Genomic DNA, 57,671 nt, shown 5'->3' with positions numbered 1-57,671 from the left:
CAAGTGGAAATTATGGCAACAGAATCGTATGGAAACCTGGAAGTGGCGATACTGGAAGCCTAAGGCTAAAAGAAAGAGTATCGTCTTTTAATCAAGGAACAACAAGTGAGCAGTTTTACATTTATAAATATTCTAATGAAGATAATGAGTTCGCTTTTTATTCAGCAATTACCAATCGCTATTTAAGAATTGGTTCTTCTACAAGAACTTTTAGACAATCTGGAGAATACTCTTATCCATCAACAAGTCCAAATTCACTTGGAAATGACTTGAGATTTAAAATTCAAAAAGAAACTAACGGATTATATACTATTCGAGGAGTGGCAGATAATAATGTATTGAGGAGAACAATAAACGGATCTGATATTAATTGGCATACTAATACATCTGGAACTATTCAATATTTTAAAATAATTGCTTTAGATGTCGATTGGAATGTTACAGAACTCAGTACTGAACATTTACAACCAATTTTACCTGCTGTTGATACATCATTTGGATTTAATAGTACCCTTAGAAATTGTGGTTCGGGTAGTTTAGAGCAACAAGTTGGTGTTGAGAGAGAAGTAACTACTACTTATACGAGCTCGGTTTCAGAAACTATAGGATTTAGTGGAAGAACCACAACAAGTGTCGATGTATCAGTGAGTGCAACTGCAGAAGCCAGTTTTTTTGGTAATGGTGGGTCTGTAACAGGTGAGGTTTCTGCAGGTTTAGAAGTATCGGTTGAGGCAAGTTCTGAATCTACTGTATCAAGTGAAGAATCTACCTCAGAGACTAATACATTTTTTTCTAATCGTACTGTAACCGTACCTGCTGGAAGTGCATCTTTAGTTTATGACGCCTATCAAACTTATAGTAATGTTAGGGTCCCCTATGTAAAAAGATTAAGAATTAAAGGTACCCATTCAGAGTCTAGCGCATCATTTTCTGGGATAGAAATCGCTTCTCAATTACATATGACGAGATTCACTGGGGTTATAACAAATATTGGGTCTGATTTTGTTGAAATTACCGTACAAGGTAATATGTATTTAGATAATATGGTAGATACGCAAACGGAAGTAAGAGATGTTGCAGCGAATTGTAACTAATATTGCTAGCAATTCTTAGGGTAGCTTTAATAAATAAAGCTACCCTTTACTAAAACACAAACCTTAAAATCAACAACAATGAAAACAAAAATATATTTAATAATCCTTGCACTTTTTAGTTGGTGCACAGCGTTTGCCCAAATTTTTGAGGTCGATGGCATCAATTATTTCATAACAGCACCAGACAAAGTAAGAGTACATGTAAAAACTGGATGTTATTCAGGTGATATTGTTATCCCAGAATCTGTTGAATACTCAGATGATAATTATGCAGTTACTGCCATTGGTGTAAATGCCTTTAAAGGATGTTTAAGTTTAAACTCGGTGGCCTTGCCATCAAGTATTGAAGAAATTCAATCACAGGCTTTTTTAGAAGCAGAAAATTTAACTGCTGTAAACTTTCCAAGTTCAATTAGTAACATAGGCAATTATGCTTTCATGCGCTGTTATGCTTTGGAAACTATAGATTTGTCTGCTACATCTGTAACAACATTGGGAGACTATGCGTTTACAAGATGCGAAAGTGCAACATCAATAGTGTTGCCCAATACAATGACCTCGATTGGTGATTTCAATTTTTATTACTGTGGTAGCTTAACACAGATAGATATACCAAATACAGCAACATCATTGGGAATTAGAGCTTTTTCTTATTCTGGATTGACTTCAATTGATATTCCAGATTCTGTAACAACAATAGGGTTGTCTGCTTTTGAAGTTTGTGCTGATCTAGAAACTATTAACGTACCTAATTCAATAACATCAATTGGTGATAATGTTTTTTACGGAAATTATTCATTAACTTCATTTAATATTGGTGTTTCTGTTCCTTTAATAATTAATTCTAATGTCTTTGCCGGTACACCAATTAACAATGCCATTTTAAATGTTCCAGCAGGAAGTGAAAGCAATTATGCTACTGCACCTGTTTGGCAAAATTTTGGAACTATAAATGGAACTTTGAGCACAAATGAACAAAACATTGCTAATTCAGTAATGATTTATCCTAATCCTTCAAGTGAATTCTTATCAATTAGAGGAATTAAGGAACAAGAATTTTATGTAATATATAATCTTGAAGGTAAAATGGTGAGCAAGGGTATCATTTCAAATAATTTGAAAGTTAACATTCAGAGGTTAAAAAATGGAGTTTACTTTTTAAAATTAAACGATTATGATGCAATTAAATTTATTAAAGGAATTTAATGCAACTTTTACTTTTTAGCTTCAACTAATTCTAACAAATCAATACTAACGTTAGTTGTAAATAAGCCATAGTTCACTGTGGCTTTATTTTTTTCTATTGTATCAATTGATCCAACGGCTCTTCCATCGTGCATTCTTACCCGATCACCGACTTTTAATATCGGTTTAGGTTTTTCAACAACAACTTCCTTCTTTTTTGCCGCTTTTTTCTTTTTACGGATTATTTCAACCTTTTTCTCAGCCTCTTGTTTTATCTGGTTTTCCTTAGCTTTTTCGGCACGTTTTTGCTTGGCAGATATTTTTTTACGCTTAGAATTTTCAATCTGTACTAACCGGAATAATTCTGCCATTAACTCGCGTTTTTTCTTGTTACTCTGAAATTTCTCCGCTAAGTCATTCACTTTCTGTCCCAAGTAAATTAGTCGTTGATTACTATCATATAGCTCTTGAAAACTTTCTAGCTTCTTTTGAATTTTAGCATTTGTAAGTTCTAATTTTTCAGCTTCAGAAAGTTTCTTTTTTTCATTGGCTTTTAGAGACTGTTCTGTCTTTTCTAATCGGCTTCTTTGTTTTTGTAATTTCGCAATAGTTGCGTCAAATCTTACCTTTCCGCGTTCAATCTTCTTCTTAGATTTATTAATGAGGCTATATGGAATACCATTTTTTTGAGCAACCTCAAATGTAAATGAACTACCTGCCTGACCTGTAACCAATTTGTACATTGGTTCTAAACTCTTTTCATTAAAAAGCATATTGGCATTCTGCATATTTGGTAATTCATTTGCTAATAACTTTAAGTTGGAGTAGTGGGTTGTTATAATACCAAAAGCCTTTCTTTCATAGAAAACTTCTAAAAAAGTTTCAGCGAGTGCACCGCCAAGCTCGGGATCACTTCCAGTACCAAATTCATCTATTAAAAACAAGGTTTTAGAATTACATTTTTTTAAGAAGTAATTCATTTGCTTTAAGCGATAACTGTAGGTGCTCAAATGATTTTCAATAGATTGATTATCACCAATATCACTTATAATTCGATCAAATAAACAAACTTTACTACGCTCATGAACAGGAATTAAAATAGCGCTCTGAAGCATGACTTGTAACAGCCCAACAGTTTTAAGGGTTATACTTTTGCCGCCAGCATTGGGTCCAGAAATAACAATGATTCTTTTGTCATTGCTTAGACTAATAGACTGTGGAAATGTTTTTTCTCCCTTTTCTTTGTTAGTAAGAAAGAGTAGTGGGTGATAGGCATTTATTAAATCTAATTCGCGTTTATCTGATATTTCTGGTAAAATGGCATCCATAGATTGTGCATATTTTGCCTTGGCTGAGATGACATCAATCCTTGTTAAGAAAGTTTGGTAATCTCTTAAAAGTGGTAGAAACAATCGAATATATTCTGTTAACTCCTTTAAGATTTTAATGACCTCTTCCTTTTCTTCATATTCTAAATTATTTAATTCCCGTGTATATTGAAGTGTAGTTTCAGGTTCTATATAGACAATACTGCCTGTTTTACTTCCGCCCATTATCGCACCTTTAACCTTGCGCCTGTACATGGCTTTTACAGCCAGTACTCTTCTGTTGTCTACTACAGATTCTCTTATGTCATCTAAATACTCTAAACCGTAATATCTATTAAGTGCAGAGGAAAAACTACTATTTATTTTTCCTTTTAGTTTCTGAATTTCTTTTCTTAATTCTAACAACTGTAATGAAGCATCATCTTTAATATCTCCAAATCGATCTACAACTGCATCAACTTGTTCTATGATACCAGTTGTAACTTCGATATGCTGACTATATTGGTGTAATTTGGGATAGTACTCTTTGAATTTTTCTAAAAACTTTATAATACTATTTGCAGTTAAAGAAATACTTACTAATTTTTGGAAACTTGAAACCTCTAAATAAGAGTTTTCAATATTTAATAATTTAATCTCTTTATTTATGGATTCAAAACCATGATTTGGAATTCTATTGTCATTATCAAATGATGATAAATACTCATTTACATAATCTAATTCCCTTTTTAGTTGGACTTCTACCTCAAAAGGAGCAATAGTAGAAACAGCCTCTTTGCCTAAAGAAGTGGCAGTATATTCACTGATTTGTTCTAAAACCGTATTAAACTCAAGGTCTTTTAGGGTTTTTTCATGAATTCTTATCATGTTTCTGTTTCAGAATTTAGAAATGCAAATTTACGGTAATTACTCTAATATGTGTAATGCTCATCATTTGCGTGATATCCTTATTTTTGAAAAAATATCAAAGATGAATATCTTAATAGATAATAGTTGGAAACCTCATTTGCAAGATGAATTCGATAAATCTTACTTTAAAGATTTAGTAGCCTTTGTAAAGTTAGAGTATGAATATCATACCTGTTATCCAAAAGGATCGCAAATATTCAATGCTTTTAATCATTGCAAGTTTGATGATCTGAAGGTTGTAATTATTGGTCAAGATCCATATCATGGATATGGTCAAGCGAATGGGCTTTGTTTTTCTGTAAATGATGATATTCAGCATCCTCCTTCTTTGAAAAATATATTGAAAGAATTACAGCAAGATTTAAATATTACATATCCAGTTAGCGGTAACTTAGAAAAATGGGCAGATCAAGGTGTTTTGTTGCTAAATGCAACTTTAACTGTAAGAGCAAATGAAGCAGGAAGCCATCAAAATAGAGGATGGGAACGTTTTACGGATGCAGTGATCCAAAAAATAAGTGATCAAAAAGACAACATTGTCTTTTTACTTTGGGGTGGTTATGCCAAAAAGAAAAAGAAATTAATTAATACCAAAAAGCACTTGGTATTGGAATGTGGACATCCATCTCCATTAAGTGCAAATAGAGGCTTTTGGTTTGGTAATAATCATTTTAGCAAAACTAACTCCCGGTTGCTGCAAGTTGGCTTGTCTGCAATTGAGTGGTCACTAAAGTAGGTTTCTCGTTTCTTATAATTTGTGGCTTTTTGCTAATTGCTCTTTTAGTTGATTTATTACAGCTAAATATTAATAGCAAAAAATTTACCGCCACTAAAAAACTTAAAATCAGAGTAATTGTTAATAGCATATTATTCTGTTTTTTGTTGTTAATAGCACTTAGAGGGCTGAACAAATATAATTAAAAAATTGAAACACTGAGGTTTACGCGCTTAAATTGTAAGAAAAAGGGTGTAATATGCCTAAACATCGATGTATTTTGCCGTATAAAAAGGTCGTTTAATCGATAAAAATTAAGAATTTCTTAAATTTAACGTGGTTTTAATAAAAGATTATTAAATAATTGTTACTAAATCTGCAAATTTCACTTTTTTTGGAATTATGTCTAATTTTAGGAGTTCATTCTGCACATTTTCTATTGTTTTTTCGTCAATTACCTCTTGAGACCATTCTGTTAGAGAGAGCCACTCTTGTACATCTTCGAGTTTTTGATCGTATCTATTTGCAATTGTTTTGTCAATGCATGGTATGGATTTAAAATCGGCCGTAGTAGTATTTATAATTTCCAAGATTGATTTCAGGTCATCCTTGTGATTCTGAATAAACTCTTCACGTACGGCAATAACAAAGCATGGCCAAGGTGATGGGCAGTTACCGATTCTTCTAAATGTTCCATCATCAACTAATGGCTTTGTGGTAAATTTTTCCCACATAAAATAATCTGCATCACCATTAGTTAAACCTGTTATGGCACCATCAAGATTTTTAATTACTTCAAATTTTAAATCCTTATTTAAATCCCAACCATTATTCTTGGCATTTATATAAGCCATAAGGTGAGAACCCGAACCGTATCTGCTAATAGCCGCACGTGTACCTTTTATTTCTTCTATAGATATGAATTTTGAGTTTTGAGCGACATGGATGCCCCAAATTAAAGGTGTCTGAACAAATGTCTGAACTATTTTAGATGGATTACCTGCAATAATATCCTTAATAATTCCTTCAGTAAGAATAACAGCAATATCAATATCTCCAGAACGTAAAGCTTTACACATAGCTCCTGTGCCTCCATAATAATCGTGCCACCTTAAGTTTATTCCTTTTGGCTTATATTCACCATTTTTTAATGTTAAATACCATGCAAGATTAAAATGTTCTGGTACACCACCTATATTAACTTTTCTCATTATTATATATTAACGATGCGTTCTAAAGCGTATAAGATTAATTTTCCAACTGTTTTTTTCGGATTTTTACTAAAATCACCATTCGCTCTATTTGCTATAATAGCATTAAGAGATAGAGCTTCATGACCTAAGAGTTTTGAAAGACCATAGATAACTGATGTTTCCATTTCAAAATTAGTAATCCTAAATTCTTTATAATTGAAATTATCTAATTTAGAATTAAGTTGGTCGTCATGCAGTGGAAGTCTCAGAACTCTTCCTTGTGGACCATAAAACCCACCTGCAGTGCCAGTCATTCCCATAAACACCTTATCACTTTTAAAATACTTTTCTAAGTATTTACTGTTGTTAATTATAATTGGTCGTGCTTTATTATCATCCCAGTTGGTATGCTTTATAAATGCATCTTCAATTTCGGGATTGCTTATACCGTTAATTTGGTAAAAATGAAGCATTCCATTAATATCCAAACCATGTGTGCTCATAACAAAGGAATCTATAGGTATATCAGCTTGTAAGGAGCCTGAAGTGCCTATTCTAATTATATTTAAACTTGTTAGATTTGTTTTAGGTTTTCGGGTTTTTAAATCTATATTGACCAGAGCATCAAGTTCATTTAACACTATATCTATATTATCTGGACCAATTCCAGTAGAAATAACAGAAATTCTTCTGTCCTTGTAATAGCCTGTCTGTGTTTTAAATTCACGTTTTTGAGTACTAAACTCAATACTGTCAAAGTGCTTTGTAATCTTTTCAACGCGATCTTGATCACCAACAAATATTATGGTGTCAGAAATATCATCTGGTTTTAAATTTAAATGATAAACACTACCATCTGGATTTAATATAAGCTCTGAGTTCTTAATCGACATGCAATACCGTTTTTACGAGTTTATTTTGGTCAACACTAAATTGGTATTCTAATCTGTCAACACCTCCATAACTCATATTATTGTTTACCTCTGAAGCATAGTTATATCGCCTAAGTAATGCCTCGTGTCCTTTTCTATTTAGGTTCAATCCTTCGTCGGTTGTGTCATAGAATATGGATAGTTTATCAATTAATCGCTTCATTTGAAGGTCACCATACCCATAAAACCCTTGATAATTTAAACAGTAACCCATTAAATGATGTTCGGAGTTTATTTGATTATCCCTGATTAAGCGTAGTATATTATCTTCTAGAACGCTTAACCCACTCTTTTGGTGTGGGAAACGTTTCAAATGAGCTTTTAAACAATTGCTCATATATTTAAAACTAGAGTTAGTTACAATATATGGTTTTAAAATATTGTGGTCTTTACCACAGTAGGTTCTCCATAGGGCAATTGCTAATTTCTTATCCTCATCTGTAAGTAGTAGCTTTTCTTTATAATGGTTTTCGATTTGAGTTGGACTAAGTTCAGCGAGACCTTTCAGGTTTTTTTCACCTTCAACTCGTCCGCTACAAATTAAATACAATGGAATGTCAATTTCTTTTTGGTGTAAAAGATTAAGGACACCTAAAAGGTTAATGTGGCAAAACAAATCATATTCAAACCATAGATTTATTTCATCATATTTTTCAATATGATCTAATTTTGATAGTTCTTTCTGAAGTTCATTTGTATCAACTTCAATATCATAGTAAGACTTTAGAAAGTCAACTCTTAATTCAAAAAACTCATCAGAGTCAATTTTTGGAATGGTCGGACCTTCACATAACATTTCTTGCCATGTTAAAATATCATCTTTAAACCCAAGTTCCCTGAGATAATCGGTAAGAACATTACCATTAGTAATATGCAAACAAGTTTTTTCCATAGATTTATCCTCCAACTCGTTTTACATTGAAACCTCTATCCTTAAGCATAGTCATTATTTTATCTCTATAATCTCCCTGGATTATAATCTTATCGTCTTTAAAACTTCCGCCTACGCTTAGTTTAGATTTAAGTTCTTTAGCCAATTTTTTGAAATCCTCAGTTGCACCATTATAACCCTCAAGGATAGTAATTGGTTTACCTTTTCGTTTTTCGTATTTGCATATTATTGGATCGTCTTGCATCCAAATTTCATTAACATCGTCTTTTGCAATATCATCTGTATCTTGCACATGATCTGGAAACAAATTTTTTAATTGATCACTTAAATCCATACTATTTTTTTATCAATCCAAGTTCAACAAGTCGTTCATTTAAAAATTCACCTGCTGTGATATCGCCAAATTGTTTTGGATTGTTTTCATCTACACAGCCATCTAGTACATCTAATTTCATTTCACTTATTGGATGCATGAAAAACGGAATTGAATAACGAGAAGTTCCCCAAAGTTCACGAGGTGGATTTACAACTCTATGAATCGTAGATTTTAATTTGTTGTTTGTATGACGCGAAAGCATATCACCAACATTTATCATTAATTCATCTGGTTCTGCAATTGCGTCGATCCATTCTCCATCATGTTTTTGAACTTGAAGACCTCGTCCCTGAGCACCCATAAGAAGTGTGATTAAATTTATATCACCGTGCGCAGCAGCCCTAACTGCATTTTCTGGTTCTTCAATAATTGGAGGATAATGTATGGGCCTTAAAATAGAATTACCATTATGTATGTAAGCATCGAAATACGTTTCTTCTAAACCAAGATGTAAAGCTAATGCACGTAATACATATTTAGCAGTTTTCTCTAGCATTCTATAGGTTTCCTTACCAACTTTATTAAATTCTGGTAATTCTTTTACTTCTACATTTTCAGGATATTCTTTTCTTCTCTTTTTATCATCTTCTACATACTGGCCAAAATGCCAAAACTCCTTTAAATCTCCTTCTTTTTTTCCTTTGGCACTTTCTTTGCCAAAAGAAACATAGCCACGTTGGCCACCGATACCAGGAATTTCATAACTTCTTTTTGTTTCAATAGGGAGATCAAAAAACTTTTTTACTTCACCGTAAAGTCGGTCAACCAGTTTATCATCCAAGAAATGTCCCTTTAATGCAACAAAACCAATTTCTTCGTATGCTTTTCCTATTTCATTTATAAACTTTTGCTTTCGCTCTGGATCATTAGAAATGAAATCCATTAAATCTACACTAGGTATTCTATCCATTAGATTGTGATTTATTTTCTTCAATATACAAATCTAACGAAAATACTACTAAAATATTCGGTCCGATTTATTTACAATTTAAAGGTGTTTGTATTTTTATTGAATCAATTTTATTTACATTTGAGATAATCATTAAAATGCATTTATGCCCACCATAACTAAGAGCAATATAAACTACGATAAAAGGGATTTAAGTGATAAAGTATTACTGAGACTTTATTATAATATGCTAAGACCTAGGCTGATTGAAGAAAAAATGTTAATTCTTCTTAGGCAAGGAAAAATCTCAAAATGGTTTTCTGGTATAGGACAAGAAGCTATTTCAATTGGCGTTACTATGGCTTTGAAACCAAGTGAGTATATTCTCCCTATGCATAGAAACTTAGGTGTTTTTACGACAAGAGAGATTCCATTACATCGTTTATTTTGTCAATGGCAAGGTAAGGCAAGTGGTTTTACCAAAGGCCGTGATAGATCTTTTCATTTCGGTACACAGGATTATAACATTGTTGGTATGATTTCTCATTTGGGACCGCAGTTAGGCGTCGCAGATGGTATTGCCTTGGCAAATCTTTTGAAGAAAAATGCACAGGTCACGGCAGTTTTTACAGGCGAAGGCGGCACAAGTGAAGGTGACTTTCATGAGGCACTAAATGTTGCAGCAGTATGGCAATTGCCAGTAATATTTTGTATTGAAAATAATGGTTACGGACTTTCTACACCTACTAATGAACAATACCGTTGTAAGCATTTGGCAGATAGAGGTAAGGGCTATGGTATAGAGTCTTTTATATTAGATGGAAACAATGTAATAGAAACTTATACTAAGGTTAAAAAATTAGCTGAGAGTATACGGAAACGACCGAGACCAATTCTTATTGAATTTAAAACATTTAGAAGAAGAGGGCACGAAGAAGCTAGCGGTACTAAATATGTTCCTAAAGAATTGATGGATGAATGGGAGGCTAAAGATCCTATTGAAAATTTCAGGAGTTACCTGTTTAGTAAGAAGATTTTAAATCAAGAGATTGATGAGCAATATATTTCTGAAATTAAATCTGAAATTGATAGCTCCTTAGAGTCTGCCTATGCTGAAGAAGAAATAGTTCCAAATGAAAGTAAAGAATTAAAAGATGTCTATAAAGAGTTTGAATATCAGGATATTAAACCGAATAAAAAGACTCATGAATTAAGATTGGTTGATGCTATTTCTGAAGGCTTAAAACAATCTATGGAGAAACATAAAGATCTTGTAATTATGGGGCAAGATATTGCAGAATATGGAGGCGTTTTTAAGATAACTGAAGGATTTGTTAATCAATTTGGAAAGGAGCGAGTACGTAATACTCCAATATGCGAATCTGCTATTGTAGAAGTAAGTATGGGCTTGTCCATTGCAGGAATGAAAGCAGTGATGGAAATGCAGTTTTCGGATTTTGTTACATCTGGTTTTAACCCAATTGTCAATTATTTGGCAAAATCGCATTATAGATGGCAACAGCAAGCCGACGTAGTTGTAAGAATGCCTTGTGGTGGTGGAGTAGGTGCAGGTCCTTTTCATTCTCAAACTAATGAAGCTTGGTTTACTAAAACTCCTGGACTTAAAGTAGTTTATCCAGCCTTTCCTTATGATGCCAAAGGCTTATTAGCCACTGCAATTAATGATCCAAATCCGGTAATGTTTTTTGAGCATAAAGCACTCTATAGAAGTATACGTCAAAACGTACCAACAGATTATTACACATTGCCATTCGGTAAGGCTTCAAAGGTTAAAGAAGGTGAGGACATTAGTATAATTACATATGGAGCTGGTGTACACTGGGCTATTGAATCACTGGATGCCAATTCTCAAATATCTGCCGATCTCATTGACTTGAGGACACTTCAACCTCTAGACAAAGAATCAATAATAAATTCAGTTAAGAAGACAGGTAAAGTGCTTATTCTAAATGAAGATTCTTTATTTGGTGGAATTGCGAGTGATATCTCAGCATTAATTATGGAAGAATGCTTTGAGTTTTTAGATGCACCTGTTAAACGATTAGCAAGTATGGAAACACCTATTCCATTTGCCGTACAATTAGAAGACCAATATTTGGCTAAATCTAAACTTGAGGGCGTTTTAAAAGCGTTGGTCGCTTATTAGTTTGTCGGACTTTTTTATGCTTTCCTCGACATAGAGTACATTAAAGTTAAAAATATCTTAATGCTTTACAATTAAAATATTAAATTGGGGACGCTAAAAAAATTATCTAAAAATGAAAAACAAACTACTATTGTTGGTGCTTTGCATTTCAGCATTTTCATTCGCGCAAATCATACCGGATGATGTTAAGCCACCAAGTTGGAAACAGCCCAATGAATTTACTTCGAGTACAAAACCATTTAAACTTCAATCTTTTGACTTGAAGAGTATTCAAGATGAAGATAAAATAAATGACAAGGACAAGTCAAAACCATGGCGTTTCGGTCATGAATTGTATGTTGATCACAATTTTAATGAAGTAGGAGAATGGACAACTTTACCTAATGGAGATAAGGTATGGAGAATGTCGTATACATCTGAAGGAGCATTATCACTAAACTTTTTCTTTGATGTGTTTTGGATACCTGAAGGCGCAAAATTATATGTATATAATGATGCAAAAACAGATTTAATAAGACCATTTTCTCATCACAATAACAATCCTGAAGAGGTTTTAGGAACATGGCTAGTTGAAGGTGACAGAGCATGGATTGAGTATCACCAACCAGCCAACGTTGTTGGACAAGCAAAATTAACAGTAGGCTCTGTAATTCATGGTTACAGAACTGCAGAATCCTATCAAAAGGGTTTAAACGATTCTGGAGCTTGTAATCATGACGTAGATTGTGATATTACGCCTTCAGGAGCTGATCCTTATCAAGTAGATACAAGAAAAGAGGAAGTGAAAAAGGCTGCTGGGATGCTGGTTACAGGTAATACAGGATTCTGTTCTGGCACCTTGGTTAACAACACAAATAATGATGGTACGCCATATTTTATGACAGCTAATCATTGTGGCAATTCTGTTACTGGTTGGGCATTTAGATTCAATTGGAGAAGTCCAAACCCGTCTTGTGGTACGTTTACAAATAGCACAAATGGCTCATTTAATCAAACAGTAAGTGGTGCAGTTTTAAGAGCAAATAGCTCACAATCGGATATGGAATTAGTTGAAATAACTGATCCTACATTTTTTAATAATAACCCTGATGTTGTTTGGTCAGGTTGGAATAACTCAACGACACAAACTCCTAATTTAAATTTTGGAATACATCACCCAAGTGGAGATATTCAAAAGGTTTGTAGAGACGATCAAGGAGGTACTAGAATTCAGACTAGTTTTAATGGTAATCCTACAACTCAGGTTTGGCGTATTGCTGATTGGGATTTAGGAGTTACAGAACCCGGCTCATCTGGTTCTGGGTTATTTAATGAAAATGGAGAGTTGATAGGTGTATTATCGGGAGGTAGTGCTGCTTGTTCTGGTACTGACGATAATGGAGGGTTTGATATCTATGGTCGCTTTGGTGTGGCTTGGGATTTTGGTAGTTCGGCATCTTCAAGATTAAGAGATTGGTTAGATCCGGGGAATACAGGTGCTACAGAGGTTGGAATTTTTCCACCATTAGAAACTTATGATATTGATGCAAGAGTGTCTGCTGGTAGTGGGAATGAAGCTATTGTTTGTTCTCAAGATTTTTCTCCAGATGTAACGCTTATAAATCCAGGAAATTTAAACTTAACATCGGCAGATGTTACCTATTATCTGGATTCAGAACCAGGAACAACAATTAATTGGACTGGTAATTTGGCCACAGATGCAAGTCAAGTGTTGGCTAATCCTACATATAGTGGATTAACTCCTGGCAGTCATACTTTTACTGTTCAAGTAACAAATCCAAATGGTATGGTTGATGAAAATACCTCAAACAATAATTTTGTTTTTGCTTTTGAAGTTTCGCCAGAATTTTCAACGAATGAAATTATATTGAATATATCTACTGATGACTATGCTAATGAAACAACATGGGAATTTAGAAATAGCCTTGGGACTTTAATAGATAGTGGTGGTGCAAGTTATGTCGATTTTACTACATATCAAGAAACAATAACGATACCTGCGTTTGATGATTGTTACACATTTACGATTTTAGATTCATTTGGTGATGGTATTTGTTGTGGATTTGGAAATGGTTCTTTTGACGTACAAGATGAAAATGGAAATGTATTATTGTCTGGTGGTGATTTCGGAGCATCAGCATCTGTTTTGTTTAAGGCATTGGATCCATTAAGTATTGATGATAACTCACTAGGAGATTATGTTTCAATTTATCCTAACCCTGTTAAGGACGAATTAAATATTCGTACACAAAACATTAGTGAAGTGTTGGATTACGAAGTTGTAAATGCTCTAGGTCAGAGTGTTAAATTAGGTGAGTTACCTGTTAATACACTAAATAGAATTTCATTGTCAGAATTAAGTTCTGGTATTTATTTTATAAAATTGAGCACTGCTAATAGTAGTTTTGTGCAAAAAATAATAAAGGAATAGGGAGATATTTCTTTCTTTACATTAAAACTAAAAAGCCAGTTTATTAATTAAACTGGCTTTTTTAATACGCTGATTGAATTTGATTAGGTTCAATTCTCATAATTTGATTGTTTCTAAGTCATCATCTAAACTATTAGATGTATTGACAATTTTTGATAAAGCTCTCATAACTGTTTGATTTAGTGATTGATGAATGCGTTATTATCTATAACGTCTTTTGTTGTTCCAAGCATAACTTTTAGTTTCTACGGTTCTACTTGTTAATTGGTTGTCATTTAAAGTTCTCATAACTGTTTGATTTAATAATGATTGATGAATTACGTTTTTATCTATAACGTCTTTTGTTGTTCCAAGTATTACTTTTTGTTCCTTCAGTAGTACTTGTTAATTGATTATTGTTTAAAGTTCTCATAATTATTTGATTTAATGATTGATTAATTACGTTGTTATCTATAACGTCTTTTGTTGTTCCAAGTATTACTTTTTGTTCCTTCAGTAGTACCTGTTAATTGATTATTGTTTAAAGTTCTCATTATATTTCGTTTTTAATTGATTACACCTTATAGACGAGGTAAAAATGAATTTGTTACAGTACTTTGCATAACATAGTAGTAATTTAACAGATTTTAACTAATTCCGTGGCACTTTAACTTCTGAAACTATAAATGGGTAGGCCTTTTTAACGCTATTTAATTCAGATTTAGATAAATCTTCAGGAGCTTTATTATATATGTTTTTAGCATACTTTGATCTCAAATCATAAAAACCTTTGGTTATTATATCTTGCACATTAATATAGGACTCATAAGAGGTTAATGCATCGTGGCTAATTGATATAACAGCCTTTTTAGGATGATCTGAAGATTCTTTCTTTTGCAATCCACTACAATAGCCACAGTAATTGCTGCCATTGTTATCTACAAAATCAATAACAGTTTGTTTTAATTCCGCTATTGGAATTATTTCATTATTAACCATTATTTGATTTTCCGCATTAATATTAATTCTTAATAGGTTTCTTTCAGGAATATCAGACTTACATATTATTCCAGGAGGGCATTCTGCAGGTAATTGTCTTAAAATTCCTTTTTCCGCAGAAATAGTTGTAGTGACTAAAAAGAATATGAGTAATAAAAAAGCAATATCTGCCATTGAACCTGCGTTGACCGTCGCAGATTGTCTTCTTGTAGTTTTCATAATAAATTATTTAAAATGTTAATACAGTTAATGGCTCAAGAACAGTACCAATCTTGTTAAAGGTTATTAACAATATCCTCAATAAACCTTTACAATGTGCTATTTTTGCAAAATTAAAGGCTTAGCATTTATAAATGTCAACAGATACGTTAAACGAAAATATTACCGAGAAGCGATTATACGATTATCAGATCAAGGACCTTAACCGCATTTTTGATGTTATGGATGAGGAGTCTGACAACTTTAATCTACTATATCAGTTACCAACAGGTGGCGGAAAGACTGTAATATTTTCTGAAATAGTAAGACGCTACATAGAAAAGCACAACAAAAAAGTAGTAATTCTAACACACAGAATTGAACTTTGTAAGCAGACCTCTAATGTTCTTTCTGGTTTTAAAGTAATGAATAAAGTAATAAATAGTAAAGTTAAAACTTTACCAGACCAAGAAGAGTATAAGTGCTTCGTTGCAATGGTTGAAACGCTTAACAATAGATTGTCCGACAAAGATTTTGAATTAAATAATGTAGGACTTGTTATTATCGATGAGGCGCATTATAACTCATTTAGAAAGCTGTTTAAGTTCTTTGAAAATTGTTTTATTTTGGGTGTAACAGCCACGCCTTTAAGTAGTAACATTAAGTTACCAATGAAGGATAACTATAATAAGCTTATAGTTGGCGATGATATTGCAACCTTAATAAAGAATGGGTTTTTGTCAACTGCAGATATGTACCATTACGATGTAGGATTAACATCGCTTAAAATAGGAATTAATGGAGATTATACTGTAAAGTCATCAGAAGCACTCTATACCAATTCCCTGATGCAATCTAAACTGTTAACGGCTTATGAAGAGTTAGCAAAAGGCAAAAAGACCTTAATATTTAATAATGGTATCTATACCTCAAAAGAGGTGTATTACACATTTAAAAAGGCAGGCTATAACGTTCAGCACTTAGATAACACTGCTGGCAAGCAAGAACGGAAAGACATACTCAAGTGGTTTAAGAATACACCAGATGCTGTTTTAACTTCTGTTAGCATTTTAACTACTGGATTTGATGAACCTTCAGTGGAATCTATAATTCTAAATAGGGCTACGCGGTCATTGACTTTATATTTTCAAATGATTGGTCGAGGTAGCAGAATTTATAAAGACAGAACAACGTTTCAGGTAATAGATTTGGGTAATAATGTTTCGAGGTTTGGGCCATGGAGCCAACCTGTTGATTGGCAACATATTTTTAAATATCCTGATTTATATTTGGATAACATTATTGATGACGAGCTCTTAGAACGTGATTTTGTTTATGTAATGCCAGATGCTGTAAAAGAAAATTTCAAGAAAACTCCAAACATGGAATTTGATGTTAAAGCTACCTATAAAGAGGTTATAAAATCTGGTAAAAAATCATTTACTGTGATTGAACAGTCAATCGCTCACCATTCCCAGATGTGTATCGAAAACAGTGAAGATGTATACGATGCGAGGGCCTTAACAAAGTTGCTACAAGATGATATTGCTTACCGCATTAAACAATATAGCTACTGTATTATGAATAGTACAGATAACTATAAAGATTGGCTATTTGAAGAATATAATCGAAAATTAAGAATAAGTTTTAACGGTAAGTTTTAACGTTTTTTTGTAAGGAATTATATTTTTTAGCGTTTATTTTGAAATAGGTACAGTTTTTGAGTACTTGTTTAAAAAGAACTTGAAGTCTAAATAAAAGTGAAAGCATTCAAAGCCATACTAATTATATTCAGCATGTTATGCGCTAGTATGGTATATTCACAGGTTAAGGATAAGCAAACTAAATCAATTAGAATTCCAGCTGAAAAGTCTAAAAAGGATAAAGACTCCATCCCTTTAAAAATTAAGGTAGCACCAAAATTTGAAAAAGAAGCTGATAAGTCTGCAGGTCCTGAGAATGAAAATAAAAACTTTATTATTAAAGAATCCGAAAAACCATTTTCTATGGTTTATGATGATGGATTGAAAAGTTCTGGTGAAATTTTTGAAAAGCGTTGGAAAAAAGAACTTGTTAAAGGTGGCGTTATCAAAACAATGTCAGATCAATTTCTTGGAGAACATAAGGTAGATACAAAGTTTGTAAATATTGTATGTAGAGATCACGAGTTTCCTGATGGTGATAGAGTTCAGATTTTGTTAAATGGTTATATAGTTAAACAAAATCTCTTACTTACCAACAGTTATAGAAGAGTTGAAGTTAACCTAGCACAGGGTAAAAATATTGTAGATATTGTTGCTCTTAATCAGGGTGATTCGGGCCCTAATACTGCAGAATTTGTTGTCTATGATGATAGAGGTAAAGTTATATCTTCAAAAGAATGGAATTTATTAACTGGAGTAAAGGCCAGAATTGTCTTTAACAATGAAAAAACCGTTATTAAATCTAAAGAAGGAGAAAAAGAAGAAAACGACGAAGCTTCTAATAATTAATTTCTTCAACGTCTCCTGGATTCATACCATTTAATTCATAATTCCCGATTCTTACTCTCACCAAACGTAATGTAGGAAATCCAACTTTTGCAGTCATTTTTCTTACTTGTCTGTATTTACCTTCTTTTAATGTAATTGAAATCCATGAGGTAGGTCCATGACGCTCGTCTCTTACATACCTATCGATAATATGATTGGTATTTGATAATACGTTTACCTTACATGGTAGTGTATTATAGGATTCTCCTTTTACAGTAATTTTTACACCTTCTCTTAATTTGTTTAACGCTTTTTTATTAATAATACCGTCTACCATGACATGGTATTCTTTTTCAACTTTAGAACCTGTGATATGGCTGCTAAACTTTCCATCTGTTGTTAAGAGCAAGAGGCCTTCAGATTTTTCGTCCAATCTACCCACAGCCATTATTCCTTCAGGAAAATCATTTAACTCCCCTAATAAATGTTTGGACTTTCGTTTTTTCTGATTGTTAACAAACTGGCTTAAAAAACCATAGGGCTTGTATATTTTATAATATAAATGCTTTGTACTGATATTGATTAATTAAAAAAGTTGATGTAGTTTATCTCTATTATATGTCAATAGTCGAATTTAAAATTCTTACAAAATTGAAAAAACTTATCTTACATAAATCAGAAATATTTCTGTAAAGCTATTAATTAATCTAGATTCCCTCATATATGGTTTTAAAAACTACTGTAAATTATAATAGACGTTTACTATTTTTATTTTTTTTAATCGTATTTATAACGTCAAACTCTCTTGCACAAACAACCACATGGACTGGTGCAATAGGTACAGATTGGTTTGATCCAGGGAATTGGAGTGATGGTGTGCCAGATGCTAATGATGATGTAGACTTACAAGATGCAACAAATGACCCTGTAATTAGTGGTACAACAGCACTTGCAAATTCTGTTCTTGTAAATGAAAATATTGTTTTAACTATTGATGCAACAGGTACTTTAGAAGTTGATCTCGTAAGTACTACTTTTGCAATTAATGCCATAACAGTTTTAGGAACCATAAATAATTCAGGTACGATAAGTATTGGAGCAACTTCAAATTCTGGACAAAGAGGGCTGGTTATTGGACAGGCTACTCCTTCAGCAGTTCCGGGTACATTTAATAATTTAAACGGTTCATTAGTTCAGATAGATAATTTTTCATTTACAGGTATTGGTATTACTTCTGCAGCTGGTAACAGCTTTACAAATGATGGTATAATAGAAATTGGTATGATTACTGGCACTAGTCATGGGATTTTAGGAGATACTGGAACGTTTACAAATGGCACCAATGGTGTAATAACTTTAGAAAATTTAACAGGAAATAGTATTTGGATTTTTAAAAATTTCATTTTTGAAAATAATGGATCAATTAATATTGGTTTAGATTCTGCATCAGGTGGTTCATTTAGTATTGATAATGCTGGAACATTTAGTAATATGTCAAGTGGTAATATTGATATTAGGGGATTTACCAATAGAGGGATTTATGCAAGAAGTGGTACAGAAATTTCTTTTCCTGGGGAGTTTAATAATTCTGGAGTTATCAATTTAGATGGTGAGGTTGGTGCTGGAGCTTATGGAATTGTTGTACAGGGAGAGTTTTCTACATTTAATAATTTAACCGGTGGCAGTATTAACGTCACTGATGTATCAACTTTAGGAATTTCAGCAGGTTTCGGAGGTGTCTCGGATTTTGGTTCGGTTTTTAATAATTCAGGGAATATAAATACACTTGGTGATTTAACAACCACTAATCAAGGCGTAGGAGTTTGGGATGGAACTTTCAACCACAATAATGGTATTATTACAGTTGACAATGCTGATTTTGCTATTAGTTTATTCACTGGTGGAACTAGTACATTTAACAATTCATCTACTATAGTTGCTCAAAATTTACCCTTTGCAACATCAGATTTAGTTTATGGAGATGAAAACAGTTTTGTGAATAATCCTGGTGGATCTATTTTTGGTACTGGTGAAATTGAAATTTTTGGACCTTATGTTAATAATGGAGGTTCTTTTAACCCAGGAGATGCCGGCAGTGATTATGGTTTAATTAGATTTAAGGAAAATGCAGATTTAGGTAATTCTATAATTAATTTGGATATTAATGGAAATACCACACCAGGTATAGATTTTGATAAAATTGAAATTTTTGCTTTTCAAGAACAGGTTTTAAACTTAGGAGGAACCTTAAATTTAAATATTACCTACACGCCAATTGAAGATGTAGAATACATAACCATCTTTGAGGCACCAGTAATTAATGGTGAATTTACTACTGTTAATGGCTTGCCTTCAAATGAGTGGAATATCCTATATAATTTTCCAGATGTAGGACAAGTATCAATCGAATATGGTGCCATTAATAGTGTACAATCCGGCCCCTTTTCAGACCCTAATACCTGGGCTAACGGTTTGGTACCAAATGCTGACACACCAGCTATTGTAGAAGGCACACATGTGGTAACTATTGATGTACCTTCAATACAAGTAGCAAGGCTACAAGTAACTGACAATGCAACGGTAATAATACCACCTACCACTACCTTAATGGTATCTGAATCTGAAGGTCCTGCAATCATAAATGATGGAAATATTCAGATAGATGGAAATGTAGATATTACTTTTCCAACACAAGCTGGGATTGTAAATTCTGGTACGATGTCGCTAGATGGTGAAATATCAGTAAGTAATACAGAAACAGCAATTGTTAATACCGATACATTTATGATAAATGAAGACGGTGTATTAAATATTGATTTCACAATAAATGCTGCAATTGAAAGTCAAAGTGGTTCAGAGTTTACAAACAATGGCTTGGCTTCAATTGGTTTGGATCCAACTGGCGGGAATAGTGTTGGCCTTTATGCAATAGACCTAGAGGGTTATTTTGAGAATACTGCAACAGGAATTTTAGAAATACAAGGAACCACAGATGCAGCAATACTATTACCTGATGGAGTGACAACATTAACCGGCCGTAATCCTAATGATGGTATATTTTTAAATAATGGTATTTTAAGACTAGATGCGCTACAAACAGGGACGGTTCAGCAGTCAGATAATGCAGCCCAAATGAAAGGAAAGTATACTCATGTTTTGAAGAAAAGACCACAACCAAATCCTGGGCGAGATATTACAGAATTTGCATCTTATTTAAATGAGCTATTCTCCTTTTTGACTGGAAGTGGGATAATTGATAGTGATATCACAAGCCTTAATGGTGGTACAATTTCTCCAGGTATATTAGATGGTGAGGAGGGTATTATTATTTTTGATGGTAGCGAGGATTTTCAGAACGTTACTTTAGATATTGATGTAAACGGTAAAACTTTAAAAGGTACAGATTATGATTTGATTGCAGTTATCGGTACAGCTACCTTGGGAGGAGATCTGAAAGTTGATTTTAATTATACGCCAACAGAAGGTGATATAATAACTATAATTGAAGCAGATGATATAGTTGGTACGTTTAATAACCCTACATTACCAATGGATTGGACGGTTCAGTATAATAATCCTTCTCAAGGTAAGGTTTCATTGCAGTTTGGCGATGCATTGTCTATAGATGAAAATCCATTAAATGATTTGAAAATTTATAATCTTCATGAATTGGATGTTATTGTAATTGAAGGTCTATTAATTTCGGCTACAAAAATAGATTTATTTGATATTAGTGGAAGACGAATACTACAACAAGAATTAGACGTTTCGTCTAACATAAATAAAATTAATGTATCTGCTTTGGCTTCTGGTACTTATGTTATTAAAATAAAAACAGGGTATGATATTACAAAAACACAAAAAATTATAATCAATTAAGCTGATCAATTTAATATAGTTAAAACCACATTTAAATTGATGTGGTTTTTTGTTACCACCAAGTTATAAAGACCTTTTTCAAAATATTATTTTCTGATTTTAACCAACAAAGGGGAGATCTATTTTCAATTATAGAGTTCTTTAATATAGCTTCTGCTTCTTCAAAATGAATCCAGTTTACATTTAATTTTGGTTTACACAACCATTCTAGTTTAGTTGGAATATAAAATTTGTATTCCTTTAAGCTGTCAATTAACTCATAGTTAATATAATCACCAACAATGCACTTTTCATTTAATGGATGAATAGGTAGTTCTTCTCCATAATATGGTTTAAAGAGTTGCGCTTTAAAGCATGTCACTTGCTTTATGTTTTCAATATCAAAGTTAAATTCCTTAATTGCTGACTTTGTTTCGGTTTTATAGAGCAGGGGAAATTGCTTGTCATTTAGTTTATTTAATTTGTAAACTAAATTATCTTTTCTATTTGGTCCTATCCAATGACTCAGGGGGTTTTCAACTTTAGTTTTGGGCGCAAATAAGTAAAATTTATAAATTATCTCTAAATGAAAAGGTTGCTCATCTATTAGAAACAGTAGATCTAATTCACCAATGGTTTCCTTCGCTTTTTTAATTTGAAGGTTTTCAGAAACGATATTCACACAAGATTGATTTCTTAATTGAAACGTCACAAATTTTTCAACCCATTTCCCTAGACGAATTAAATTATATTCTTTATCTTTAGAAAAGGTGTTGTTTGTCTGTTCAGGCAAAAATTGCTCCATTCCGTACACCTTTTTACCCTTCCAAAGCAAGGGTGTGCCTTGAAATCCTTTGAACATTTCCTGTATAATCTCAGTATTGGGATGAGTCATCATTAATTGTGCAAAAAAATTTAAAACCTAACTTATGTCATGTTTTAAAAACTAAAGTAAAAGTAACTTTATTGATGCAATTTAAAAGGATTTCTAACATTCAAAAATCACTAAACATATGAAAGTATTCGATAACAAGCACATTAAAAATGTGGCTTTTGTTGGTACACATCGTGCCGGCAAAACCACATTATCTGAAACCATGCTCTTCGAGGCTGGTCTAATAAACAGACGAGGTACTGTAGAGCAACAAAATACCATATCGGATTACCATGAATTTGAGCACCAGCGCGGTGCTTCTGTTTTTGCTACCCCTTTGCATACAGAATGGCGTAATTATAAAATCAATATAATTGACACTCCTGGATTAGACGATTTCATTGGTGAAATCATGTCCTCTATTCGCGTTGCAGATACCATAGTCACCGTTATCAATGCAAAACATGGTGCCGATATCGGAACTGAGATCATCTGGAATTATGTAGACAAATACCATAAACCGACGCTTTTTGTAATTAATAAGATTGATAGTGAAAAGGCAAATTTTGAAATGAGTTTTAATAGCCTAAAAGAACTTGTTGGTAAGAATGCAATATTAATTCAATATCCTATAAAATTAGATGGAGCCCAATGCATCATAGATGTTCTAAAAATGAAATGTTACAAATTTGGATCTGAAGGAGGTAAACCTGAAAAATTACCTATACCTGAAGATCAGCTAGAGTATGCTAATATGCTTCATAATGAATTGGTTGAAAAAGCCGCTGAGAATGATGAAGAACTAATGGAACTTTATTTTGATAAGGGCACACTTAATGAAGAGGAACTTAGAAAAGGTATTAAGCTGGGAATGCTTAATCATGACTTCTTTCCTGTATTTTGTGTTTCTGCTTTAAAAGACATGGGTACTGGCAGATTAATGGGCTTTATTGATAATGTGGCTCCTGCCGCAGCAGATTTAAAACCTGAACAAACAATAGAAGGAGAATTGATTAAACCAGAATTAAATGGAGATACATCACTTTTTGTATTTAAAAATATTTATCAACCCAATTTGGGACAGATAACTTTCTTCAAGGTTATGTCTGGTGAAGTTAAGGCAAATGACAAATTATATAATACTAGAACTGGTGAATCTGAAACTTTAAACCAACTCTATATAATGGATGGTAAACAAAAACATTCAGTAGAGAAATTAACTGTTGGTGACATAGGAGCAACGACTAAATTAAAGTATACTGAAACTAATGATACTTTAGCTACTAGTGCTGAAGCAGGTACTATAAAGCCAATAAAGTTTCCTCAACCAAGATTAGTTAAGGCTGTATTTGCAGAAAACACTGCTGAAGAGGAAAAATTAAGTGATGCTCTTAAAAGGATTCATAGTCAAGATTTAACAGTTGATTTGAGCTATAACAGTGAAACGCACCAAACATTAGTAGGTACTCAGGGTGAATTGCACTTATCAACTTTAAACTGGCTCTTAGAAAATATTTATGACGTTAAGCCAAGGTTTGAATCACCAAAAATCTCATATAGAGAAACAATTCAAAGAAGCGCAACTGCTAATTACAGACATAAAAAGCAGAGTGGAGGATCAGGTCAATTTGGGCAAGTGCATCTTAAGATAGAACCTTATTATGAAGGAATGCCAGAGCCAGAAGGGTTTTCACTTAGAGGTAAGGAAGAGGTAGATCTTCCGTGGGATGGCAAATTAGTATTTTATAACTGTATTGTTGGTGGAGTTATTGACCAACGCTATTTACCTTCAATTATGAAAGGTATTTTAGAGGTTATGGAATCTGGTCCTCTTACAAAATCTTATATAAGAGATGTGAGAGTAATGGTATATGATGGTAAAATGCATGCTGTAGATTCTAACGACATCTCTTTTAAAATTGCAGGATCACATGCCTTTAAGGATGCTTTTTTAAACGCAAATCCGAAACTTCTTGAACCAATTGAGCAAATGGAGTTAAGAGTACCAGAGCAAATGGTTGGTAACGTTATGACTGAATTGCAGAGTAGGAGAGCTGTTATACAAGGCATTGAAACAGAAGCACATTATCAAATTTTGAAATGTACTATTCCTTCTGCAGAATTAACTGATTTTTCAAGTCAACTGAGATCTGTAACACAAGGTAGAGCAACATATTCTTCAAAATTTTTAGGATATAATGCTGTACCTAATCATATTCAAAAAGAATTAATAAAACAACACGAATTAATAACCACCTAAATACAAGTGATATGCAAAGTAAAATAATGTATTTAAGCGATTTAAAGTTTAATATAGAAACATGGAAGCGAGAACTTAGATTTCATTTTAATGAAATGGACACATTTGAAGAAAAATTAGAAGAAATCGTTCAACGCGATAAAGACCCAATGGTGATGGTGAAACTTGAAGTTTTTCAAAACCGTTTAATGATAGAAAAAGATGCGATATCCAAGTTACTTCATAGATGTCGTAATAAAATAGCAAATATCAATAATGTTAATTTTAATGAAAATATTGATGGCCGTTTACAAAACGAACAACGGACATTAAGAGAAGATATGCGTACCTATATTAAATTACATTATGATCTTAAAGAAGAGATGATGGATTACTTTTTAGAAGTACTATAGAGGTTTTGCTCACTAACTAAATTGAAAAAGCCACAGATTAAAATAATCTGTGGCTTTTATTTTTTGTCTGTTTAATTTAGAATAAGTTTTTGAGTACGTCTTTGTATATTATCATTGAGTTCTAAAATATAGACACCTGTAGACATACCTGAAACATTTATTGTATTCATTGTACTTGAGACATCGAGTCTTTTGGTAAATACAATTCTGCCATTGATATCATAAAGATTCAAGGTGGTATTGTTATCTAATTGACCATTTAGTACAATTCTTTCAAATTTAAAATCAGAATATATTTTAAGTTCATCTAATGGTTGCTGATTTGTACTTAATACATCAGCACCAAATCTTAAAAAGAATCTACCTGTTCCAGAAATATTCTCTTGGGCTGTGAACTCATAATTGTTAGAATTTAGTAATGTCAATGTTCCAGCTACAGTGTCTTCAAGATAAATATTTACTGAAGGTGAAATTGTATTTTCAGTAATCTGTACTGAAATTAAATCTCCTTGTAATGCATGGATTCCTATTGGTACTATAGTTCCGTTCATATCGTTTTCACCAAGTGCTTGTATTCCTAATGGCATACCAGTATTATCTTCAACAAGTAAAGAATAAACCGAAAAATTAGGTGCAACACCACCAAATAAGGAGGCATCGTAACCAGGATCCAAACCTAAGGATGCATTAGTGTTAAAATAGATGTCCGTTCTAAAGTCATTTGTACCATCATCAATTTGTAGTTTAACAAGGCCAATATGAGAACTTGTTGACTTGTTTAAATCATTTGTTTTAAAACTTAGTAATGATAAAAAGAGAAAAACGATTATAAAATTTCTAACAGACGCTAAATTCAAATAAGAATTAAACCTTATTAGAGAAGAGCCTTTTGATTTGAGGGAATACATTTTAATAGAATATGGATTAATAGCATTTTAAAGGTATTAATAAATAATAATGCACATTAATGAATTCGACAAAACAGCATTATAAACGATAATCAGTAAATAACAGAATATTAGTGTATTATACTTCGATAAAGCGTAATGCGTCTATAAATTGACGGTAATATTAACAATTATTTGAGATCAATAAACTGTAATATTGTGTATCTTTAGTTGAAGTACTTAAATGAAGAATTGTGAAAACACGAATAATAATATTGTTGTTAGTTTCTACTGTAATTTTGAGTTGTGGTAGCTCAAAGAATGAAGTGACTTCAAATAATATTGATGAAATTAGGGCTATTGTTAATGCGAGAACATTTAAGTTTCAAGCCAATTTTGCTTATCCTTTGCAATCTAATGATGTAATTCTTGCCACGAATGCTTTAATGAGAGGCTCCCAAAATATGGGAGGTCAAATTAATCTATCCGGAAATGGTGATTTTTTAATGTTAAAAGGTGAATTAACCGAAGGCAACCTTTCTTACTTTGGAGAAATGCGAAATGTTGGCTACAATGATATTGCGGATAATAGTATAATCTTTTCAGGACCTTTTAGTGATTATAAAATTGAAGAAAAGGGAAAGGGTGATAAAACTATTGTGCAATTTGATGCAAATAATCCAGTTGAACAATTTAGAATAAGAATGGTTGTATTTAATAATTATAAAAGCAATCTAATTATTTACGGATCTAATCGTACAGCGATAAGATACACTGGTGTCATAGTACCATTAGAAGAATAGAATTCTTGTATAGTTTCTTCAAATTGGCGTTCTTGCACAAATGTTTACTAAGCGCTTTTATTACCTCATTAATATACAGTATTTAGGTTATCGGTTTCATGGATGGCAGAAACAACCAGATGTAAAAACAGTTCATCTAATGATTGATAGAACACTGAAGTATATTTTAGGCGAACAAAGATTTAAAACCCTAGGTGCTGGCAGAACAGATGCAATGGTTTCTGCTAATGAAGCCGCCATAGAATTGTTTCTATATGACAAACCAATAGAAGATTTTGATTCTTTTCTTGGAATTTTTAACCACAATCTGCCACAGGACTTACGCGCTTTGTCAATTAAACAAGTTGATGAAAAATTCAATATTATTCAAGATTCCAAAATAAAAGAATATCATTATGTTTTTTCTGAAGGCACCAAAAACCATCCATTCTGTGCACCAATTCTCTCTACTATACTAGAGCCATTAGATGTAGAATTAATGAAAAAGGGTGCTAAGTTATTTGAAGGTACACATAACTTCAAACCCTATTGTTATCGTGCTACTGATAAAGGAGAATATACTAGAACCATTAAAAAATCTGAAATTATTGAAAATGATATTTATACGGCTAGTTTCTTTCCTCAATCAACCTACGTTTTTAAAATACGTGGCAAAGGCTTTATGAGAAATCAAATTAGGTTAATGTTTGGATGCCTTATTAAGTTAGGAAGGGGAGAAGTGACATTAGATTATATTGAATCTACGCTTCAGCCAAATAGTAAAGAAGTAATGGATTATATTGCACCAGCTTCTGGTTTAATTCTCCACTCTCTTGATTTTGATTAATCAGTTCGTTGAATAATTTTTACAATTATTACGCAAGATATAATGCCTAATAGAAGTAATACTAAGCCCTTTGTTGTATTACCATAAATAAAACTTCCTATACTGAATAACGTAGCATAAACGCCTAGTGTACCAACAATAAATGCAACAATTTTCAACCCGAATCCTTCATACTTAGGCTTTCCTGCATATACCAAACTATCGAATTGATTAATTGTGTCTGAGACGGTTGGTTTAGTTAAAAGTGTTACGATTATCCATCCTATGGTCGTAATCACTACACCTGTAACCAACTGCCAGTGAGAAGCTAACTCTATCATTGGTGTATCTAGCTTGCCATTGATAAAAAAGAATAAGGCAATTGCGAATGAAATTACCATTGCTGCAATTTCGCTGTAAGGATTAACACGATGCCAAAACCATCTCAAAATAAACAGTAAACCTGTACCTGCGCCTATTTGTAACAGCAGATTAAAAACATCCTTGGCTGATTGTAAATAAAACGAAAACCAAGCCGCAAAAATCATTAACACCACCGTAGAAAGCCTACCAATTCGAACCTTTTGTTTTTCAGATGCTTCCTTATTAATAAACCTACTATAAAAATCATTAACTACATAAGAACTTCCCCAATTTAACTGAGTAGATATAGTACTCATGAATGCTGCAATTAATGATGTCATAACTATACCTATAAGGCCAGCTGGTAAATATGTCATCATCGCAGCATATGCAACATCATCTCCTTGCATTTCCGCATTTAGCCCTGGAAAGGCATTTGAAATTGAATTTAGATCTGGAAAAATTACTAAGGAAGCAAGTCCAACAATAATCCATGGCCAAGGTCGTATTGCATAATGAGCGAAATTGAAGAATAGGGTTGCCCAGGTAGCATGCTTTTCATCTTTTGCAGCTAACATTCGTTGAGCTATATATCCACCTCCACCTGGCTCAGCACCTGGATACCAAGTGCTCCACCATTGAACAGCTAAAGGAATAATTAAAAGTGTTATTAGAGCTTCAGTATTATTAAAATCAGGGAAAAAATTCAATTTTGTTCTTACACTTTCGTGTGTCAAAAGTGCTGATAGTCCATCAATCTCTGGTAATCCGACTATATAAATAGTTGCCCAAACACTACCTACCATGGCAATAATAAACTGTACAAAATCTGTGATTAAAACACCTTTGAGTCCGCCTAGCGAAGCATAAAAAACTACAATGATTGAAGAATAAATAAGTGTCTGTTCCTGAGATAAACCAAGTAAAATATTTGCAATTTTCGCACCAGCCAGACAAACTCCTGCCATAGTAATGATGTTAAAAACTACACCTAGATAAATGGCTCTAAAGCCTCTTAAAAACGCCGCACTTTTGCCAGTATATCTTATTTCGTAAAACTCAAGGTCAGTTGTAATACCACTTCGCCGCCATAGTTTCGCATAAAAAAATACGGTAAGCATTCCTGTTAGTAATAGTGCCCACCAAACCCAATTACCGGAGACACCATCATTTCTAACCAGTTCAGTAACAAGTCCAGGAGTATCTGCTGCAAAAGTAGTAGCAACCATGCTCACACCTAATAACCACCAAGGCATGTTTCTACCTGAAAGGAAAAACTCTTTTGTGTTTTTACCTGCACGCTTGGAAACATAAACTCCGATGAATGCAAACAAGCTTAAAAAGAAAATGATTATTACCCAATCAATTGTGTTTAGCTTCATATTTTAAATTTATAGCCAAATCTAATGTTTTATAACTAAAAAAAGGTATTAGTTAAATGAACTAATACCTTTTATTAATTGGTTGGTTATTCTTTATCTTATCCAGCCTTTAGACGATGCATGTTTAGCAAACCAAACTAGTATTATACAAACAGCAATTACCATTATAGGCATAACCAAGCTCATGTCTTCAACATTCATAAATAGATAAATATGTTGAATTATTGCACAAATAGCTGAAATAACAAATAATGAAATTGCCCACTTTTTTCTAATCAATAAAAAAAGAGCGCCTAGTGCACCACAGAATACTGCCAATGCAAATGCTGCGGTATACCATGCTGGGTATTCTACAAGAAATTCTGCTTGTTGTTCTTCTGGCAGGGCCGCAATCATTTCATCTGTTGCAAATGCTCTTCCTAAATAAGCCATTACACCCATTGCATTCCAGACCAAAGCTAATACACTTATAATCCAAAACCATACTGGTGGTTTTTGTGTTGTTGATGTCATAATGTTGTTGATTTAATTAGTAAATAGTTAGTTTTAACAGATACAATTTATAAAAAATCATTTAAAGCACTATAAAAACTTAGTTGCCTAAACTAAAAAAGGGTGAAAGTTTTAACTCTCACCCTTTTATTTAAATATTGATTTTGTTATTCTACAACATGTAGTTTTGGCTCTTTATCTACAAATTTACCATTCACAGATTCTCCTAAAATGATAACCTCTTTTGAACGCTCGTACATCTTTATAGCACGATGCATTTGTAATTTGGTTCCACTGTAAAGTTTAACACCTGATCTTGAGCCTTTGTTTCTAATTTCAATGTAAAAACCATCTTTTAATTTAGTTGGTCTTGTTGCTGGTCTACCCATAAATATAATGTGAATTTTAAAAGTACTGCATAATAGTAAAAATTATTTCATCTCGCAAGTTTATTTTTTAACATTTAAGTTTTGAGCAAAAGGGATCATATAATCCAACACATCATTAGTTAATTCTCAGTTAACTAATTACTTAATTTAAAAGGCTTTTGGTATTTTTATATAAATAGAAAATATAATGACTAATACAATCCCTAAGGAAACACTTCCATTTTTAAAAAAGTTGTCAAAAAACAATAACAGAGATTGGTTTAATGATAATAAACCAGAATTTAAGGCTATTGAATCAAAAGTCAAAGAAGCTTACAATTATCTTGGAGAACTTATGAATGGTCATGACCAAATAGATAAGGTTAAGATTTTCAGAATCTATAGAGATGTAAGGTTTTCTAAAAATAAACTGCCTTACAAAACACATTTTGGCGGTTCGTTTCATAGAAAAAAACCGGAATTAAGAGGTGGTTACTATTTGCATATTCAACCAAATAATGAATCGTTTATCGCAACAGGTTTTTGGGAACCAAATAAAGATGACCTTTTTAGAATAAGAAAAGAATTTGAGATGGACGATAGTGAAATGCGAGAGATACTTGCAAATAAATCTTTTAAAAATACTTGGGGAGAATTTGTTGGTGACGAATTAAAGACGGCGCCAAAAGGATTTGACAAAGAGCATCCAGCAATTGATTTAATAAGGAAAAAACAATTCATTTTTACTAAAAAATATACGGATAAAGAAGTTATATCTGATGGTTTTCTAGACGATGTCAATGATGCCTTCAAAAAAATAAGACTATATTTTGATTACATGAGTGACGTTTTAACCACAAATTTAAACGGCGAATCTTTGCTTTAGACTGCCTTCAATACATCAGGCTTTATAAATAATTGAATACTGTTAATAAGACGACTTTTTACAATATTCATCATTCTTTTATTTAAGGCAGATGAATTTAACATATAAGTGCCATATTCATCAACAGTAAATTGACCTATGATCATTCCCTTGATAGAATTTCTAAATTTCATGTCTTTGTGTATAGCATTTTCTATATAGTCTAGTTGCTTTTGTAATGACAACTCGTAAAAGACATTTTTACGTTTTGAAATATAATTTTTAAATACAACCATAAGTAATTCGTGTTGCATTTTAATTATTGGTCTGAGTGTTTGGTTCTGAAACTTCTCGTCAGCACTCATGGTGTCGTAAATTTTAGCAGATGCAATAATAGGTCTTGAGGCGAGTAGGTCCTTTGTTCTATTGTCCATGGGAATTAGTTAAGATTAATTTGGAATTAAATTTAATTATTAACCTTAAGTATAAATTTGAAGCAAGAATATCTTGTTAACGGTGTTATTAACAATATCAAATTTTAATCATAATAATTAATCGGAATTGGCTACACTTAATTCATAAATCTCCAAATCAAAGTAAGTAACAGATGCCAAAATGTGGTCAAAAATATCGCCCATAATAAATTCATAATTCTTCCACCTAATGTCTGCACTAAATGCATAAACTTCCATAGGAATACCCTGAGGTGTTGGTTCTAATTGACGTACCATTAAAGTCATGTCTTTATTAATGGCAGAATGGTTTTCAATATAGGTTTGAAGATATTTTCTGAATACACCAAAATTAGTAAGGTTACGTCCGTTTATTAATACTGACTTATCAATATTATGCTCTGTATTATGTGTAGAGATAATATTTGAGGCATTTGTAAGGTATTGTGAAACCAGCTCAATCTTCTTTAGTTTTTCAATATCATTAGCAGTTAAGAATTTAATAGTTGACGTTTTAATAATGACCGAGCGTTTAATTCGTCTTCCACCTGAAGCCATCATACCACGCCAATTTTTAAAAGAATCAGAGATTAGCGCATAAGTTGGAATTGTCGTTATTGTTTTATCCCAATTTTGAACCTTAACGGTTGCTAGATTTATTTCTACTACATCTCCATCTGCACCATATTTCTCAAATGTAATCCAGTCACCAATACGTACCATATCATTTATGGAGACTTGTATACTAGCTACAAAACCGAGTATAGTATCTTTAAAAATTAATAGAATTACAGCAGAGGCAGTACCAAGTGTAAAGGCGAATTTCAAAAATGTAATACCAGTTAGAATAGAAAAGATTCCGAAAACACCTAAAATCCAAGCAAAAATCATAAAGACCTGTATGTAACTATCAATAGGCTTGTCTTTATATTTTGGTAGTGTTTTTAAGTAATCTTTTACCGAATTTAAAAAACTTCTTATTATCCGAAGTGTAAGCAATACAGCTATTACTTTTAAGGTCTTTTCTATTATATCCTCAGCAAATTCAAAATCGGTAAAAACCTGAGGGACAAACTCAATTAGAATGATAAGAGGAATTATATGAGCAATATTTCTAGGAAGCTTATTACTTATAAGAATATCATCAAAATTGGTCTTTGTTCGCTTTGCAATTCCTGAGGAAAATCGCCAAAGTAATCGTTTGGATATGAAATCGACAATAAAGGCAAGTATTAATAAAGCTACTAATAAACAAATCATGTTTAAGTATTGCGCTGCAGTTTCAGAAAACCCCTTTTCAATTAGCAAATCATATATGTAGTGTCTAATACTAAGCGTGTTCATTTCTCAAATATTTTTTGTCTATATAAAATGTTCCGAAAGGAATTATTGAGGCTATAAGAACTATAAACAAAGTTTTATTATTCCATTTTAAATCTGCACCAACCATTACTGCAAGTACAATGTAAGCCATAAAAAACAAACCATGTGGCATTCCTAACATTTTTACATATTGTGGGTCCTCAAAAAGATACTTAATGGGTACAGCAATAAATAATAAAATTATATAGGATAGACCTTCTAGTACTGCGGTAATTCTGAATAGTAGTGTCAGTTTTGTCATTAGAATATTTTGTACAAAAATACACGAGAATTATTTTTAAAATTATGATTTTAACAGCTTTTAAGAAAAAATATTAATACTAGAATTCTATTAATTATCTTTATCAAAATATAAATTAAAACTGAATTTTAAACAATATCGAATTACCCATGAAGAACCTATTTAATTTAATAGACAGCTCAATTTCATTAGTTTTTATAATTCTAGTTTTTTCGTTATCAGGATTAACTGCCCAAACTTATAGTGCCAATAATAGCTCTTTTGAAAGTACTTATAAAAGATCTGAATCTATTTTTACTAGTAACTCTTTTGAGTTTCATTCTTACATGGTTTTTAATGGATCTCAGCGTGAGAAAAATGCTAGTAAATTAGTTGTAAACAATAATAAAATTAGTGGACAATTATTGCCAATGGTATCTTCAAATGCTAGTGCCATAACATTTAAAGGCAAAAGAATAAAAAATTATAAAATACAATTGGATGATGAATTTCAAACTATCATCATAGTATTTGATACCCAAATAGAAGGTGCCAAGTATCATTTTACAATAAAAGCAATGCCTAACGGAAAGACATTTTTAGAAGTTAATTCAGAACTCCAGGAAAATGAATTAGAATATATTGGTAATATCTTAAGAATTTAATGCGTAAATGGAAAGAGAGGAATATATAATTCACATTATTGGTGCTGGTATTAGTGGTTTAATTGCAGCAAAGACGTTGGAAGAAAATGGATATAGGCCAATCATTATAGATGCTACTGATAGCGTAGGAGGTAGGGTAAAAACGGATATTGTAAATGGGTATCAATTAGACCATGGTTTTCAAGTTCTATTAGATGCCTATCCAAAAGCAAAAGAACATTTAGATTATAATGATTTAAATCTTCAGAAATTCTTACCAGGAGCGTCAATTTATTTTGGTAACAAAATCCAAACCATTGGTGATCCGTTGCGGAACTTAAGTTTGTTGTTTCCAACATTGTCAGCATCAATAGGTACTATAGGTGATAAACTAAAAATTTTAAAATTAAACAGACAGTTAAAAAAGAAATCTATTAATAAAATATTTCAGTCAAAATCTAAGACCACTTTAAACTATTTAAAAGATTATGGTTTCTCTAACAAGATTATTAAGGGCTTTTTTAAACCGTTCTTTTCAGGCATTTTTTTAGAATCAGAATTAAAGACGTCAAGCGTCATGTTTGAGTTTGTTTATAAAATGTTTGGTGAAGGCTCAGCAACTTTGCCAAAAGCCGGAATAGGAGCAATACCTAATCAAATTAAAAATAATTTGAAAAGCACCGAATTTAGGTTTAATACTAGTGTTAAATCTGTAAATGATGATAAGATAGTTTTAGATAATGGTGAAGAACTACCAACTCACTTTACAATTATCGCCACCTCTCCTAATCAATTTATATCAAATTTGAATGATCGAGAATTTCAATGGAAATCTTGCTATAACTTGTATTTTGAAGTCGATGAACGTTCCATTGAAAAACCTTTAATAGGACTAATTGCAGATGAGGATGCTCTTATAAATAACATATTCTATCATAATAGCATTGGTACAATAACAAAAGGGAAAAAAGAATTACTCTCAGTTACAGTGGTTAAAGACCATAGCTTAGATCAGAAGCAGTTAATTGAAAGAGTAGCGCATGATTTAAAATCATTTTGCAATATTCAAGTTTCAAAATGTATAAAGTGCTATCATATTAAGCAAGCATTGCCAGACTTAGACCAATTAAAGTATGAGATTTCACCAACTGAAACACAGCTAAAATCAAGTATCTATTTAGCAGGTGACTATTTATTAAACGGCTCATTGAATGCAGCAATGCTCTCAGGCGAACGCGCAGCTCAAGGCCTTATAATGAGCCTAGAGGACGGACTTGTTGTTGAAAACTTGTCCTCGGAGTATATTTAATTCTAAAAGAAACTGTACCTTTACAATAAGTTTATTGAAGGTACACCTCACGAGTAACATATTTCCAAGTTATTTTTCGGTATTTTAAGATGCACTGTTAAATTAATTGACCTGTATTTGTAATTGGTATTTTCTTAAGCGAGTAAAATATTAATTTAAAACATTACATGGGTAGATCACAACAGACATTTAGTAAAAGTGAAAAAGAAAAAAAGCGCTTAAAAAAGCGAGAAGACAAGCGCAAAAAAATGGAAGCGCGTAAACTTGCAAAAGAAGAAGGTGGTTCTTCAGGTATTCCACTTGCTTACGTAGATTATAATGGTAATCTCACAGATACGCCTCCAGATCCTACAATGAAGGTAAAGGTTAAGGCCGAAAATATTGAAATTGGTATCCCTAAAAAAGAAGAAGGTGATGAAGAAGAGTTTGACCCTATCAGAAAGGGTAAAGTTTCTTTTTATGACAGTTCAAAAGGATTTGGTTTTATCATAGATACTGAAACAAACGAAAAATACTTCACACACGTTAGTGGTATTATCGATGATATAATTGAAAATGACAAAGTCACTTTTGAATTAGAGAAGGGCCAAAGAGGAATGAATGCCGTTAGAGTAAAAAAATCTTAATTTTTATTCCAAAAACTCAGGACATCTTTTGAATCCAACAATTAAGACTATTAGTGAAAAATATCTTGTTGGCATGCAAGGCAGCATGCATCATGGAGAAATACAGAAGATTATTTCGTTGTGGAAGCAGTTTATGCCCAATAAGCATAAAATCACAAATACTGTAAATGAAGAACTTATAGCCCTTCAAAACTATGACGAATTCTATAACACCAAATTAGCCTATAATATTTGGGCATGCACAGAAGTATTAGATTTTAATGCTATTCCCGAAGGGTTAAGCAGTATAACTATTCCAAAAGGAGACTATGCTATATTCGTACTTAAGGGTATAGATGCTGGTGGCTTATATCGTCAAATAATGGGAGAATGGTTACCAGATTCAGGGTATGATATTGATAATAGGCCTCATTTTCAGGTTATGGGTTCTAAGTACATTAATGGAAGTTCAAAATCTGAAGAGGACTTTTATGTACCAATAAAACCAAAAAACTAACTGTATTTTTTCGAACTAAAGTTCTAAAATTAATTTCTGGCCAATTCTAAGGGTAGAATTTTTTCGAATTGAATTAGATTTACAAATAGAGGCAATTGTGATTTCGTTTCGTCTCGATATTCTAGATAAGGTGTCGCCTTGTCTTACTATATAAACCTTAGTTTGTTTAATCAAACTCTTACGAGCTTCTTCCTCTGTTTCGTACAACTTTAATTTGGCCAATCGTCTTGAGTTGTGATATCTGGCTCTTGTCCACTTTCGTGTTACCCATAGTTCATCAGAACGGATTTTATTTTCATCCGTAAATTCAAACAAATATTCTGGGTGAATATATTCGCCTTTAAAACTTGTAACAAGATGTAAGTGACTTCCTCTTGAGTTTCCGGTATTACCTCCCTTTCCTATATATTGCCCTTTAAAGACACTATCATTTGCTTTTACAGCAATATGTGATAAATGCGCATATGTAGTTTCTAAGCCGTTATAATGCCTAACTACAACTGTTTTACCATGACCTCGACTATATCTCGCGAATCTTACAATACCATCTAGAATAGTTACAACACTGTCACCAGTTATCAAGTCAATATCTATTCCCTTGTGAGGTCGTCCTCTGCGCCAACCATAACGTGATGTAACTACTTTATCCTTTAGGATAGGTGATGCATAAATTGAATCCTCAAAATTTATTTGAATCGGATAATCGGGAGTAACATCTTTGTATGGATTATATACTGTTGTATCCCAGTGATCACCTTTAATATCAATTTTTGGTTGAGCTTCTGTTATTGAATCTTTATTAACTAATGGTATTTCAACCTCATTCGTATTTGCGATTTTATTTAATGAAGCAATTGGAAGTTTTATTTTTAAGCTTCTGTGAGGTGGGCTTTCTTGAGATTGCACGCATAGCGTAACCACAAGACATATGAAACTTAAAAGGGAGTTTTTCATTTTTTCTTATTATCCTACAAACTGAACAAACGCAAAAATAAAACAATTATTGTTGTTCACAAATGGCTTTAACATCTCTTAAAATACAGTATTTTTGTGCCTTGTAAACCAAGTGTCAAATTCTATGTCCCAAGACAACCAAGCTGTTCAAGAGAAGAAAACCGATAAAGAACTATACAATTATCAGCAAGGTGCTATAAGTAAGATCTTTGAAAAATTTGATACTGCACCAGACGATTATCACCTGTTGTATCAATTACCAACAGGAGGTGGAAAGACGGTTATATTTTCTGAAATGGTACGTCAATACCTTAAAAATCATGATAAAAAGGTATTGGTAATGACACATCGTATAGAGTTGTGTAATCAAACTTCAAAAATGCTAACAAGCTTTGGTGTAACTAATAAAGTAGTAAGTAGTAAAGCCAATTTAGATGACCAGGCCGATTATTCTTGTTTTGTTGCAATGGTAGAAACGTTGAATAACCGATTGAACGATGACAAACTTGATATATCAGACATTGGATTGGTAATCATTGATGAGGCACATTATAATTCCTTTACCAAGCTCTTTAAATTCTTTGAAAACTCTTTTATTCTTGGTGTAACTGCTACACCATTAAGTTCTAACAAGGAACTACCAATGAAGGATAACTACAATGAACTTATTGCTGGAGAAACTATTGAAAACCTAATTGAAAATGAGTTCTTGGCAACGGCAGAAACTTATGCCTACGATATGGGTTTAACGTCGCTAGAGGTAGGTTCTAATGGTGATTATACAGTTAAGTCTTCAGAGGATTTATATACCAGTGTGGCGATGCTACAAAAAACAGTAGATGCCTACAAAAAGCATTCATTAGGGAAGAAGACACTTATTTTTAACAATGGTATCAATACATCTATAAGCGTCTATTATGCCTTTAGACAAGAAGGTTTGCCAATAATGCACTTAGATAATACAGCTACCAAAAAACAAAGGAAGGAAATCTTAGATTGGTTCCATGTTACACCAGATGCCATATTAACCTCAGTAAGTATACTTACAACAGGTTTTGATGAACCAACAATCGATACTATTATTCTTAATAGAGCAACAAAATCGTTGACATTGTACTACCAAATGGTTGGTCGTGGCTCAAGGATTTTAAATAACAAATCTAAGTTTACCATTTTAGACTTGGGCAACAACCTATACCGTTTCGGACCTTGGGGAGCAGACCTAGACTGGCAATTGATATTTAAATCTCCAAATTGGTATGCAGACCGAATTAAGAGTGATGAAGCCATTGAGGCTAATTTTAAGCACGAGTTGGCAGATGAGATAAAGGATGAATTTTCAAAATCTGAAGACACGTATTTTGATATAAGACAATGTTGTAAAGATGCTGTTGATGCTGGTGAATCGTCCAAAGTAGTGTTAGAACGTTCTATAGAACATCATGCAAAAATCTGTATTGAAAATAGCGAAGATGTTTATGATGCTCTAGCTTTAGCGAAGCTTTTAAAGGATGATGTAAACCAAAGAATTGAGATTTATGCTAAATGTATCAGTAAGAGCACGCACAATTTCTTAAAATGGTTAAAGGACGATTACCAAAAGAAATTAAACTCTTATTTACGAGCCAACTTCGATGAGAAGTTCGAAGAAATTCATGGTTATCCACCTGAAGACTAATCAGGTTACATAAAATAACAATCATAGTATAAATAGGTAATTAGCATGGTGTCATTTTCAGAATTAGGAATAAATAAGGCCTATATTAAAGGGCTTAAGGAACTTAATATTATAAATCCAACAGAGATTCAGGAAACGGTAATACCTATTCTTTTGGGATCTCCAACTGATCTCGTGGGTTTAGCACAAACAGGAACAGGTAAAACCGCCGCCTTTGGCTTGCCACTCTTAAATTCTATAGACACAAGCAGTGATGATGTTCAAGGACTTATCATAGCGCCTACAAGAGAGCTTGTACAACAGATACAAAAACAATTGTTTAGGTATACAAAGTATATAGGCGAAAAGATTTTTGCAGAAGGCGTCTATGGAGGTGAGAAAATGGATAGACAAATTAGAGCCTTAGCAAGAACCACTCATATTGTTGTTGCCACTCCTGGTCGATTATTAGATTTAGTGGAGCGAGGAGCGGTAGATATCTCAAATGTTAAGATATTAGTATTAGATGAAGCTGATGAAATGCTAAGTATGGGATTTAAAGAGGATTTAAATAAAATCCTTAAATACAATACCAAAAAACGAAATACATGGTTGTTTTCTGCAACCATGCCTGAAGAGATTAAACGTATCATTAAGAATTACATGGCGCCAGATGCTGTGAGAATTGAGGTAAATAAGAATGCTTTGGTAAACGAAAACATCTCTCATCATTATATTCAGACCAATATTAAAGATAAACTGAATATGATTATGCGCATTTTAGATAAACGACAGGACGAAAGAGGCATCATTTTTTGTAGAACAAAAGCAGGTACAAGAACATTAGCACAGCAATTACAACATGAAGGATTCGCCGTTGGGGCATTAGAAGGAGATATGCAACAAAAGGAACGCGATAAGGTAATGCGCGCATTTAAGAATGAAAGTTTGCAAGTCTTAGTTTCTACAGATGTATCCGCAAGAGGTATTGATGTCAATAACTTGGCATTTGTTTTGCACCATCAATTACCAGAGCATTTAGACTATTATACACATAGAAGTGGTAGAACAGCCAGAGCTGGTAAAACAGGACAGTCTATTGCCTTGATTATACCTGGTGAAATGCAAAAGGTTATAGATTTACAAAGTGCCTTAGGTATTACTTTTAGAGAGATAACCATGTAATAAAATTGTGGCATCGTTGTTGGTTACTATATAATAATTATTAAAAATTAAATATAATATTATGAGTACAGGAACAGTAAAATTCTTCAATGACACTAAAGGTTTTGGTTTTATCACTGAAGAAGGTTCAAACAAAGACCATTTTGTTCACATTTCAGGATTGGTTGACGAGATTCGCGAAGGCGATACCGTAGAATTCGATCTAACAGAAGGTAAAAAGGGATTAAATGCAGTAAACGTAAAAGTTATCTAATATATCGCTTAACAAAGATTATAAAGCCCATCATTTTGTGATGGGCTTTTTTTTATGTTTAATTAAATAATTTTTTGTAATAGCCAATACTTATAGAATTATACCAATTAGGATATCAGAAAAATATTACGTAGATTTCGATTACTAAATCTTATCAGGCTTACCTAATTTACTGTTATCCCTAATTTACTACCTATTATAATGGCTCAGTTTGGCCTTATTGAGACCTTATTCATGTTGTGTTTATAAACGTACCAATTGAATTAGATATAAGTAAGTTAAATGGAAATAAGTGTGTCTAGAGTCCAAGACGTAATTACTGAAGAAGACCTTTCCTATGTTCTAAAGAATCCATGGAAATTTACATATTATGAATGGAAGCTTCACAATATACATAATGAGAAAACTGCGTTGGAATATTTATTAGAACAAGTCGAATTAACTCGAAATGGAGGATATTCAAAAATTTGGAAGACTAAAGATGATTTGGCTTTGGCTATTCTAGGAGCACACATAGTAAGTGATATAAAACTAGAAGGTTTTTTTATTGCAAGTAAACACATGGAAGAGGATAAGAATTCCTTAAAAGTTAGTTTTGAAATGCGAGAGGTCCTATTAGAGCAATCCTATAATTATAAAGGCTATACGCTTGGGCTATATTCTGAATCTAAAGAAACAGATAAACAAATGTCTTGGTTGCGTTTTCTTGGATTTAATTATGTGCCAGATGGCAACAGAGGAAAAACTCGTTATTTCGAATTTCAATCAAAGGTATGACATTAAATACATACGTAATTTAGTAATTAATCAATATAAAGTTTAACTTAAAACACACTAATTATGGGAGGAAAACCAGCCGACACAGTTATTACGCTAACTGTTGACACAGACAAAATTCAACCAAACAAACAAAGCATTATTGACAATGTAGTTTTTACAGACAACCAAGGTGACCCAGATGAAACTAAAGGCAGACCAGATTTATATGTATCTACTGTAAACAAAGGCGCAACCTGCACATGGCAAGGCGCTGCAAAAAATAAAAGAGATACAGTAAATATTACCGAAGTATCCAAAAAGTCTGAAGGTGGTGGTGCCGATATTTTAGCAGAAATTACTTTGGGAGATCCAATTGCTGATCCCAATGTAACCTCTAAAGTTAGAAGCGATGCTATTTCAGGAGAAGAGTGTTATAATGTCACTTTCATTATTAATAAAAATCCAAGTCCTACTTATACAGTAGATCCAAGAATTAAAATGAATCCAAAGTAGAAATCATGTTATCATACAGAAAAGCCTATTGTTATTTAATAGGCTTATTCTTTTTTATATTCTCACTTAGTTTTGGCCAAAGTCAAAAGATCGCTGATAGTTTGGCTAAAAGTTATAAAAATAATAATCTCTTTGGTATCAAAAAATTAGAATTACTAAGAGAGCTAGCATTTAATGAATTGAATAATCCCGAATTGGCACTAAAATATGCTGATGAATTGATTGAATTGGCGAAACTAGAAAACAACAATAAATATTTACACAGTGGTTATCTTCAAAAAGGATATTATTATTTCAATAATGGAGACATTGAATTAGCACTAGAAGCATTTTTCAAAAGCGCAGAATCAGCAAAAAAGGCTGAATTTATTGAAGGACAAGGAGTGGTATATGCCGTGATAGCAGATTCTTATGTTGTTAACGAGAACTTTGAAACTGCAGATAACTACTATAATCAAGCACTTACCCTAATTGAAAAGACAAATGATTCTATTCATTTAGCCTCTATATTGTTGAATGCTGGAGATGCCCATTTTAATAATGGGAAATATGACGCGGCTCTAATAAATTTTGAAAAATCAGGATTAATATTCGAAAAGATCAACTATTTGGCTGGCATAGCCTATAATAAAGGTAATATTGGGATGGTTTATGCCGAACAAGGGAGAGATGAATTAGCAGAATCTAATATAAATGAAGCTATTGAAATTCTGGAGGAGCAAGAAGATTATTATCCAATTTCTATTTATCTGACGTATATGTCAGATATATATTTAAGAAAGAAGGATTTCAATACTGCATTGGCCTATTTAGAGAAAAGCCTAAATTTAGCTAAGCAGTATGGTCTTAAAGATCAAATAAGTGATGCCAATTTAAAGCTTTCAGAATTTCATGAAGGCAAAGGCGATCTTGCATCTGCCTATCCATTTTATAAGAAACATATAGAATACCGTGACCTTGTGATCAACCTGCAATCAGTACAGGAAGCTTATGATATGCGTACTGATTTTGAAGTATCTAAAGAGCAAGCTATAGCTAAGGAAAAACAAAAAACACAGCGTATCATTATTTGGTCAACTATTGGTGTTCTTTTTCTTACTTCATTGTTGGCATATGGCTTATTTAAACGCCACAAATTTGTAAAAGCGACCAATAAAATCATCGCTGCAGAAAAAGAGCGATCTGATAAATTACTACTAAATATTCTACCAGAAGAAACAGCTCAAGAACTTAAGGATAAGGGTAGAGTAGAAGCAAAAAAGTTTCCTTCGGTTACTGTTTTATTTACAGACTTTAAAGGCTTTACCAAGTATGCAGAAGGCCTATCACCAGAAGAATTGGTAAAAACAATAGATTATTATTTTACTGAATTTGATTTGATAATGGAACGCCATGGATTGGAAAAAATCAAAACTATAGGCGATGCCTACATGGCAGTTGGTGGACTTAGCTTCGATAATGTAGATCAAGCTAAAGAAATGATAGCAGCCGCAAAAGAAATGAACGATTTTGTTATTAAAGCCAAGGAAGATGTGCATACTTCTGCTACCTTTGATATTAGAATAGGTATTAATACAGGTCCTGTAGTTGCAGGTGTAGTTGGTAAAAAGAAATTTGCTTACGATATTTGGGGTGATACCGTTAATGTTGCTGCTCGGATGGAAAGCAGTTCAGAACCTGGACGCATAAATATCTCTGAGTACACTTACGAAAGGGTTAAATCTGAGTTTGATTGTACTTATAGAGGTGAACTAGAAGTAAAAAATAGAGGACATTTAAAGATGTATTTTGTAAATAGTTAATTTTAGAACATGGCTCAAGATCCAAACAATTATTGGGAACAATTAGAACGTCTAGAAAAGCTTATTAAAAACTCAGAGTTAAAGGCTGGTGTGGTGTTTTCCTTTCACAGTTTAATATTAGGCTTGTTTATAGATCGTTTAGATGAGTTTAAGGATGTATTAGCAGCAGATATCTTTCTATTGATTGTTACCATATGTTGGATAGTTCTGGTCTCAGTTTCTGTTTTTTACTGTTTTAGATGTTTTAAACCAGCTATGGAAATGGACTACGACCGCAACGTCTTTTTTTTCAAAGATGTTATTCATCGCTTTGAGAACGTAGAGGATTTTGCAAAGGAAATCATTAAAGTTTGTGGCTCTAAGGATGAGCTATATCAAAGTCTTGCAGAACAAATCCATGCAGAAAGTAAAATAATAGACGCAAAATTCAAAAATGTACAAAGGTCTATTCTGTTCTTCACTATTAGCGTGCTTTTTGTGTTTATTTTCGCCTTTTATATGGCTATTTTTGTAAAGTAGAGCATACATATAGAGTTATAGGGTAATAAAAAAACCGATTATAAAATCGGTTTTAATGGTTGAATTAATAACTAACTTAAATTTGCTTTACGCTGACCTTTGTTTTGTATCTACATTTTGCTTTAGGTGCAATAAACCTGCAACAATAGCATCAAGTTCATGTTCTAGGAATCGAGGGTTTCTTTTACTAAATCCTTTAATTTTATTTGCATAGAGTTCTATACCACCATGTTTAATGCATACACTATAAATATCACTGTCTGCATCTAGGTTAATGGAAGTTCTGTAATCGCTGAATGTTAGTAACCAGTAGCAAAGACTATTAATCTGGTTAAATAAAGAGAAATTTGTGTCCATAATAATCAAGTTTAATAAAATAGATCGTGGGGCAATCTGAGAACTAAATTAAATAGGGAAGTTGCTAAGTCTAATATTTTTTGATGAACTCTCAATTATGTCCGATTAAAAACACATTATTTTTTCATTTCTCGATAAACGGTACGATTTAAGTTGATTTTACGAAAAATTGAAGTTGATTTTTCAACTAAATTGAAGCGAAAAATTATAATTTTCTTTTGACTTAGTTTTTATAAAAAGACCTATATTTATTTGCCTTCAAATATACTATAGCATAAAATCACTTGAAATAGTAAAAATATTGATTACTAAATAGTTATGGCATTAATTTATTGTAACTAAAACTATAAACCAACAATCAGATTTCTATAACATGAAAAATTTCTCAATAGTTGTGTTAAGTATTCTACTTAGCTTCAGCTCAATTTGTGATGCCCAAAAAAAATCAAAAAAGAATAGTACAACAAGTTCTCAATTAGATGAAATAAAGCTTTCAGGACTTAAATGGCGTAATGTTGGTCCTGCATTAACTTCAGGGCGTATTTCAGATTTTGCATTTAATCCTAATAATCCTTTTGAATATTATGTTGCAACATCCTCTGGTGGTGTATGGAAAACAATTAATTCTGGCGTTACTTATAAACCAATTTTTGATTCTCAAGGATCATATTCTATTGGTTGCGTTACCATAGACCCAAATAATTCTAATGTGATTTGGGTTGGTACTGGTGAGAATAACAATCAACGTTCTGTAGCCTATGGAGATGGAGTCTATAAATCTATAGATGGTGGCCAATCATGGAAGCATATGGGACTAAAAAATTCAGAGCATATTGGAAAGATTATAGTACATCCAGATAATTCAGATATAGTTTATGTTGCAGCTATTGGCCCATTATGGAATAAAGGTGGTGATAGAGGTCTATATATGAGTAATGATGGTGGCGACACTTGGACTTCAATAATTAAAGTAGATGAGCATACAGGTGTAAATGACGTGGTTATGGATCCAAGAGATTCAAACATACTTTATGCTTCAACACTGCAAAGACGACGCCATGTTTTTACCTATGTAGGAGGCGGACCTGGTTCTGCAATGCATAAAAGTGTTGATGGAGGTAAAACTTGGACAAAGATTAATAAAGGATTGCCAAATGAAGAATTAGGACGTATCGGTTTGGCTATTTCACCAGCAAACCCAGAGATTATTTATGCAATTGTTGAGGCTGCAAATAGAAAAGGTGGGTTTTACGCTTCAACCAATAGAGGCGCAAGTTGGGAAAAGCGCAGTTCGCATGTAACAAGTGGTAATTATTATCAAGAAATAATTGCTGATCCTGTAGACGAACATACAGTTTATTCTATGGATACTTGGATGTCTGTAACTCATGATGGCGGAAAAACCTTTAATATGGTTGGTGAAGACACAAAACATGTGGATAACCATTGTATGTGGATTAACCCAAATAATAATAAGCATTGGTTAGTAGGCTGTGATGGAGGAATATATGAAACCTTCGATGCTGCAAAGACTTGGGACTTTAAGAAGAATTTACCCGTAACACAGTTTTATAAGGTTGCAGTAGACAATGATTATCCATTTTACAATATATATGGAGGTACACAAGATAATTTTAGTTTAGGAGGCCCATCTAGAGTTCTAACCAACCATGGCATTAGGAATTCAGAGTGGTTTATTACCAATGGAGGTGATGGCTTTGAATCACAGATAGATCCAAATAACCCAAACATTGTTTATGCACAATCACAATATGGTGGTTTGGTTCGTTTTGACAAGAAAAGTGGTGAAACCGTTGGTATTAAGCCAAAAGCCAGAAAGGGTGAAAACGCATACAGGTTTAATTGGGATGCACCATTAGTAGTTAGTAGACATGTTGCCGGAAGATTATATTTTTCTGCGGAAAAAGTATTTAGATCAGATGACTATGGAAATAGTTGGGAAGTAATTAGCGATGATCTTTCACAGCAAATTAATAGAAATAGCCTCAAGGTATATGATCGTGTTGTAAGTATTGATGCTGTTATGAAAAATGGTTCTACTTCACTTTATGGAAGTATTGTGGCATTTTCAGAGTCGCCTCTGAACAAAAATTTATTAGCAGCTGGTACAGACGATGGACTCATTCATATCTCTGAAGATGGTGGTCAGAATTGGAGAAAAATATCCAATATTTCAGGAGCTCCGAATCAATCTTATGTAAATAGTGTTTATCTCTCTAAGCATAATGAAGACGTTATTTATGCTGCTTTTAACCATCATAAATATGGTGATTTTAAACCTTATGTTTTTAAATCATCAAATAAAGGTCAAACATGGTCAGCTATACAATCTAACTTGCCAGAACGCGGTAGTGTCTATGCAATAGAAGAAGACCATGTGGATGAAAATTTAATATTTACAGGTACAGAATTTGGGGTATTCTTTTCTCCAAATCAAGGACAAAACTGGAAACAACTCAAAAATGGTTTGCCAACGATTGCTGTAAGAGACATTGCAATACAGGAACGTGAAAATGACTTGGTTCTCGGCACTTTTGGTCGTGGATTTTACGTAATGGATGATTATTCAATATTAAGAGAAGTTGAAAATTCAAAGCCAGCAGATGGAGCTAAAATTTATCCTATCAGAACTGCCCTAATGTGGGAGCAAAGTAGTCCTTTGGGATTGCCAGGTAAATCATTTCAAGGTGATAATTTTTATACGGCAGAAAACTTAGGTCCAGAAGCGATAATAACCTATTACTATAATTCTGATTTCAAATCTCTTAAAGACAAACGTCAAGAAACTGAAAAGGAACTAATAAAATCCAATAAAGACACGCCATATCCAAGTTATAATGCATTAAAAGCAGAGAATAAAGAATCTAAGGATGAACTGGTATTTACCATAAAAGATGCTAATGGAACTGTGGTTAAGAAAGAATTTAAACTAGCCAAGAAAGGTTTTCAACGGTTTCACTGGAATTTGAGATACACGCTTCAAAATCCAATAAACCTTAATAAGCCTGGATTTTACAATCCTTTTGGAGGAAGAGATGAAGGCACTTTGGTGGCACCAGGCAATTATACTATAGAAATGGGTATGTTAAAAGATGGTGACTTAACACCACTTACAGGGCCAGTTAGTTTTGAAGTAAAGGCACTTGACAATGCTGAAATGCCAGCAGATAATAGAGCAGAAAAAGTGGCTTTCCAAAAGGCTTTAGCAAGACTACAAGCAGATTTGGGTATTGCACAAAATTTGATGTCAGAATCTAGAAATAAACTTAAGTATATAAAAGCTGCTATTAAACGTTCAGAACAACCTCTAGGGAATCTTGCTTCTAGCGTTAAAGCTATTGAAGATGAATTAAATGACATTCAAATAGCAATGTATGGTGACCCTGTGAAGCGTCGATTAGATATGGATCAGCCACCATCACCAGCAAGCAGATTAGGTTCAATTGGTTACGAACAAAAATACTCTACTGCAACACCGACTAAAACACATCGCGATAGTTATGAAATTGCAAAAGAGGAGGTAAATTCAGTAAAGTCTAAAATGGAACGTATTTTTAATAAGGACCTCAAGAATTTAGAACAAAAACTAATTGATTCTGGTGCGCCTTACACACCAGGACGTGGCTACGAAAACAAAAATTAAACTGAATAATTATATGAGAATTTTAATAATGTTAGGGTTGTTATTCTTTACACTGAATATAACAGCTCAGAAAAAAGTATTGCAACATGAGGATAAGGCCTTATGGAATCGTGTTAGAAATGTGGAGATTTCTAATTCAGGTGATTATATGCTCTATAATCTTGGACCTGAGGAAAAGGATCAGACGCTTCATGTGCAACATATAGACGGTAGAAAAATACTGACCTATGAGCGCAGTAAAGGCGGACAATTTTCATATGATTCCAAACATGTAGCGTTTGCCGTTAATGCCTTTAAGGATAGTATTAAAGAAATGAAGCGCAAAAAGGTAAAGAAGAAAGATTTGCCAAAGGATTCCTTGATAATTTATGACATTAATAATCAGTCACTTCAAAAGATTCCAAATGTAAAATCGTATAAAATGCCCGAAAAGTGGTCTGGTATAATTGCGTATATGTTAGAAGCACCAAAACCTGCCAAAAAAGATACTTCAAAATCAAAAGAGAAAGATACAACCAAGGTGAAAAAGAAATTAAAAAAAGTATCTAAGGACAACGGTTTTCATGTCGTAATTCGAAACTTAGAAACAGGAGTTGAAGATACACTGAAGTACGTTCACCATTATGCGATGGCCAAAGAAGGACGTCACCTGGTTTATGCAACTTCAGGAATAATAGATAGTATCGGTGGTGGAGTTTATCATTATGACGTAGATAAAGCGTCAAAAACGCTATTATTGGCTAGTCATCACAAAACAAAGTATCCTCAATTAGGCATTTCAGAATCTGGTAAACGCATTGGTTTTGTTGTTGATACAGATTCTACTAAAAGCTTAATAAAAAAACCAAAGCTATATGCTTGGAATTTAGGAGATACATCTGCCAATCTGATTTTAAATTCTGAGAATAATGGAACAAGTATGTTAGTGTCTAGCGATGAGACTTTAAGATTTTCTAAAAATGAAGATCGCTTATTTTTTGGGTTAAGAACAACACCTATTGTTCAAGATACTACCTTGTTAGATGAGGAAATAGTAAATGTAGAAGTTTGGACCTATGATGAGCCAAGATTGTATACGGTACAAGAATTAGATGTAAAAGACGATAAGAAAAAAGCGTATTTGAGCTTATTTGATTTTACTGAAAATAAAATGATTCAGATTGCTGATGCTACATATGATTTAGCACGTTATAGTGACGAAGGTAATGGCGCCTATGCAGTAATAGGAAACGAGACACCATATCAACTTCAAAGCCAATGGACTGCTCAATTACCAGGTGATGTACAACGTGTTGACTTAAAAACTGGTGAACGTAAGGAGCTAGCTACCAAAGTTTATGGAGTTTCATCAATTAGTCCGAAGGGAAATTACCTATATGGTTACAGTCGTAAGGACAGTACATGGTTTACATATAACCTTAAGACTTTAAAATATACAGCCTTAACCAAAGGACGTCAATTTTATAACGAATTGCATGATTATCCAGATGATCCTTACAGTTATGGTTCTGCTGGCTGGACAGATAATGATGCTAAATTTCTAATTTACGATCGTTTTGATATCTGGGCTTTTAATCCAGACACAGGTGCATCAGAGAATCTAACGAATGGAAGAGCGTCTAAAATGCGTTATCGCTATGTAAAGCTAGATGATGAAGAACGTTCAATTCCTTCAAGCAAAAGTTGGATGTTAAGTACATTTAATGAGGATAATAAATATGGTGGTGCAGCGAGTTATGATCCTAAACGAAAATCATTGAACCAGTTAGTAGAAGGTCCATATTCTTATGGCCAATTTACCATGGCGCAAAACGATAAAAAGAATCGACTTGTGTTCACGAGACAATCCTTTACAGAATTCCCAAATTTTTGGTCTACTAATACAAGCTTTAAATCTCCGAAGCAAATAACAGATGCCAATCCTCAGCAGAAGGACTATAACTGGGGAACTGCTGAAATGGTAGAGTGGGTGTCTTTAGATGGAAAACCATTGAAAGGAATGCTTATTAAGCCAGAAAATTTCGATCCTAACAAGAAATACCCAATGATTGTAAACTTCTACGAAAAGAGTTCACAAGGATTATATCGCCACCGTTCACCAAGTTATGGTCGCAGTACTATAAATTATCCATTTTATGCAAGTAGAGGATATGTAATTTTTAATCCAGATGTATACTACAGAGACGGTTATCCAGGAGAAAGTGCTTTTAACTGTGTTATCCCAGGAGTTACAATGCTTATTGAAAAAGGTTTTATCGATAAGGATAATATTGGTGTGCAAGGCCATAGTTGGGGAGGTTATCAAATCGCGTATTTGGTTACCAAAACAGATATTTTTAAAGCTGCTGAATCTGGTGCTCCTGTACCAAATATGATTAGTGCCTACGGTGGAATCCGTTGGTGGACAGGTCTAAGTCGTCAGTTTCAATACGAACACACACAAAGTAGGATAGGAGGTACACCTTGGGAATATCCACAACGCTATATTGAAAATTCACCAATTTTTAATATAGATAAGATTAATACGCCTTTGTTAATAATGCACAATGATGCTGATGGTCATGTACCATGGTATCAAGGTATTGAGTTTTTTGTGAGTCTAAGGCGTTTAGGTAAACCATCTTGGTTCTTAAATTATAACGACGAACCACACTGGCCATTAAAAATGCAAAACCGTGAGGATTTTAATATTAGAATGGCGCAATTCTTTGATCATTATTTAAAAGGAGAACCAGTACCAGTTTGGATGGATCGTGGCGTTCCTGCAATTGAAAAAGGAATTAATCAAGGCTATGACTATGTTGAAGATGATAAGAATTAGTTTTAAAAGTTCATAACTAAAAAAACCCTAAGCTATATAAGATAGCTTAGGGTTTAAACCCCATAGAATTAGTATTCTTAGGAAAATAATTTAAACTAATTAAGACTAGGAACTACTTCCAATTGCTTTCTAATTGCCATCATATCGGCAAATAACCAGCTTTTGCTAATTTTCTCATCCGTAACCTTATAGATAATAGCAAATGGGAACTCAACCGTTTTATTGGTAGGAGCTATACCCATTAATTCACCCTTATGAACGCCTCTAAAACGTCCTCTAACAGCTATTTTTTCATCTTCACAAACGTAATCATCTGCAAAAAGCTCATACTTTGGAAATGCAGCTTCAAAAAAAGCTATATGCCCCAATAGTTCAGGATCACTAACATACATATTGCTAAGCTCCGGTGTTTTAGCTTTACCGCTAATAGCTTCCCAATAGTCTTCAACAAATTTTTTGTTAACAATAGTTACCATAATTCTGTAATAATAGATTAATAATTTATTTAACTAACCATCGAAGATTAGTGGGCATGAAATAACTAAACACATTTAAATGCTGAAATGATTTTGGTCAGTTTAAGAGTTATAAACCTATGATTGTTAATAACTTATAGGTGAAACGGCAAAACCCTAAGTACACTGAACATACCTAGGGTTTACCAACTAACTAAATAAATAACTAGCTGAACTGATTAATAGCCAACTATTATTATATCGTTATAATATTTAAATGTCATCAGTTTTTTAGAACAAACTGTAACATTTATCAATTCTAATGGTCTATTTATAATATAAACTGGTAACTAACTGTACTAGAATTCTTATATTTTGGTATGAAAATAACAATCAATCAAGAATCAATCTTATGAAACCACCAATCAATCAATCGCTGTATGTGCTGTTTTTTGTAATAGCATCATTATTAACTTTACCAATCCTAGCACAAAACGCCACAACTACTAAAGAATGGCAGGAAGATCTACGATTTCTTCAAAACACGGTTAACAAACAATATCCCTTCTTATTTAAAAAAGTATCGTCTGAAACTTTTAATGCCGAAGTCGATAAATTTCATGAAGCCATACCCAATATGGCACAACATGAAATCCTAGTGGGATTTGAAAGAATCGTTTCCTTATTTAAATATGGGCATACCAGAGTAGGATCTAGAGAAGGTGTAATAGACTATCATAAATTACCGGTAAATCTCTATTATTTTAAAGATGGTGTCTATATAGAGGGTGTACATCAATCTCACGAAACAATATTAGGAGCAAAGTTATTAAAGATTGAAGGTGTACCTGTAGAGGAGGCATTAAGGCTTATTAAACCTTCATTTCCTTCTGAGAACGATCAATGGTTTAAAACTTATGGTACAGGATATTTAGCACTTCCTGAGGTTTTACATGCACAAGGCGTTATGAAATCCCTTAAACAAACCATTACCTATACAGTGGAAAAGGATGGAAAAACCTTTGATTATGATTTAATGTCTTTTACTCCAGAAAGTGGTCGAACGAATTACGGTTATATGAAACAAGAAGGTGAGTGGTTAAGTTCAAGAAATCAAGAGGTTACACCACTGTACCTAAAGCATTTAAATAAAATGTATTATTACGAATATTTGCCTGAGGAAAAGGCTGTTTATGTACGTCATAGTCAGATTCAAGATGATCCTTCAGAGGATATACCAACGTTCTACGCAAAGCTTTTTGATTTTATTGAAAACAATGATGTGGAGAAGTTAATTTTAGACGTTAGACTAAATGGAGGAGGAAATAATTATAAGAACAAACCTATAGTTACTGGAATCATAAAATCCGAAAAGATCAATAAACCTGGACATCTGTTTGTTATTATTGGTAGACGCACGTTTTCAGCCTGTCAGAATCTTATAAATGAACTCGATAATTACACCAATGTGGTCTTTGTAGGTGAACCTAGTGGCGAGAATATCAATTTTTATGGGGATAACAGACGTGTTATGTTGCCAAAGAGTAAACTACCAGTATATTTATCATTTGCATGGTGGCAAGACAAGCCACAATGGGAAAATGCAGATTGGACGGCTCCTCATGCGCCTGTAGAGATGAACTTTGCGGAATATAGCACCAATCAAGATCCGGTATTACAAAAGGCATTAGATTTTAACACGGAAGGCTTTGTATTAGACCCAATGGGGCATTTAACGGATTTGTTCTTGTCTGGTCAAATGGAACGTGTAAAGCAAGACGCGATGGCCATGATGCAAGACGAACGATATGCATTTGTAGATTTTGAGGACCAATTTAATCGTGCTGCTTATAACATGATTGGTAGTGAACAAAACCAAGGTGCCATTTTCATATTACAACTCACAACACAAGCGTACCCAAAGTCTGTGTTATCATGGAAGAACTTTGGTGACGCCTTAAGATATGAGATGAATTATGAGCAAGCCAAAGCATGCTACAATAAAGTTATAGAATTGGCACCAGACAGTCCAGAAGCTAAAAGTGCCAAGAAAGCACTTGATAAAATGGAAAAAGGATAATTAGTTATCTATTTAAATTACACTGAAAACAACAAAGCCATAAGCAAAGATGCGCAGCATGCGTAACGAACCATAATACACAACGCTTTTAAAAGGGTATTTAATGATTCCTGCAGTCATACATGATACTGCGAACGGGACTGGTAATATAGCGCCTATAACGATTAATATACCACCCCATTTTTTAGAGTTTCTCAGTTGTTTTGCCATTTTAACCTCTAAATAGTTATGAACAGAAGGCATAGAGGTAATAAATTTACCTAACCAATAGGCCATTAATCCACCAGAATAAGACAATAAAGCCAAAATGCTTAAAAACATCCATGGTCGAGGCATATTACCAGACCAGGCGATAAATATCTCAGGAGGTACAAGACCAAGTATAGTTTCTGATACAAAGAAAAAACCTAATACACCATAAACTGGTAAAAGTTCTGTTACACGTGCTAAAGTTTCATTGACATCAATAAATTGATTCGCAGTAACAACTGCCGCAATAAAACCGACAATATATGGAAAGGCATTTTTTAAGGCAATCCATACAAAATCATAAAATCCGGTGTAAGAATAGTATTGATGAAGTAATTGAATTCGGGTTTTATCCGAATGTGATCGGTTGTGTGTAGGTTTCATTTAGGTTAAGTTTTTTTGAGTCTGCGAGGGGAAATGAGGGTGATCAAATATAGGTATTGAATCAGAAAATGACTCTAATTCTAAAATTTTTCGATGAATTACATATTATTGGGATAGACCTTATGAATAATGTAGTCCTTAATTTATGGATAACAATAGTTTTATATAATTATGATGCATAATCTATATCCTAAATGTATTATCGGTTAATCTCCTTTATTGAAAGAACTTATCATCTGTTTTTTCAATCTTTGAAATCTTATAAAAATAGGTAGTAGTATTATAGGTATATACCAGGACTGCCTCATCATCAGCTAATTTAAAAGGAATTGTAGCTTCAGGGTTTTCTTGCTTTGTCACACCATCTGGTGCTACTATTTTTGTCCTAGGATTATTAATTCGTCCTATAATAAAAGTTTTACCTTCCTCATTATAGCTATCTATTATGCCTTTTTTAGATTGAAAGTAAATGGAATCAAATGTTACCTGCTTTGCTGTTCTGTAGTGTATCCTAACATTGATGCCACTTACACCTGGTTGTCCGCCTGCCCAATTGTTATAAGATGCTTCTATAACCTCAAAGGGTGGATTTTTCTGAAACTCTGCAGATTTACATGATATGGCAAACATAACGCTACAAAATAAAACAAGTATGTGTTTCATATTTTATTGGGCTTTAACAATTCGTTTAGAAGAAAATATATTAAAACAAGAAACAAGGGGCAGTTGTTTCTTGTTCTAAAAATACTATTTAATCACAATCTTCTGTGATGCTTTTCTATTATCTTCTGTATTGATATTGACAATATATGTGCCAGATGCTATGTTTAATGAAAGGTCTTGATTGGAGTTTTCATTAAAATTCAACTCTGAACTAAAGACTTTCTTACCTGAAATATCATAAATTGACAACATTGATTTACCTAGATCTTTACCTAAAATTCTAATATTACCATCAGACAAGGTCGGTGTAATGGCAAACAGTTCTTGCGATGATTCATCAATTGATAACTGATTTGTAAACGTGGACGTATATAAACCTCTTCCGTGTGTTGATGCCAAAATTGTATTGTCTACAGTTCTTAAATCTAAATCTAATACCAAAACATCGCTCATACCATTATACGATTGTACCCATTGTACACCAGTAGAGGTGTAGTCGCTTGTGCGCCAAACACCGAGCTCTGTTCCAATTATAAGCTCTTGAGGTAGAAGAGGGTTTTGTAAAATACATTTCACAGGTATATCTGGTAAATCGCCTTCAATATTTGTCCAGCTCGTACCACCATTATCAGTAAACCATATGCTACTAACTCCATAATTATGGAAGGTTACAAAGATTTCATCTTCAGTTTGTCCAAATTCTATATCAGAAATACTTCCTAAAAATAAAGGACCAGATATATCCGTAAATGTTGGTGTGGTATCAGCATTGTCAACTCTAATAAGCGTAGATGTTCTTAGGCCTACAAAAAGCTTTGTAGCTGTTGTAGTGAAAGGCGATACTTTAAAGGCAGAAGGTGAACTTGTCAAAAGCGCATCACTAAATATAGTTTCTGTAGCCGAATTTGAACCTAAAACAAATCGAGATATTCTATTTACAGAAGAGGTGGAAGTATTGGCATATAAAATATTAAGGTTATGATCTAGCTCTGCCTCATTTATAAAATTACCTTCGCTCGTCGTACTGGTATGAATATCATAACCATTAGCCATAGCATTACTTGTACTTGAAACGGCTGGACTACCCAATCTATAATTTACATGTATATGACCAAGTACTAGATATTCTCCATTACCAAATCCTGTAAGACCACCATTCACATCTATTTCACTATAACTACCATCACCACTGAAAAAGCCGAAAAAATCATCATACGGATTTACACCAGATGCTGAATTTTGGGAGATAACCGTACCATTATCCTGTGTACCACCAAATAAAATTTCATTAGATGCACTAGGTCCTATAGAACCATAGTAAAACTGTGTGGTATTGTAATTAGTTTCAATATTAGAAATACTAATGGATGTTGGCACAACGGAAATATCAGGTGTGTAGTAAACACCGCCATCAGTGCCAAAAATAGCTTCATCTTCGTTTCCTGTTCCAGGCCTAAAAACAATAGCATGTTGGTCTGCATGGACTATTGGCACATTTAAACCTGCGAGATTATTATTGTTAGACCACTTAGAAATCTGTTGCCATGTAGCACCAGCATCTTCAGACTTAAATAAATTGATGCCACCAATGTATAAATTGTCACTAGCATCAGCTTCAATAGGTAAATCCCAGAAGGCTTGCCCCCGAGTATAGTCTGTTGAAGGAATATCTAAATCTACATCATTCGGTTCAGCCAATGCCGTAAATGTTGTAAAGGCATTGTCAGTAGTGAAGAGATCTGCTTGTCCGCCAATATCTGCTGCAACCCAAAATCTATTGGCATCAGTAGAGGAGGGCTCCAATTCGGTTCTAGAGGCACCAGGTATCGTATTTATAAGATTAAAGGTTGTACCATCTGTAGATCTGAATATTTTACCACCAAAAAAGGCCCAATCACTTAATGTTGTTGTTAGCCAAACGTTATTATTAATATCAATTTCTAAATCACAAGGATTAGGCTGCGTACCATTAGATTCTGTAGCCAATGCGATCTGACTCCAGTTACTACCACCATCTGTAGATTTATAAAGGCCCTGTTCTAATAAACCATTCCATTCATTAGCATTACCACCAGAAGCATCATAGAATTCACCAGAAACGGCAATAAACAGTTCTGTGGTTGTGCCTAAATCTCTAGCAACAATATCGTTGATATAAAAAATACCATCAACAAAGGCATTACTGGTTATGGTACCAGAAGCACCACCAAATATATTGGTCCAATTAACACCACCATCTGTGGATTTCCATACACCGCGACCTATACCAAAACCGTTGGAAAAGGATTCTCCAGCACCTAGATAAAAGGTACTAGTGTTGTTAGGGTCGTGGATAATTACATTAACCCTTAGATTTGCCGGAATACCTGAAACCAGAGACCATGCAGATGCAGGATTGGTAATATCTTCATTGACCCACAAACCACCAGAAACGGAACCAGCAAACACACGATTGAAATCCGTATCATTAGGATCGAACATCATACCACGTGTACGACCAGCAACGTTATTTGGTCCACGTTCTACCCACGGACTAAAATTATCACCGCCACCTCCTCGGTTTTCAGCTCTAGCAGTCCTAAGTTCATTTTGAATCAGTTCTGCACGCTCAGGCATAGGTCTACCAGTATTAGGGTCTAGGGTAAGTTCCCATAATTGCTCATAATAAGCATTAGGAGGTAAGCCTTTAGATTTACGCTCTGTCTTGGTTAAACGTTGTGTTTGTTTAAAAGGACTGTTGTCTAGCAATTGCTTGTGTTTTTCACGCAAGCGTTCAGTTTCGGTAGTATTGGAAAACTGTGTGAAACAAAAAAGAATAAAAACTAGGGACAGGATTAACGGAATAATGAAGCGGTGCGTTTTCATGAGATAAATATTTTGGTTAATTATTCTTACATCGAATAAAATTTAAATTGTCATCGCTTTAATGCAATGAAGTGATATAAGATAAGCTCACAAAAAGGGACAAGATTAACAGAATAACGACACGTAGTTATTTCATAAGGTGTAAGAATTTGATTAATAGCTCTTTAAAGATAAGAAATTTTAAACTGAAAGAGAAGTATGGAGTCCATTAGTAAAAATACTATTTTACATACTATCTGAATATTATTATCCAG

The 57,671-nt window shown here is 33.2% G+C and carries 49 protein-coding genes (1 of these 49 running past the window's edge); 27 read left to right on the top strand and 22 right to left on the bottom strand.

Annotation, left to right across the window (positions count from 1 at the left end; genetic code table 11):
* Together ACFWV9_RS10530 and ACFWV9_RS10525 are read left to right on the top strand one after the other, a co-directional pair.
* On the top strand, nucleotides 1–1,094 hold the 3' portion of the coding sequence (locus tag ACFWV9_RS10530) for a hypothetical protein (protein WP_411895174.1). 535 nt of this gene lie to the left of the window's left edge; the window shows 1,094 of its 1,629 coding nt (coding positions 536–1,629); its start codon lies beyond the left edge, outside the window; the stop codon is at nucleotides 1,092–1,094.
* A gap of 78 nt (nucleotides 1,095–1,172) precedes the next feature.
* Nucleotides 1,173–2,300: a leucine-rich repeat protein gene (locus ACFWV9_RS10525; RefSeq protein WP_411895173.1), complete on the top strand. Its 1,128-nt coding sequence runs from the start codon at nucleotides 1,173–1,175 to the stop codon at nucleotides 2,298–2,300.
* Between the two features lie 8 nt (nucleotides 2,301–2,308).
* On the opposite strand, the gene ACFWV9_RS10520 is transcribed toward ACFWV9_RS10525, so the two are convergent.
* The gene (locus ACFWV9_RS10520; protein ID WP_411895172.1) at nucleotides 2,309–4,474 is read right to left on the bottom strand and encodes an endonuclease MutS2; all 2,166 of its coding nucleotides are present in this window, start codon (nucleotides 4,472–4,474) and stop codon (nucleotides 2,309–2,311) included.
* A 103-nt stretch (nucleotides 4,475–4,577) separates the two neighbouring features.
* Here ACFWV9_RS10520 and ACFWV9_RS10515 point away from each other — a divergent pair, with 103 nt between their 5' ends.
* Nucleotides 4,578–5,252: a uracil-DNA glycosylase gene (locus ACFWV9_RS10515; protein WP_411895171.1), complete on the top strand. Its 675-nt coding sequence runs from the start codon at nucleotides 4,578–4,580 to the stop codon at nucleotides 5,250–5,252.
* A 335-nt stretch (nucleotides 5,253–5,587) separates the two neighbouring features.
* Here ACFWV9_RS10515 and ACFWV9_RS10510 read toward each other — a convergent pair whose 3' ends face one another.
* The 5 genes from ACFWV9_RS10510 to ACFWV9_RS10490 are packed head-to-tail and all read right to left on the bottom strand — an operon-like array spanning nucleotide 5,588 to nucleotide 9,534.
* Nucleotides 5,588–6,442, bottom strand: a complete 855-nt coding sequence (locus tag ACFWV9_RS10510; RefSeq protein WP_411895170.1) for a substrate-binding domain-containing protein — start codon at nucleotides 6,440–6,442, stop codon at nucleotides 5,588–5,590.
* A gap of 2 nt (nucleotides 6,443–6,444) precedes the next feature.
* Nucleotides 6,445–7,317 carry a nucleoside phosphorylase gene (locus ACFWV9_RS10505; RefSeq protein ID WP_411895169.1) on the bottom strand — a complete coding sequence of 291 codons (873 nt, stop codon included), beginning with the start codon at nucleotides 7,315–7,317 and terminating at the stop codon, nucleotides 6,445–6,447.
* Nucleotides 7,307–8,248, bottom strand: a complete 942-nt coding sequence (locus ACFWV9_RS10500) for a DUF1835 domain-containing protein (RefSeq protein ID WP_411895168.1) — start codon at nucleotides 8,246–8,248, stop codon at nucleotides 7,307–7,309. Before ACFWV9_RS10500 ends, ACFWV9_RS10505 begins: the two co-directional genes overlap by 11 nt.
* A 4-nt stretch (nucleotides 8,249–8,252) precedes the next feature.
* Complete coding sequence (locus ACFWV9_RS10495; protein ID WP_411895167.1) at nucleotides 8,253–8,582, bottom strand: translation initiation factor; 330 nt, start codon at nucleotides 8,580–8,582, stop codon at nucleotides 8,253–8,255.
* A 1-nt stretch (nucleotide 8,583) separates the two neighbouring features.
* A complete protein-coding gene (locus ACFWV9_RS10490) occupies nucleotides 8,584–9,534 on the bottom strand; it encodes an isopenicillin N synthase family dioxygenase (RefSeq protein WP_411895166.1) in 951 nt (316 codons plus the stop codon).
* Between the two features lie 145 nt (nucleotides 9,535–9,679).
* Between ACFWV9_RS10490 and ACFWV9_RS10485 the strand changes: the two genes are divergently transcribed.
* Nucleotides 9,680–11,680, top strand: coding sequence for a thiamine pyrophosphate-dependent enzyme (locus ACFWV9_RS10485; RefSeq protein ID WP_411895165.1), 2,001 nt, complete (start codon nucleotides 9,680–9,682; stop codon nucleotides 11,678–11,680).
* Nucleotides 11,681–11,792: 112 nt separating this feature from the next.
* Nucleotides 11,793–14,111, top strand: a complete 2,319-nt coding sequence (locus tag ACFWV9_RS10480; RefSeq protein ID WP_411895164.1) for a T9SS type A sorting domain-containing protein — start codon at nucleotides 11,793–11,795, stop codon at nucleotides 14,109–14,111.
* A 630-nt stretch (nucleotides 14,112–14,741) separates the two neighbouring features.
* On the opposite strand, the gene ACFWV9_RS10475 is transcribed toward ACFWV9_RS10480, so the two are convergent.
* Nucleotides 14,742–15,308, bottom strand: a complete 567-nt coding sequence (locus ACFWV9_RS10475; RefSeq protein WP_411895163.1) for an ExbD/TolR family protein — start codon at nucleotides 15,306–15,308, stop codon at nucleotides 14,742–14,744.
* Between the two features lie 134 nt (nucleotides 15,309–15,442).
* On the opposite strand from ACFWV9_RS10475, the gene ACFWV9_RS10470 reads away from it, so the two are divergent.
* The gene (locus ACFWV9_RS10470) at nucleotides 15,443–16,951 is read left to right on the top strand and encodes a DEAD/DEAH box helicase (protein WP_411895162.1); all 1,509 of its coding nucleotides are present in this window, start codon (nucleotides 15,443–15,445) and stop codon (nucleotides 16,949–16,951) included.
* 96 nt (nucleotides 16,952–17,047) lie between these two features.
* The gene (locus ACFWV9_RS10465; protein WP_411895161.1) at nucleotides 17,048–17,779 is read left to right on the top strand and encodes a hypothetical protein; all 732 of its coding nucleotides are present in this window, start codon (nucleotides 17,048–17,050) and stop codon (nucleotides 17,777–17,779) included.
* Here the strand turns inward: ACFWV9_RS10465 and ACFWV9_RS10460 are convergent.
* The gene (locus ACFWV9_RS10460) at nucleotides 17,769–18,308 is read right to left on the bottom strand and encodes a pseudouridine synthase (RefSeq protein WP_411895200.1); all 540 of its coding nucleotides are present in this window, start codon (nucleotides 18,306–18,308) and stop codon (nucleotides 17,769–17,771) included. The two genes, ACFWV9_RS10465 and ACFWV9_RS10460, sit on opposite strands and share 11 nt — an antisense overlap.
* Nucleotides 18,309–18,481: 173 nt before the next feature.
* Here ACFWV9_RS10460 and ACFWV9_RS10455 point away from each other — a divergent pair, with 173 nt between their 5' ends.
* On the top strand, nucleotides 18,482–21,637 hold the full coding sequence (locus tag ACFWV9_RS10455) for a T9SS type A sorting domain-containing protein (RefSeq protein WP_411895160.1): 3,156 nt from the start codon (nucleotides 18,482–18,484) through the stop codon (nucleotides 21,635–21,637).
* A 52-nt stretch (nucleotides 21,638–21,689) separates the two neighbouring features.
* Here ACFWV9_RS10455 and ACFWV9_RS10450 read toward each other — a convergent pair whose 3' ends face one another.
* Complete coding sequence (locus tag ACFWV9_RS10450) at nucleotides 21,690–22,514, bottom strand: DUF1853 family protein (RefSeq protein WP_411895159.1); 825 nt, start codon at nucleotides 22,512–22,514, stop codon at nucleotides 21,690–21,692.
* Nucleotides 22,515–22,629: 115 nt separating this feature from the next.
* Here ACFWV9_RS10450 and ACFWV9_RS10445 point away from each other — a divergent pair, with 115 nt between their 5' ends.
* Nucleotides 22,630–24,750, top strand: a complete 2,121-nt coding sequence (locus ACFWV9_RS10445; protein ID WP_411895158.1) for an elongation factor G — start codon at nucleotides 22,630–22,632, stop codon at nucleotides 24,748–24,750.
* A gap of 11 nt (nucleotides 24,751–24,761) precedes the next feature.
* The gene (locus ACFWV9_RS10440; protein ID WP_411895157.1) at nucleotides 24,762–25,142 is read left to right on the top strand and encodes a hypothetical protein; all 381 of its coding nucleotides are present in this window, start codon (nucleotides 24,762–24,764) and stop codon (nucleotides 25,140–25,142) included.
* Between the two features lie 71 nt (nucleotides 25,143–25,213).
* On the opposite strand, the gene ACFWV9_RS10435 is transcribed toward ACFWV9_RS10440, so the two are convergent.
* Nucleotides 25,214–26,050: a T9SS type A sorting domain-containing protein gene (locus ACFWV9_RS10435; RefSeq protein WP_411895156.1), complete on the bottom strand. Its 837-nt coding sequence runs from the start codon at nucleotides 26,048–26,050 to the stop codon at nucleotides 25,214–25,216.
* Between the two features lie 233 nt (nucleotides 26,051–26,283).
* On the opposite strand from ACFWV9_RS10435, the gene ACFWV9_RS10430 reads away from it, so the two are divergent.
* Nucleotides 26,284–26,832, top strand: coding sequence for a DUF4251 domain-containing protein (locus ACFWV9_RS10430; RefSeq protein WP_411895155.1), 549 nt, complete (start codon nucleotides 26,284–26,286; stop codon nucleotides 26,830–26,832).
* A gap of 40 nt (nucleotides 26,833–26,872) precedes the next feature.
* A complete protein-coding gene (locus ACFWV9_RS10425) occupies nucleotides 26,873–27,658 on the top strand; it encodes a tRNA pseudouridine synthase A (protein ID WP_411895154.1) in 786 nt (261 codons plus the stop codon).
* Here ACFWV9_RS10425 and ACFWV9_RS10420 read toward each other — a convergent pair.
* The 3 genes from ACFWV9_RS10420 to ACFWV9_RS10410 form a co-directional block, all read right to left on the bottom strand.
* On the bottom strand, nucleotides 27,655–29,382 hold the full coding sequence (locus ACFWV9_RS10420; protein ID WP_411895153.1) for a sodium:solute symporter family protein: 1,728 nt from the start codon (nucleotides 29,380–29,382) through the stop codon (nucleotides 27,655–27,657). The two genes, ACFWV9_RS10425 and ACFWV9_RS10420, sit on opposite strands and share 4 nt — an antisense overlap.
* 93 nt (nucleotides 29,383–29,475) lie before the next feature.
* Nucleotides 29,476–29,895 (bottom strand): hypothetical protein, encoded by a 420-nt coding sequence (locus ACFWV9_RS10415; RefSeq protein WP_411895152.1) that lies wholly within the window; start codon nucleotides 29,893–29,895, stop codon nucleotides 29,476–29,478.
* Between the two features lie 146 nt (nucleotides 29,896–30,041).
* Nucleotides 30,042–30,263, bottom strand: a complete 222-nt coding sequence (locus tag ACFWV9_RS10410; RefSeq protein WP_411895151.1) for a hypothetical protein — start codon at nucleotides 30,261–30,263, stop codon at nucleotides 30,042–30,044.
* A 187-nt stretch (nucleotides 30,264–30,450) separates the two neighbouring features.
* Here ACFWV9_RS10410 and ACFWV9_RS10405 point away from each other — a divergent pair, with 187 nt between their 5' ends.
* A complete protein-coding gene (locus tag ACFWV9_RS10405; RefSeq protein WP_411895150.1) occupies nucleotides 30,451–31,128 on the top strand; it encodes a DUF2461 domain-containing protein in 678 nt (225 codons plus the stop codon).
* On the opposite strand, the gene ACFWV9_RS10400 is transcribed toward ACFWV9_RS10405, so the two are convergent.
* The 3 genes from ACFWV9_RS10400 to ACFWV9_RS10390 all read right to left on the bottom strand — a co-directional run bounded on the left by ACFWV9_RS10400 (nucleotide 31,125) and on the right by ACFWV9_RS10390 (nucleotide 33,183).
* Nucleotides 31,125–31,541, bottom strand: coding sequence for a glyoxalase (locus tag ACFWV9_RS10400; RefSeq protein WP_411895149.1), 417 nt, complete (start codon nucleotides 31,539–31,541; stop codon nucleotides 31,125–31,127). The genes ACFWV9_RS10405 and ACFWV9_RS10400 overlap by 4 nt on opposite strands.
* A gap of 117 nt (nucleotides 31,542–31,658) precedes the next feature.
* Nucleotides 31,659–32,903: a mechanosensitive ion channel family protein gene (locus ACFWV9_RS10395; protein ID WP_411895148.1), complete on the bottom strand. Its 1,245-nt coding sequence runs from the start codon at nucleotides 32,901–32,903 to the stop codon at nucleotides 31,659–31,661.
* Nucleotides 32,890–33,183, bottom strand: a complete 294-nt coding sequence (locus ACFWV9_RS10390) for a DUF3817 domain-containing protein (RefSeq protein WP_411895147.1) — start codon at nucleotides 33,181–33,183, stop codon at nucleotides 32,890–32,892. The genes ACFWV9_RS10395 and ACFWV9_RS10390 overlap by 14 nt, the downstream gene beginning before the upstream one ends.
* A 149-nt stretch (nucleotides 33,184–33,332) precedes the next feature.
* On the opposite strand from ACFWV9_RS10390, the gene ACFWV9_RS10385 reads away from it, so the two are divergent.
* The 4 genes from ACFWV9_RS10385 (at nucleotide 33,333) to ACFWV9_RS10370 (ending at nucleotide 36,237) form a co-directional block, all read left to right on the top strand.
* Nucleotides 33,333–33,827 (top strand): DUF4251 domain-containing protein, encoded by a 495-nt coding sequence (locus ACFWV9_RS10385; protein WP_411895146.1) that lies wholly within the window; start codon nucleotides 33,333–33,335, stop codon nucleotides 33,825–33,827.
* Nucleotides 33,828–33,834: 7 nt separating this feature from the next.
* Nucleotides 33,835–35,115, top strand: a complete 1,281-nt coding sequence (locus ACFWV9_RS10380) for an FAD-dependent oxidoreductase (RefSeq protein WP_411895145.1) — start codon at nucleotides 33,835–33,837, stop codon at nucleotides 35,113–35,115.
* Nucleotides 35,116–35,282: 167 nt separating this feature from the next.
* Nucleotides 35,283–35,741: a cold-shock protein gene (locus tag ACFWV9_RS10375; RefSeq protein WP_411895144.1), complete on the top strand. Its 459-nt coding sequence runs from the start codon at nucleotides 35,283–35,285 to the stop codon at nucleotides 35,739–35,741.
* A gap of 28 nt (nucleotides 35,742–35,769) precedes the next feature.
* Complete coding sequence (locus ACFWV9_RS10370; protein WP_411895143.1) at nucleotides 35,770–36,237, top strand: GyrI-like domain-containing protein; 468 nt, start codon at nucleotides 35,770–35,772, stop codon at nucleotides 36,235–36,237.
* Nucleotides 36,238–36,252: 15 nt separating this feature from the next.
* On the opposite strand, the gene ACFWV9_RS10365 is transcribed toward ACFWV9_RS10370, so the two are convergent.
* Nucleotides 36,253–37,191 carry a peptidoglycan DD-metalloendopeptidase family protein gene (locus ACFWV9_RS10365; protein WP_411895142.1) on the bottom strand — a complete coding sequence of 313 codons (939 nt, stop codon included), beginning with the start codon at nucleotides 37,189–37,191 and terminating at the stop codon, nucleotides 36,253–36,255.
* Nucleotides 37,192–37,315: 124 nt separating this feature from the next.
* Between ACFWV9_RS10365 and ACFWV9_RS10360 the strand changes: the two genes are divergently transcribed.
* The 7 genes from ACFWV9_RS10360 (at nucleotide 37,316) to ACFWV9_RS10330 (ending at nucleotide 43,879) form a co-directional block, all read left to right on the top strand.
* Entirely contained in the window at nucleotides 37,316–38,869 is a 1,554-nt protein-coding gene (locus ACFWV9_RS10360; protein WP_411895141.1) for a DEAD/DEAH box helicase, read from the top strand.
* 45 nt (nucleotides 38,870–38,914) lie between these two features.
* On the top strand, nucleotides 38,915–40,033 hold the full coding sequence (locus ACFWV9_RS10355; protein WP_411895140.1) for a DEAD/DEAH box helicase: 1,119 nt from the start codon (nucleotides 38,915–38,917) through the stop codon (nucleotides 40,031–40,033).
* A 61-nt stretch (nucleotides 40,034–40,094) separates the two neighbouring features.
* The gene (locus ACFWV9_RS10350) at nucleotides 40,095–40,286 is read left to right on the top strand and encodes a cold-shock protein (RefSeq protein WP_411895139.1); all 192 of its coding nucleotides are present in this window, start codon (nucleotides 40,095–40,097) and stop codon (nucleotides 40,284–40,286) included.
* A 282-nt stretch (nucleotides 40,287–40,568) separates the two neighbouring features.
* Nucleotides 40,569–41,063 carry a hypothetical protein gene (locus ACFWV9_RS10345; RefSeq protein WP_411895138.1) on the top strand — a complete coding sequence of 165 codons (495 nt, stop codon included), beginning with the start codon at nucleotides 40,569–40,571 and terminating at the stop codon, nucleotides 41,061–41,063.
* Nucleotides 41,064–41,126: 63 nt separating this feature from the next.
* Nucleotides 41,127–41,558 carry a hypothetical protein gene (locus ACFWV9_RS10340; protein ID WP_411895137.1) on the top strand — a complete coding sequence of 144 codons (432 nt, stop codon included), beginning with the start codon at nucleotides 41,127–41,129 and terminating at the stop codon, nucleotides 41,556–41,558.
* Between the two features lie 5 nt (nucleotides 41,559–41,563).
* A complete protein-coding gene (locus tag ACFWV9_RS10335) occupies nucleotides 41,564–43,360 on the top strand; it encodes an adenylate/guanylate cyclase domain-containing protein (RefSeq protein WP_411895136.1) in 1,797 nt (598 codons plus the stop codon).
* A gap of 9 nt (nucleotides 43,361–43,369) precedes the next feature.
* Nucleotides 43,370–43,879: a Pycsar system effector family protein gene (locus ACFWV9_RS10330; protein ID WP_411895135.1), complete on the top strand. Its 510-nt coding sequence runs from the start codon at nucleotides 43,370–43,372 to the stop codon at nucleotides 43,877–43,879.
* 87 nt (nucleotides 43,880–43,966) lie between these two features.
* On the opposite strand, the gene ACFWV9_RS10325 is transcribed toward ACFWV9_RS10330, so the two are convergent.
* The gene (locus tag ACFWV9_RS10325; RefSeq protein WP_411895134.1) at nucleotides 43,967–44,236 is read right to left on the bottom strand and encodes a hypothetical protein; all 270 of its coding nucleotides are present in this window, start codon (nucleotides 44,234–44,236) and stop codon (nucleotides 43,967–43,969) included.
* Between the two features lie 373 nt (nucleotides 44,237–44,609).
* Between ACFWV9_RS10325 and ACFWV9_RS10320 the strand changes: the two genes are divergently transcribed.
* Both ACFWV9_RS10320 and ACFWV9_RS10315 read left to right on the top strand, forming a co-directional pair.
* On the top strand, nucleotides 44,610–47,900 hold the full coding sequence (locus ACFWV9_RS10320) for a glycosyl hydrolase (protein ID WP_411895133.1): 3,291 nt from the start codon (nucleotides 44,610–44,612) through the stop codon (nucleotides 47,898–47,900).
* A gap of 13 nt (nucleotides 47,901–47,913) precedes the next feature.
* Nucleotides 47,914–50,721 (top strand): prolyl oligopeptidase family serine peptidase, encoded by a 2,808-nt coding sequence (locus ACFWV9_RS10315; protein ID WP_411895132.1) that lies wholly within the window; start codon nucleotides 47,914–47,916, stop codon nucleotides 50,719–50,721.
* A 95-nt stretch (nucleotides 50,722–50,816) separates the two neighbouring features.
* Here ACFWV9_RS10315 and ACFWV9_RS10310 read toward each other — a convergent pair whose 3' ends face one another.
* Complete coding sequence (locus tag ACFWV9_RS10310) at nucleotides 50,817–51,197, bottom strand: ester cyclase (protein ID WP_411895131.1); 381 nt, start codon at nucleotides 51,195–51,197, stop codon at nucleotides 50,817–50,819.
* Nucleotides 51,198–51,588: 391 nt separating this feature from the next.
* Between ACFWV9_RS10310 and ACFWV9_RS10305 the strand changes: the two genes are divergently transcribed.
* Nucleotides 51,589–53,256, top strand: coding sequence for a hypothetical protein (locus tag ACFWV9_RS10305; RefSeq protein WP_411895130.1), 1,668 nt, complete (start codon nucleotides 51,589–51,591; stop codon nucleotides 53,254–53,256).
* 12 nt (nucleotides 53,257–53,268) lie between these two features.
* Here the strand turns inward: ACFWV9_RS10305 and ACFWV9_RS10300 are convergent, their stop codons facing one another.
* From ACFWV9_RS10300 to ACFWV9_RS10290, 3 genes are all read right to left on the bottom strand, one after another.
* On the bottom strand, nucleotides 53,269–53,889 hold the full coding sequence (locus ACFWV9_RS10300) for a YqaA family protein (protein ID WP_411895129.1): 621 nt from the start codon (nucleotides 53,887–53,889) through the stop codon (nucleotides 53,269–53,271).
* A 216-nt stretch (nucleotides 53,890–54,105) separates the two neighbouring features.
* Nucleotides 54,106–54,552, bottom strand: a complete 447-nt coding sequence (locus ACFWV9_RS10295; protein ID WP_411895128.1) for a hypothetical protein — start codon at nucleotides 54,550–54,552, stop codon at nucleotides 54,106–54,108.
* An 84-nt stretch (nucleotides 54,553–54,636) separates the two neighbouring features.
* Nucleotides 54,637–57,417, bottom strand: coding sequence for a T9SS type A sorting domain-containing protein (locus ACFWV9_RS10290; RefSeq protein WP_411895127.1), 2,781 nt, complete (start codon nucleotides 57,415–57,417; stop codon nucleotides 54,637–54,639).
* Nucleotides 57,418–57,671: the final 254 nt, after the last annotated feature.

It is taken from the genome of Winogradskyella sp. A2 (assembly GCF_046762865.1).
Lineage (GTDB): Bacteria > Bacteroidota > Bacteroidia > Flavobacteriales > Flavobacteriaceae > Winogradskyella.
This window is presented reverse-complemented; position numbering and strand designations above follow the sequence as displayed.

Coding starts and splice junctions, on each gene's coding strand:
- ACFWV9_RS10480 (WP_411895164.1), top strand. CDS start 11,793: ATGAAAAACAAACTACTATTGTTGGTGCTTTGCATTTCAGCATTTTCA.
- ACFWV9_RS10425 (WP_411895154.1), top strand. CDS start 26,873: ATGTTTACTAAGCGCTTTTATTACCTCATTAATATACAGTATTTAGGT.
- ACFWV9_RS10320 (WP_411895133.1), top strand. CDS start 44,610: ATGAAAAATTTCTCAATAGTTGTGTTAAGTATTCTACTTAGCTTCAGC.
- ACFWV9_RS10475 (WP_411895163.1), bottom strand. CDS start 15,308: ATGAAAACTACAAGAAGACAATCTGCGACGGTCAACGCAGGTTCAATG.
- ACFWV9_RS10290 (WP_411895127.1), bottom strand. CDS start 57,417: ATGAAAACGCACCGCTTCATTATTCCGTTAATCCTGTCCCTAGTTTTT.
- ACFWV9_RS10330 (WP_411895135.1), top strand. CDS start 43,370: ATGGCTCAAGATCCAAACAATTATTGGGAACAATTAGAACGTCTAGAA.
- ACFWV9_RS10500 (WP_411895168.1), bottom strand. CDS start 8,248: ATGGAAAAAACTTGTTTGCATATTACTAATGGTAATGTTCTTACCGAT.
- ACFWV9_RS10495 (WP_411895167.1), bottom strand. CDS start 8,582: ATGGATTTAAGTGATCAATTAAAAAATTTGTTTCCAGATCATGTGCAA.
- ACFWV9_RS10305 (WP_411895130.1), top strand. CDS start 51,589: ATGAAACCACCAATCAATCAATCGCTGTATGTGCTGTTTTTTGTAATA.
- ACFWV9_RS10510 (WP_411895170.1), bottom strand. CDS start 6,442: ATGAGAAAAGTTAATATAGGTGGTGTACCAGAACATTTTAATCTTGCA.
- ACFWV9_RS10365 (WP_411895142.1), bottom strand. CDS start 37,191: ATGAAAAACTCCCTTTTAAGTTTCATATGTCTTGTGGTTACGCTATGC.
- ACFWV9_RS10440 (WP_411895157.1), top strand. CDS start 24,762: ATGCAAAGTAAAATAATGTATTTAAGCGATTTAAAGTTTAATATAGAA.
- ACFWV9_RS10335 (WP_411895136.1), top strand. CDS start 41,564: ATGTTATCATACAGAAAAGCCTATTGTTATTTAATAGGCTTATTCTTT.
- ACFWV9_RS10340 (WP_411895137.1), top strand. CDS start 41,127: ATGGGAGGAAAACCAGCCGACACAGTTATTACGCTAACTGTTGACACA.
- ACFWV9_RS10300 (WP_411895129.1), bottom strand. CDS start 53,889: ATGAAACCTACACACAACCGATCACATTCGGATAAAACCCGAATTCAA.
- ACFWV9_RS10420 (WP_411895153.1), bottom strand. CDS start 29,382: ATGAAGCTAAACACAATTGATTGGGTAATAATCATTTTCTTTTTAAGC.
- ACFWV9_RS10310 (WP_411895131.1), bottom strand. CDS start 51,197: ATGGTAACTATTGTTAACAAAAAATTTGTTGAAGACTATTGGGAAGCT.
- ACFWV9_RS10400 (WP_411895149.1), bottom strand. CDS start 31,541: ATGGACAATAGAACAAAGGACCTACTCGCCTCAAGACCTATTATTGCA.
- ACFWV9_RS10490 (WP_411895166.1), bottom strand. CDS start 9,534: ATGGATAGAATACCTAGTGTAGATTTAATGGATTTCATTTCTAATGAT.
- ACFWV9_RS10470 (WP_411895162.1), top strand. CDS start 15,443: ATGTCAACAGATACGTTAAACGAAAATATTACCGAGAAGCGATTATAC.
- ACFWV9_RS10375 (WP_411895144.1), top strand. CDS start 35,283: ATGGGTAGATCACAACAGACATTTAGTAAAAGTGAAAAAGAAAAAAAG.
- ACFWV9_RS10405 (WP_411895150.1), top strand. CDS start 30,451: ATGACTAATACAATCCCTAAGGAAACACTTCCATTTTTAAAAAAGTTG.
- ACFWV9_RS10415 (WP_411895152.1), bottom strand. CDS start 29,895: ATGACATCAACAACACAAAAACCACCAGTATGGTTTTGGATTATAAGT.
- ACFWV9_RS10450 (WP_411895159.1), bottom strand. CDS start 22,514: ATGATGACTCATCCCAATACTGAGATTATACAGGAAATGTTCAAAGGA.
- ACFWV9_RS10360 (WP_411895141.1), top strand. CDS start 37,316: ATGTCCCAAGACAACCAAGCTGTTCAAGAGAAGAAAACCGATAAAGAA.
- ACFWV9_RS10315 (WP_411895132.1), top strand. CDS start 47,914: ATGAGAATTTTAATAATGTTAGGGTTGTTATTCTTTACACTGAATATA.
- ACFWV9_RS10325 (WP_411895134.1), bottom strand. CDS start 44,236: ATGGACACAAATTTCTCTTTATTTAACCAGATTAATAGTCTTTGCTAC.
- ACFWV9_RS10350 (WP_411895139.1), top strand. CDS start 40,095: ATGAGTACAGGAACAGTAAAATTCTTCAATGACACTAAAGGTTTTGGT.
- ACFWV9_RS10385 (WP_411895146.1), top strand. CDS start 33,333: ATGAAGAACCTATTTAATTTAATAGACAGCTCAATTTCATTAGTTTTT.
- ACFWV9_RS10395 (WP_411895148.1), bottom strand. CDS start 32,903: ATGAACACGCTTAGTATTAGACACTACATATATGATTTGCTAATTGAA.
- ACFWV9_RS10295 (WP_411895128.1), bottom strand. CDS start 54,552: ATGAAACACATACTTGTTTTATTTTGTAGCGTTATGTTTGCCATATCA.
- ACFWV9_RS10485 (WP_411895165.1), top strand. CDS start 9,680: ATGCCCACCATAACTAAGAGCAATATAAACTACGATAAAAGGGATTTA.
- ACFWV9_RS10515 (WP_411895171.1), top strand. CDS start 4,578: ATGAATATCTTAATAGATAATAGTTGGAAACCTCATTTGCAAGATGAA.
- ACFWV9_RS10390 (WP_411895147.1), bottom strand. CDS start 33,183: ATGACAAAACTGACACTACTATTCAGAATTACCGCAGTACTAGAAGGT.
- ACFWV9_RS10505 (WP_411895169.1), bottom strand. CDS start 7,317: ATGTCGATTAAGAACTCAGAGCTTATATTAAATCCAGATGGTAGTGTT.
- ACFWV9_RS10520 (WP_411895172.1), bottom strand. CDS start 4,474: ATGATAAGAATTCATGAAAAAACCCTAAAAGACCTTGAGTTTAATACG.
- ACFWV9_RS10525 (WP_411895173.1), top strand. CDS start 1,173: ATGAAAACAAAAATATATTTAATAATCCTTGCACTTTTTAGTTGGTGC.
- ACFWV9_RS10455 (WP_411895160.1), top strand. CDS start 18,482: ATGGTTTTAAAAACTACTGTAAATTATAATAGACGTTTACTATTTTTA.
- ACFWV9_RS10380 (WP_411895145.1), top strand. CDS start 33,835: ATGGAAAGAGAGGAATATATAATTCACATTATTGGTGCTGGTATTAGT.
- ACFWV9_RS10435 (WP_411895156.1), bottom strand. CDS start 26,050: ATGTATTCCCTCAAATCAAAAGGCTCTTCTCTAATAAGGTTTAATTCT.
- ACFWV9_RS10345 (WP_411895138.1), top strand. CDS start 40,569: ATGGAAATAAGTGTGTCTAGAGTCCAAGACGTAATTACTGAAGAAGAC.
- ACFWV9_RS10355 (WP_411895140.1), top strand. CDS start 38,915: ATGGTGTCATTTTCAGAATTAGGAATAAATAAGGCCTATATTAAAGGG.
- ACFWV9_RS10445 (WP_411895158.1), top strand. CDS start 22,630: ATGAAAGTATTCGATAACAAGCACATTAAAAATGTGGCTTTTGTTGGT.
- ACFWV9_RS10410 (WP_411895151.1), bottom strand. CDS start 30,263: ATGGGTAGACCAGCAACAAGACCAACTAAATTAAAAGATGGTTTTTAC.